The organism is Acinetobacter baretiae, from assembly GCF_015627105.1.
GTDB classification, from domain to species: Bacteria; Pseudomonadota; Gammaproteobacteria; order Pseudomonadales; family Moraxellaceae; genus Acinetobacter; species Acinetobacter baretiae.
On record NZ_VTDM01000003.1, the window covers coordinates 1 to 57,671 of the forward strand.

Sequence of the window (57,671 nt, forward strand, 5' to 3'; positions counted from 1 at the left end):
ATCCATTTATCTAAAGTGGAGTAACCAACACCGAGTTTACCTGCAATTGTTGCTAATGGTTCATGTGAGTTCGCAAGTGCATAATCGATTGCTTGCTGTTTAAATTCCTGACTAAAGCGTTTAGCCATAAGTGTGCTCCAAAGTTAATTTTACGTTAGCTTTAGAGGGAATCTTTGTCCACTTTTTTGTCTAGGATCACAGCGCTAAGTTAGTTACTTTTACTTCTAAAACTTTATACATAAACTATAAGTATGACATTTTTAATAAGAACGCTAAAAACAGATTAAAATGGTAATGGGTTGAAGGACACCACCCCCTATCTAATCCGAATCCCAAATAAGAAATCTATCTTCGTTACTTGATATATTTCATCTCAGTTATACTATTTTCCTTTTTGTGTGGTATTGCAAGCTAAAGATTTCACTTTATAAAACACCCTTTAGTAAGGAAATATAACAATATATAATCTACATGGTAAAAATATAAAGAGGGTTGACCTTTAAATAAAATATTATCTGTAATTCTGTATGATATATATCAGGGTCGTTTCAAAAAAAAGAAAATCGAAATACTGTTGTGCTCTATTAAATTGAAACTCATTTAGCTTTAAATAAGATAAAATGGTGAATAATAACTTTAAAAATTTTACACTTCTCTTTCGCTGTTTAATCTTCTCTCGAATACCTCACCATTTAAAGCCCAAAAATATTCATTAAAACAAAACTAGAACATATGAAGTGTGGTGCATAAAACAGTTTGAATATTTCTATTCTTTGCAAAAGTACGTATTTTCATAATCAAAAAATAAAAACCGAAGCATTATGCTTCAGTTTTTTCATTTAACCTTGTCTTGCTTTAAAACGAGGATTAGATTTACAGATCACAAAAATTTTCCCTCTACGACGGACGATCTGACAATCTGAAGATCTTCTTTTTGCTGTTTTTAAAGATGATAATACTTGCATTCTTATGCTCCAATAAATGTTATGTTATGTTATAATATAACATATATTGGACAAATAAAAGTGCTGGCTTAACACTTTTATTCATCGCTTTAGCTCAACAATGTCATGATGGCAACGGTTAACGTTTACCCATAGAGCGTCTTGTACCACGTGGTGCAGCCCATGTACGATCTGCATACTGTTGTGCTTTGGGTCTTACCTGATTATGTAATGCATCATTTTGCTCTGCTTGCTCTAAACTTGCTACAGGAAATGGTAATGCCACTTGCTTTTTAACCTTGTTACTCATTGATCTATCACCTCACAATATTGGTCTATTTTAAACGATTGGCTTTGATAGATCACATAAGAAATGCATTATATTTAGTTTTTTTACATTTTTTCTAAAATTAGCCCCTAAAGTTGAATATTTTTTCATAAAAGTAGCAATATTTGGACTATAAATTTAATCCTAATATACGCATAATAAACACACAACGTAAAACAGAACCTCATACCCTCAATTTTCTGCTTTATTTAGAAGCTAAAATCCATACCCAAGGATTTTTTTTCTTCTTTTGTCGCTATTTTCATATAGCAACTCAAACAATAATCTATGTTTAATTATGTGAATGAATATTATGGAATCTGCATCAACCATGAGTGAAAACACTCCACCCAACTCAAAGGCTAGAGTTCTCCTTGCTAGCCTTGTGGGTACAACTATCGAATTTTTTGATTTTTATATTTATGCAACTGCTGCTGTACTGGTGTTCCCACATTTGTTTTTTCCAGCAAGTAGTGGTGGCGCTGCAACTTTACAATCTTTGGCTGTATTTGCCGTTGCATTTATCGCACGACCTGTTGGTGCTGCAGTATTTGGTCACTTAGGTGATCGTATTGGCCGAAAATCAACCCTTGTTGCAGCCCTTTTATTGATGGGTATATCCACTGTTTGTATTGGCTTATTACCGACTTATGCACAAATTGGTATTCTCGCTCCGATCTGTTTGGTGCTTTGTCGCTTTGGTCAAGGACTTGGCTTAGGGGGTGAATGGAGTGGTGCTGTTCTATTGGCTACTGAAAATGCACCTGAAGGCAAGCGTGCATGGTATGGCATGTTCCCACAATTAGGTGCACCTATCGGATTTATTCTTGCAGCAGGGTCATTTTTATTGCTTGGTGCAGTAATGTCTAACGAAAACTTTTTACAATGGGGCTGGCGTATTCCCTTCATCGCTAGTTCATTACTTGTTTTTGTTGGGTTATATATTCGTTTAAAACTTCATGAAACACCCGCATTCAAACGTGTGCTTAATAAACAAAAAGAAGCAAATATTCCATTTAAAGAAGTTTTTAGTAAGCATAGTCTTACACTTTTAATTGGTACATTATCTGCAATTTGTACATTTGTTTTATTTTATATGATGACTGTATTTGCTCTTAATTGGGGAACCTCTGCACTTGGCTATGCACGTGGTGATTTCTTAAAAATGCAATTATTTGCAACTTTATTTTTTGCAGCATTTATTCCAATTTCAGCATTACTTGCAGAAAAAATTGGTCGTAAAACGACCTCTGCCAGTATTTGCGTGATCACAGCACTCTTTGGCTTATCTTTCCCTTATCTTTTTGTAGCCAATAGTCCTGTTTCTATTACATTATTTTTATGTATTGGTCTAGCAATTATGGGGTCTACTTATGGCCCAATCGGTACTGTTTTATCCGAAATATTTCCAACGTCTGTACGCTATACAGGCTCTGCTTTAGCCTTTAACCTTGCAGGAATTTTAGGCGCATCATTTGCACCACTTATTGCAAGTGACTTAGCAAAAAATTATGGAATCTATGCTGTTGGTTATTATCTCATTGCAGCATCGGCCATTTCATTTATTGCATTTTTATTTATGCGTGAAACTAAAAATATTGATGTAAATAATCAAATTTAAGTTAAATTTTCTATAACACACCTAGCTCAGACCATACCTCTGTGCTAGGTTATTCAAATAATACATCCTTATCACTACGTTTACATATAAAAGAAACAGTGCACATCATCAAACGAAGCATCTCTGCCTCTTTAACTTAAATCATTTTTAGTCGCATAAGAATAAATATACAAGATCGAACCTGTGTTCATTAAATATTCGACTGCAAACGTATTAATGAGTATATGTAAGCCTTAGCTATAATGATTCACGCTAGGCCATAGTTTAAATAAAGGAGGTTATCGATCATTTTAAGATACCCTACTCATCGTCTTATATTTTTATAAAACCATAAGCAAGGCACATGTTATATTTTAAAAAATAGAGCCAACTGACATTAGCATGTAATCATTGACTGACTGTTAAGCAGATCAGTTAAAGGTAGTGCCACAATTTGTTTTGCCCAACTTGTGCCAATGTAAATGTGAAACCACTATCAGCTTTAACCAAAATGTGGCTGTCTGAATCGTGAATAACTTTAAACAATGACCCTTCATTAAAACGAATAGTTTCACAACCTTCTTTGTCAATTTGTATTGCTTCTAATAACTCAATCAGTTGATTGTCCATGATCATTACCTAATTATTAATATATTTAAAGACTTTATTTAAAATAAGATTATATTCGCTCTGCACATTTTAAAAAGTAGCTATTTTGTGAATCCATTAGGTTGCAATATAATGATGCAAGCACCACATAAAACAACAAAACCACCCACTAAATCCCATTTTGTTAATGCAATATTATCAAAAAAACGTAGCCATAATAAAGCCGTAAATACATATATTCCACCATAAGCTGCATAAATACGACCAGATGCAGCAGGATGTAATGTCAGTAACCATACAAAGATCAATAAACTCATGGCTGTAGGAAGCCACAGCCATTTCGTTTTACCTTCACTCAACATTAGATAAGGTAAGTAACAGCCTATAATTTCTGCAATAGCTGTCATAAAAAATAGAGCAAATGTTGAAAGTATTTTCATAACATCCATAAAATAATGCTCTTACTCACTTTTATCCAACAACAGTTGTTTGATCTTCAAATACTGTCAGCAATAAGCCAATGTCTTTACCCTGTTCAGATTTTACAGAAACCGCTACATTACCACCGTGTTCAGCAAGCTCGCCAAACAAAATCATATCTGCAAGAGGCTTTTTCAAATGTTCTTGGATAAGACGTTGCATTGGTCTAGCACCCATGTAGTAGTCATAACCATGCTCTGCTAACCATCGGCGAGCAGCTGTGTCTACTTCTAAAATTACTTTTTTATCATCAAGCTGAGCTTGTAACTCTGTTAAGAACTTATCTACAACAGATTCAATGACCGTTTTTGGCAAAGCTTTAAACTGAATAGTACTATCTAAACGATTACGAAATTCTGGTGAAAAAGCTTTTTTCATCGCATCTTGATTATCTAAACTATGATCTTGTTCTGTAAAACCAATGCTTGAGCGAGAAATACTATCTGCACCCACATTGGTAGTCAGTACTAAAATAACATTACGAAAATCTGATTTACGTCCATTGTTATCTGTTAGCGTACCGTGATCCATAATTTGCAAGAGTAAATTAAAAACATCAGGATGTGCTTTTTCAATTTCATCAAGCAATAATACACAGTGTGGATTTTTATGAATTGCATCTGTTAACAGTCCACCTTGATCAAATCCAACATAGCCAGGAGGTGCACCAATTAACCGCGATACTGCATGTCGCTCCATATATTCAGACATGTCAAAGCGAACAAGTTCAACACCCAGTAACTTCGCAAGCTGTTTGGTAACCTCGGTTTTACCCACCCCTGTTGGGCCTGCAAATACAAAACTACCTACAGGCTTATTTGGTGATTTCAATCCTGCTCGAGATAGCTTAATCACAGAAGACAGTGCTGTAATCGCCTCTTCTTGTCCAAAAACGACTCGCTTTAAATCTCGTTCTAAATACTGTAAGACCGATTTGTCATCTTTAGACACAGTTTTTGATGGAATACGCGCAATTTTTGAGATGACTTCTTCGATTTGCTCAACAGAAATGTGAATACGTTCATCTAAGCCTTTTAAACGACATTTTGCGCCTGCTTCATCAATAACATCAATGGCTTTGTCTGGTAAAAAGCGGTCGTTAATAAATTTAGCAGATAATTCAGCTGCACTTGCTAATGCTTGGTCATCATATTCAACATGATGAAATTCTTCAAAACGACTTTTCAAACCACGTAGAATTTCAATGGTTTCACTCACACTCGGTTCATTGACATCGATTTTTTGAAAACGGCGTGACAATGCATGATCTTTTTCAAACTCTTGACGATATTCTTGAAAAGTTGTCGATCCAATACAACGCAATGTACCATTTGCAAGAGCAGGTTTAATTAAATTTGATGCATCCATACTACTACCCATGCTTGAACCTGCACCAATAATCATATGAATTTCATCAATAAATAAAATAGCATGCGGTTTTTTCTTTAAAGCATTGAGTAACTGCTTTAAACGTTTCTCAAAATCACCCCGATATTTTGTTCCTGCAACCAATGCGCCTAGGTCTAAACTATAAATTTCTGCCTGATGTAATGGCTTTGGCGCTTTTTCATTGACAATTAACCATGCTAGTCCTTCAGCGATTGAGGTTTTTCCTACGCCTGGATCTCCCACCAATAAAGGATTATTTTTACGGCGGCGACATAAAATTTGCGCTGCTCGCTCTATTTCTTTTTCACGACCAATTAAAGGATCTGTTTTACCTTTAGCCGCTTCTACATTTAAGTTTAAAGTATAGGCATTTAAAACACTGTCTATTGATTCTTTATTTGCAGCATCGTTTTCTTGTTCTTCACTTTCTTCATCTGCAGCACTTGCATCGGCTTTAGCTGTACCATGTGCCAAGTATTGCGTTAAAGTTAAACGGTTAATTTGATGACGTTTCAACAAATAGACTGCAAACGCATCTCGTTCTGAATACATTGCAACGAGCACATCTGCACCTTCAACTGTACGATCACCACCACTCGATTGCACATGAAAAATTGCTCGTTGTAAAATACGATCAAAACTTTCAGTTGGATGAGGCGCTTGTTCGCTGTGCTCACCTAATTTAGGGGTGTGTTGCTCAATATACTCTTCGAGCTCTTTACGCAGTACCACAATATCTGCACCGCAAGCACGTAACGCATTTACTGCAGAGTCATTGTCTAGCAATGCTAAAAGTAGATGCTCAACAGTAAGAAACTCATGTCTTTTCTGTCTTGCCATACTCACTGCTAAACGTAAAGAAACTTCTAGTTGACGACTGAGCATATCAATCCCCTTATTGTTTTGGCTCTATCTGACAAAGTAGTGGATAACCTTGTGAGCGAGCGTAATTATTGACCTGATTCGCTTTTGTTTCAGCAATATCTCTCGGATAGATACCAGCGACACCTTTTCCTTCGTAATGTACAGTTAGCATTACTTCGGTGGCTTGGTCAAGATTCATTGCAAAGAATTGTTGTAAAATTTCGATTACAATGTCCATTGGAGTGTAATCATCATTCAATAAAACAACAACATACAACGGTGGACGTTTCAGTTCTGGTGGTGCAACTTTAACATCTAAATCATCATCGTGATGATCTTGATCCTGAATAGACATCTGAATATGCCAATCAACATACCCTATTTCACTAAAAGCAGCTTTTAGATCAGTTAAGTCAATCTTCTTTTTTAAACCATGCATAGTGTACATTTCACATTATTGAGTTTTGGCTTCGGCTTGAGGTATATCAGTTGCAAATCGTGCTGAATGATCAATTTCCTTTCCACGCAACCAATTAAATCGGCGAATTTCATTAATACCACCGTTAATTCTAACCTCGATATATTGGGGTACGAAACCGTTTGGAATCGTCCAACGACCGGTTAGTCGTTCAAAATTTTCGAAATTAAAACGGCTATTTTGCATTGGTACAACAAGTGTTTCTGCACCACGAATCAATCTCAACTCAACAGAACCACTGGCTTTTTTTTGACCTGAGCTTACTTGTAACAAGTCTAGTTGATATTCAAAAGCATTTTCAGGCAAAGGACGCACTGCTAAATTTTGCACCATTAACCCAACACCACCACGTTGGCGTAGTAAGTTTCGATAGATCTGACTTTGAGTTTCAGAAATACCTAAATCAGCCTGAGTTTCTGTGAGTGTATGAGTTAAGGTTGTTGTATTACTGAGCGCTAAATCTCGCTCTTGAGTTGCAAGATTAAAATTTTTATTTAGCTCCGCTAAAGTGTCCTTTTGCTTTTGGATCACATCAACCAACTGTTGTGCATCTGCATCATACCCAACGACTGTCAGACCTTGTTTATGTCCAACAATATATCCAAAGGCAAAGCCACCAAAGCACAATAGCACACTGCCCAGCAATAAAAACTTACTTGCTTGAACAAAGTTTTGCTTTTTTCCCTCGCCTTGCGCTACAGCACTTGGTTCTTCTTGCTTATTTTGATTCATTTTTATACTCAATGCATTCATTTTCCATTATACAATTCACACTGTATTATGGCATTAATGCAATTCCAGTTAAGCCCAGTTGTTCAGGTAAATGGCACATTAAATTCATATTTTGCACCGCTTGGCCTGCTGCACCTTTGACCAAGTTATCTTGCACAACAACAATCACTAATTTTTGAGGTTGTGGTTGGTATAATGCAATTCTCAACATATTTGAGCCTCTTACACTACGAGTCTCAGGTGCGCTTTTTGCAGGCATGACATCTACAAAAAACTCTTCTTGATAAAATTCTTCATATACTTTTTGTATGTCTAAGCCAATCCCTTGCTCTGTCAGATCAACATAAATCGTACTTAACATACCACGAATCATAGGCACCAAATGCGGGACAAATACCAGTTGTTTAAATTCTTCTTTGGTCGATGCAATACGGTTTAAGCCTTCTACAATTTCTGGCTGATGTCTATGTCCTGAAATTGCATATGCTTTAAAACTGTCCGTGTTTTCACTATAAGACAACCCTAAATCTGCTTTACGCCCAGCACCAGATACACCAGACTTGGCATCAATAATAATACTTTGATGATCAATTAAACCATGTTGTTTTAGCAAGGGTGCTAATCCAAGTTGTACCGTTGTTGGATAACAACCTGGGTTACCTACCACTTGAGCTTTGCAAATTTGTGCTCTATTTAATTCAGGCAAGCCATATACAGAGTGTTTAAGCAATTCAGGACACTCATGTTTCATACCATACCATGTTTCAAAATCGACCAAATTTTGTAGTCTAAAGTCAGCAGCTAAATCAATGACTTTAACACCTTGTTCCACTAAACTTTCGGCATATTTCATTGCAACGCCATGCGGTGTTGCAAAAAACACGACATCACAGCTTGTTAATGCATCTAAAGATAAATCAGAAAAGGTTAAATCTGTATGGCCACGTAAGCTGGGAAACATATCTGCAACGGCACGTCCTGCTTCGGTGCGTGACGTAAGCATACGCACAGTAACTTGTGGGTGACGTAATAAGATACGAAGAAGCTCTACACCCGTATAACCCGTTCCACCAACAATTGCGACTGAAATCACTTTACGCCACCTCAAATATTAGATTTATGAAAGTTAATTAGTATGACAGGAAGCATATTTTTTCTAAATAGCTTTTTCTATGCTTTCGTTGAATTTTATCGTTAAAATCACTGTTAAAGCCTACCGAGTATAATGTATACCCAATTTGGCCACACATTTTTTTTCAAAACTTGATGATGTTTCATATAGTCTACATCATACTTTGCAACCTGTTCCCAAAAGACCAAACTATGATTAAAGACTGCTGTGTGCACTAATTCATGTATGCATATATAGCGCACGTGTGGCCTTTGTAATAGTACCACTAATACATTCAGCATGATTTTATGTTGGCTATTACAACTCCCCCAACGCGTTTTCACATAACGAATCTGTACAGCTTGATAATCTAGCCCTGTTTGTGTCGATACTGTGTTCAGATACACGGGTAAATGCTCACGTGCATACGCACATAAGAATGCTTTTAAGCTTTTAAATGGCGATTGTGAATTAAGATGTAACACTTTGATTTGATGATGATAATCGTAGGCATGTGACATCTTAACCAATACAACAGCAACAGGTTCATCTAGATTAAATAAATGAAGAGTTTTCGGTAAATCATCTACATTCAACAGTGAACGACGCGTTTGTTGTTGCCATGTTTGTACCAACCAATCGTGTGACTGTGCTAAAAACTGTTTAACCAATTGCTCAGAACAGCGTTTAGGTACAGTCAAACGAATATGATCGGCATGAACGGTAAGACGCAATCGCCTTGCCGTTGCATGTCGTACACGTTTTAAATGATGTAAGTATTCAAAATCACTGTGCAAAGCGTTCTTCAATTCCATTATTGGTAGCCACAATCGCAATATCTGCTTTATTTAAAGCAAAAATACCATTAGTGACTACACCAGGAATATGATTGATTGTTTTTTCAATCTCAAGTGCATCTAAAATATTAAGATTATAAACATCTAAAATCACATTGCCATTGTCTGTGACTACGCCTTGACGATACACAGGATCACCACCAAGGCTCACGATTTTACGTGCGACAGCAGAACGTGCCATTGGAATGACTTCTACAGGCAGTGCAAAATCTTGCCCCAATTGATTAACCCACTTAGAGTCATCAACAATACATACAAATTTATGTGCAATTGAAGCCACAATTTTTTCACGGGTCAATGCAGCACCCCCACCTTTAATCATATATAAATGGTGGTCAATTTCATCAGCTCCATCCACGTAAGCATCTAAACTTGCCACTTGATTCATATCAACAACATCAATCCCAAGTGCTTTTAAACGATTTGCGGTGGCTTCGGAGCTAGCAACAGCACCTTTTAACTCTAATTGTGGTAATAAATCAATCAGAAAGTTTACTGTACTACCTGTACCGACACCCAACACACCGCCATGCGGAAGGTGTTTTAGCGCAGCCTGTGCCGCAGCTTGCTTTTTTGCATCTTGGTTTGCATATAAAGTCATAGTCATCACTTGTTTTTGTTGATCAATCACAGATTTCTGTTGATTATTCAATCCAATCCTATAGAGTGTTTGTTACAATCACCCCTTATTTTAAACTGTTAAACGGAAGATAACCATGTTGTTTCGCTTGGTCAGACAAATTTTACAAGCAACTGTCTATGATGTTGCCATTGAATCTCCTCTCGAAGCAGCGCCACGAATTAGTCAAAAAATTAATAATAACATTCGTTTTAAACGAGAAGACTTACAACCTGTTTTTTCATTTAAGCTACGTGGTGCCTATAACCGCATCAGCCAAATGCCAAAAGAGCAATTAAAAGCAGGCGTCATCTGCGCCTCTGCTGGGAACCATGCACAAGGCGTTGCACTTTCCGGACGAAAGCTTGATATTCCTGCCATTATTGTCATGCCAAGCACCACCCCCGATATTAAAGTACAGGCCGTTAAGCGCTTAGGCGGACAGGTGGTTTTACATGGCGATACATTCGATGCTGCTAACAGCTATGCCATTGATCGAGCGAAAAAAGAAAACTTGGTTTTTGTACCGCCATATGACGATGAATTGGTCATTGCAGGACAAGGAACCATTGCTAACGAAATTCATCGCCAATGGCGTGAGGTTGACTATGTTTTTGTGGCGGTAGGTGGTGGTGGCTTAATTTCAGGGGTTGCAGCTTATTTTGCTGAAGTTGCACCTCATGTACAAATCATTGCTGTAGAATACGAAGAATCTGCATGTTTAAAAGCTGCTTTTGAAACCAATGAGCGAGTTACCCTACCCCATGTCGGTTTGTTTGCAGATGGTACAGCCGTTGCTCGCATTGGTGAATTGCCTTTTCAAATTCTCAATCTAAAAAAAGCAGATGGGTCCGACATTGTCAATAAAACAGTGGTCACGGTAAATACTGATGAGATCTGTTCTGCCATTAAAGATACTTTTGATGAAACTCGTAGTATTGTTGAACCCTCTGGCGCCATGGCACTTGCAGGCATTAAAAAATATGTTGCAGAGCATCGTTTAAGCAATAAAAATATTGTATCCATTATTTGTGGTGCCAATATGAACTTTGACCGCCTAAGATACATTGCTGAACGCACTGAATTAGGTGAAAAACGTGAAGCAATTTATGCTGTGACTATTCCAGAGCAAAAAGGGGCTTTTTTAGATTTTTGTCGTGCATTGCAAGGGCGCAACCTCACCGAGTTTAATTATCGAGCAAATGATGAACATAGCGCACAAGTTTTTGTAGGTGTGAGCTTAAAATATGGCGAAGAAGAACGACTAGAAATTTTCAACACGCTAAAACAACAATATCATGTTGATGACTTATCTGACGATGAAGTCGCTAAATTACATATTCGTTATTTGGTCGGTGGTCATACTAAACACCAAGAACGTTTATTTAGAGTAGAATTTCCAGAGCGTCCAGGGGCTTTGCTCACCTTTTTGGAGCGACTCGGACCTGCACACAACATTACCCTCTTTCACTACCGTAACCACGGTGCAGCCGAAGGGCGTGTCTTGGTCGCACTACAATCAGAACAACACGCATCTGCCACAGCAAAAAATGATGATCTGATTGAAAAACTTAACGGTATTAACTACCCTTATCAAGAAATTACACAGAACGCAGGTTATCAACGTTTTCTACGCTAACCATCTAAAAAAAGCACAGCGAATGGCTGTGCTTTTTTAACTCAAACCCTGTTTAAAAACTGACTCCAAAGTTACTCATTGATATATTTTTAGTCAAAAAATTATTTATATCTCATTTGTTTTATGTCATTTTTACTTCTCTTTTTACGTGAGATCACCTTGTTTTTTATGCAAGATGATCACGAAAAACTGCTCATTTAGACCAGAATATATAATATATAAACTTATTTGTATTGATGATTCGAGATTCAAGTTTTGTATTATCTAGATCATTAATACCAATCTAATAAAGAAATCCCTAATCCTACATAGTTTGCACGATGATTGTAGTCAATCAGACTTTCTCCATATCCGTTAAAATATTGTAGTTGACCACGTAAATTACCTTTAATTGGAAATGTCCAATCCACCTGCATCGCTCCTCGTGAATTATGACCCCCTTTTAAAGTATGCCTAAGCATCACAGAGAATTGATGATCATTCCATTTATAGAATGTAGTGACATCTGCTCGCCCCATATAATTTTGAATATCAGGATTATTGTCATTACGGGCACTTTCAGGAATTCTATACCATGGCCGTATCATCATGGCAAAATTACCACGTTCTAAGCCAAGATTTAACATGACTCGATTCCAACTTCGAGAATATGGATCAGACTGACCATTAGACTGATGATTTAAAGTCAATCCAAGCAAACGACCATCTAAACCGAATAGTTTATAGTTGGTTCGAAAGATTAAATTGGCTTCTGGCTCATAATTCGTTTCACGAAATGGACTCGAATTTTTTTCATTGTAAGCTTGCCAACGTGAAGATTGAGTGTAACCTAGCCATAAATCACCATTGTCTGGAAAAATATTCTCCCATATCTTTGTTTTTAAAGACAATTGGAATTTTAATTCTGTAGAATTAAGACTTTGATATGGCACTTGATTTTCAGGGTTTGGACTGTATGGCATTGAATTTTTTTCACTGCTCCAAAACACAGGTAAAACATATACAGGTTTGTAACTGCGAACATTCCACGTGCCCAATTTACTGGCTTCAGACAACTCCCAACGACTATCTAGCAATGATGTGGTCGGAGAAGCAGACTGACCAATATCATTGGCATAAATAGGACGCACTGCATCCTTAAGCTTATTTACTAAATGATTTGAAGAGGCGTTGACTACTGGGGTATTGTCTACCTGATTAACCACAGTAGTCTTTGGTAAGCCAAAATACTGATCGTAACATGCCAATCGATCTGCATTAAATGCAATTGCACTACACGCCTGCGCAGATGCAGGCTGTAATGACTGTGCTGTGTTTACAGCATAAGATCGTTGAGACAAGCACAAAACTTCAAATAGTAAAGAAAACGTCACCAGTGCAGGTTTATAGTTTTTATTTATTTGACACAGCAACATGATTCAATTTTCCTTATTTTTAGTGAAGTTCTTGAATATCAAATCCAAGTTGCTCTAACGCCTCACGCTTAGCAAATGGTGCAACAACACCACGCGTTGCCTTACCTTCTTTTAAGTACTGTACTGCAACACGTTTTACATCATCTAAAGTTACCGACAATATACGTTGGCGCATTTGCTGTCTAAACTCAGGCGTACGTGCATGACATTGTGCATAAAAAGCAGTAATTGCTTCTCCTGCAGGAGAACTAGGACGATCCATAGATGCAATGAGTCCTAAAATGGCTTCTTCAAGTTGGTAAGGTTGTTGTGTTTCTGTCAATAACCATGTCACGCTACGTTCAAAGTCTGTAAATGTTTCACTTAAACGTGGGTCACGGTAACTATAGAATTTAAATGAACAACTATTGCCATCATAGGTTGCTCCACCACCATAAGCACCACCTTTTTCACGTAATGCACTGTGTAAGAAACCATTTCGCAGATACGCAGACAACACCATCAATGCCACAGCATCTGGATGTGCAGGAGCAACAGCAGGATAAGCCACCGAACAAAATTGCACATTGGTTTGAATCAACCAAGCCTGATCACCACTCACATCGTGGCGTGGTATTTGTGCCAAAGCAACAACATCAGAGTTGATTTCTAGATTGTTCCATGTTTGTTCGATCTGTTGTGTTAAATCTGCACTATGTTGCTCTTCACTCACCAATAAAAATTGCTTAGGTGCCTGTAGTAATCGTTGTTGAATAGACTGCATTTGAGCAATAAAATCTGTATATGCTGCTGGATCTGTTTCAATATTTTTGATTAATGCCGCCAACCAATTTAATGCACCAAGCCCTGTATTTGAGTAATCGCGCTTTGCATACATATTCATTTCACGTGCAGCAATTTGCATTGCGTAACTGTGTCCTGAACCACTAATTCGTGATTGCCAGCGCGTTTTTCGCTCTTGCAAAAGTTCAATAATACGGTCTTTTTCATCAAAACGCATTTCTGCAAACGCTAACTTTAATAATGCAATCGCATCTAATTTCTTGGTCAATGATTTTGTAGTGAGGCTAAGAAATGAACTCATTTCATCTTTATCATTCAACCCTGAGCGCAATGAAACACCCATACCAACACCACCACTTACAGCTGTTTGTTGTTGCTGCAATTCAAGATAATTATATGTTCCTGCACCGACCTCACCCATTAAAATACTCAATAAGCTGAAATAAGGTGACTGTACAATGTCTAAAGGAATCTCAATCGCAACTTGTTGGTAATACAGCCCATTGGTTCCTGCATGATATACATGTAAAGGAGTCGGTTGACCATTCACTAAACAATGCTGTTCATCGCCTGTCATAATGTCAATCATTGCTGGGATATCTTGTAGCCCAACTTTTGGTAACAAATCTAAATCATCAACCGTATCTTGACGACGTTTTAAATCTTCTGTTTGCTGTGTAATGCTTAAACGTTGCTCATCAGTTAAGTGCGCCTCAATTTGATCTAAACGTGCTTGCTCGATGGCTTGATCACGTTGAGTCTTTTGCGCATCGGGAACTAGTGTGAGTAAAACACGATGTGGATTATCCAATAAATGTGTTTGAATCAAATGAGATAACCACATTGGGTCTTCTAATTCCGAACGCACCATTTCAATGGCCTGATCTACATCCCACACAGCAAATGGATCATTATGATGAATAACACTTCCCATTCCATTCATAATCAAACTTAAGCCATACGGCGTACCACCTGTAATTTCTCGTTGGTGCAATTCAATTTGATGTAAAATAGATTCAATTTCAGCAGGATCTACAGGTTTAGAAGCCACTTGTTTCAAAATATTAAATACACCGTCTTGAAACTGTTGTGCATGCTCTGGATTTGAACCCTGAACACCACAAAAAAAGGTCATTTCAAAATTACTATCATCTACACCCATAAATGGACCAGAGGATTCTGCATAATCACAGGTCTCAAGATATTGGCGTAATGGTGCGGCTGAGTTTTCCAACAATATACCTTCAACCAAACGCATTCCTAAACGTAACTTAACGTCACTTACTTCAGGCAATAACCAAGAAATCACATGATAGGTTTTATCTTTTAATTCTGTAGAATCAACTGCATAAGGTTCAACAATCTCTAAAGGAGCGGTTAAACGACGCTCAGGCTGAGAATAAATCGTTTCTCCTCGAGTAAATTTCACCAAAGCTTGTTGTTGAATTTTTTCTTGAATTTCATCTACAGGCAAATCACCAAACGTCATAAACACGGCATTACTTGGATGATAATGCTTTTTATAAAAGGCCACCAATTGTTCATGTGTCAGATCAGGTATGTCACTTGGTTCTCCGCCTGAGTTGTAATGATATGTTGTTTCAGGAAATAAGTGATGGGCTAAACGATGATATAATTGATCTGAAGGTGAACTCATTGCACCTTTCATTTCATTAAATACAACACCTTTAAATACAGGTTTATTGTCTTCTAATTCAACTCGAATCCCTTCTTGTGCAAAATCTAAAGGATTTAAATTGGCTGCAAAAGCGGCATCCAAATACACTGAAAGCAAGTTAAAATAATCTTTTTTATTTTCTGTAGCAAATGGATATGCTGTCCAATCTGCTGCAGTAAATGCATTCATAAATGTATTTAATGAACGGCGAATCATTAAAAAGAAAGGGTCACGTACTGGAAAATTTTCAGAACCACAAAGCACAGTATGTTCTAAAATATGTGCTGTGCCTTTGGAGTCCATCGGTTGCGTACGAAAAGCCACTAAAAATACATTTTCAGTATTTTGGCTTGCAAGGTGGTAATGTATTGCCCCCGTTACACGATGATGATACTCAGACACATGAACATCTAACGCCTCTACATATTGCTTGCGTATAAATTCAAATGCTTCGTGGGTATTTACTTGTGTTTCGGTAACTGCAACCGTCATGTGATCTCCAAAAACCTTTTTAACTAATAACTTAAATCCGTTCACTGTCATGCAATCAACGATACATAAAACGTATATTTGGTCAGACATAAGCATAACCAAACTACTGTAACACAGCGTTTAGCAGAGTGATAAAGCCAAACATCAATTGCATTATTTTTGAGCTAAAGCCTGCTCAATATCATGCTGTAATGTTTCAGGCTTTGCAGTCGATGCATAGCGTGCAATCACTTTACCATCTCGACCCACTAAAAACTTCGTAAAGTTCCATTTTATACTTTGCGTACCCAATACTCCTTTGGCTTCACGCGTTAAAAATCTAAATACAGGATGTGCTTCAGGGCCTTTGACATCAACTTTGGCAAACATGGTAAAGCTCACACCATAATTTTTTTGACAAAATGTTTCAATTTCTGCATGCGTACCGGGATCTTGTCCACCAAACTGATTACATGGAAAACCTAAAACTTCAAAACCTTGTGATCGGTATTGCGCATATAGTTTTTCCAACCCTGCAAATTGTGGAGTAAAGCCACATTTACTGGCTGTGTTAACAATTAAAAGTACACTGCCTTGGTAATCTGAAAAATATTTTTCTTTACCACTGAGTAAATCAGCTTGTAATTGGTAAATCGTGGTCATGGGTAACTCTCTCCATCATTTTTTTCTTCTGTTTTTAATATTAACGATGCTGAATTGACACAATAGCGTAACCCTGTAGGCTGAGGACCATCTTCAAAAACATGCCCTAAATGTGACCCACAACGCTCACATGTAATTTCTGTACGCACCATGCCAAGGGTCAAATCTTCTTGTTCAGCAACAACGGATGAATTGGCTGGCTTAAAAAAACTCGGCCAACCACAACCACTGTCATATTTGGTATCTGATAAAAACAATACCTCTCCACAACAGCGACAACGATACTGCCCTGCTTGTTTGGTATTCCAATACTGCCCTGTAAATGGCGCTTCTGTACCTTTTTGACGGGTAATACGATACTCCTCTGCAGAGAGTTCTCTTCTCCATTCACGGTCTGTTTTATTGACTTTTCCCATGACAAATTCCTTGAAAGATATAAAATTCAATATCGTATGTTATTGTCTTTATATTTACGCTACCGCAGACTAAAATGCTAGAAAAATTTCAAGTAGATTGTGCAATTTAAGTAATCTATTTTCTTTTAACATACATATAATTGGACAACACTATGCCCGTTCAAGATAACACCCCACCACGCGAAATTAAAAAGTCATCTAAGCTTGAGCATGTATGCTATGACATTCGTGGACCAGTGTTACGAGCCGCCAATGAAATGGAAGAACAAGGGCACAAAGTCATTAAATTAAATATTGGTAATCCTGCGACTTTTGGCTTTGAAGCACCACAAGAAATTATTAATGATGTTGCATTCAATCTAGCAAATGCAACGGGCTACACCGACTCAAAAGGGATCTTTCCTGCTCGAAAAGCCGTATGTCAATATTACCAACAAAAAGGTATTTTAGACATGCATGTCAATGATGTTTACATTGGTAATGGCGTTTCAGAGCTTATTGTCATGGCAATGCAAGGTTTACTCGACAATGGGGATGAAGTTTTAGTTCCTATGCCTGACTATCCACTGTGGACAGCTGCTGTCAACCTCTCAGGAGGTACTGCAATTCACTATAAATGCGATGAAGAAAACTATTGGTATCCCGATATCGCAGACATGGAAAGTAAAATTACACAAAGCACACGTGGCATTGTGATCATTAATCCGAATAACCCGACAGGGTCAGTCTATCCACGTCATATACTTGAAAAAATTACAGCATTAGCGAAAAAATATGACCTCGTGCTGTTTGCAGATGAAATATATGACAAAATCATTTATGACGGCATTGAACAGGTTTCAGTAGCCACGCTTGCAGGCGACCAACTGTGTATTACCTTTAATGGGCTGTCTAAGTCACATCGTGTGGCTGGTTATCGCGCAGGTTGGATGGCCATTACGGGCAATAAATCACGTGCGGCAGATTATATTGAAGGCTTAAATATGTTAGCTTCAATGCGTTTATGTGCCAACCATCAAGCACAATTTGCAATTCAAACTGCTCTAGGCGGCTACCAAAGTATTAATGATCTGATTAGACCTGGAGGACGTTTATACGAGCAACGAAACATTGCATGGGAAATGCTCAATGAAATCCCTGGTGTAAGTTGTGTTAAACCTGAAGGTGCAATGTACTGCTTTCCTCGTTTAGACCCTAATATTTACCCAATCCAAGACGATGAACAGCTCATGCTCAACCTATTGCGTGCAGAAAAAGTGCTTTTGGTACAAGGGACAGGCTTCAATTGGCCAAGCCCTGACCATTTTCGTGTTGTGTTTTTACCTGCTGAAAATGAACTCAAAGAAGCCATTCATCGTATAGGTCGTTTTTTAGCTAGCATTCGTTAATCATACATACACCGTGACTCATATCAAGTGAGTCACTCACCTACTCAAGCCAAACAAAAATACCCACAAAATAAAGTTAGGTCGAGCTGTGTATCACTCGCATTAAAGTTCATAAAAACAAAATATAACGCTATGTTTATTCAACTTCAAATGGCTCATGTTTGTTTCTAGATGTTCTTTTGACCCAGAACATCGCCCCCAATACAGGTAACCACGGAAAAACAACTGTAACGATATTCCAGCCAACCACCCTTCGCATAAGGGATACCGAAGTATAAAAATACTTCCACCAAATATATTGAAAAATAATACTAAATAAAAAAGTGACAAAGTAAACACTATACTCCATGCTCCAATGTCTCATTCGCTTAATGATATCAACTAAAGTGAAAAATAGTGCTAAGTAAATAATGTAGGTAAATGCAAATAAAAAAGGCGCTATGAGTATAAAGCTACTTAGTAACAAATCCTTTATACCAAGATCGTTTTGCATACCTATAAAATCAACACTAAGGAACCCAAAAGCCACCATCGCAACTGGAAAGTTAAACCATATAAGACATTTCAAAAAATTTGTCTTTTGTAGTTTTAACAATCCACGTGAAAAATAAATAGGCAAAAGAAAACAAACCAGTAACTGAACAACCCAAAAAAAATAAACCATTTATTTCATCTTTATTATAACAAAAATGTTTTTAAATCATTTAGAGTGATATCGTGATCAAAATTATGATTGATCTTAAACAAATTCTCACATACAAATAACGGGGTACCACACAAGCTCGCTCTTACTCATACCAGATAAAAATTTGAAAAATGTCATTTAATTAGATAAAAAAGTGGCTTATCACTCATTATAAAACAATGTATAATATTGTAAATACCAAATCTTTTGTTCTATATGAATACTTGTATTAGATTTATCCATATTCTTACTAAATTTATCATTGCAATTATTCCATATTTTTTCTCTTTATATGTTTTTGTTATTCCGAAATACTTGAGTTTTATAATACCTAATAGCCCACTCGTGATCACCTATATATTATGGGCATTCATTATATTTTCACATGCCATATATATTATTCTCAATATACAGTGGATTTTTAATTTAAACGTCAAAAGCCAAAAATTTATTAATATATCCAAAGTAGTATTTTTTATAACCCTTCTCTTAGGTATTATTGCAAGCTACGGTATTGGTTTGATATTCACCGCTCCATCTATTTTACTTAGCGTACATATTCTCTTTGTTTGGTGTCCTATACAACACAACAATTATAAAAAGAAAAAACTACTTTCTCGTACATTTAGTGGCCATAAAAACAGATGTTTGGCAAGAATGCCGTTCAAACACCCTTTGTAAAAAATACCATAAACCAATCACACGATAGAACAAAATATAATCATAAAAATACAAAAAAACTAAAATTGGCACACAATATGCTTAATTATTCTTGAACACTTTATTGAACATCTTTGCCAAGGATCGTCTTTCCATGAAAAAAACTCTCACTTCTTTAGCAATGGCTTTAACGCTTCTTTCACCAACAGCACTATTTGCAAAAAATAATGTCGTTGTTGTTGCCACTGGTGGAACAATTGCTGGTGCAGGCGCAAGCTCAACCAATAGTGCAACATATACTGCTGCAAAAGTTCCTGTAAATGCATTGCTAGATGCTGTACCACAAGTACAACAATTAGCAAATGTGAGTGGTATTCAAGCACTTCAAATTGCATCTGAAAGCATTACAGATCGAGAACTAATTCAATTGGCACGTCAGGTCAATGATTTAGTTAAAAAACCTGATGTGAATGGAATTGTGATTACTCATGGCACAGATACTATGGAAGAAACAGCTTTCTTCTTGAATTTGGTCATACGCACAGACAAACCTATTGTATTGGTCGGTTCAATGCGTCCAGGCACTGCATTATCTGCTGATGGCCCACTTAATCTGTATAACGCAGTGGCTCTTGCATCATCAGATAGCGCTAAAGGCAAAGGAACTTTAGTGATGATGAATGACAGTATTTTTGCTGCACGAGACGTCACAAAAACCATTAATGTTCATACCAATGCATTTGCAAGCCAGTGGGGTGCTTTAGGTACATTAGTTGAAGGTAAAGCATATTGGTTCAGAGAAGCAAGTAAACGACATAACAGCTCTTCTGAGTTTAATATTGAAAACATTAAAAGCGATACTTTACCTTTAGTACAAATTGTATATGGTTCAGACAATATGCTTGCTCAATCGTATCTTGCACTACAACAAGCAGGTGCTAAAGCGATTATTCATGCAGGTACGGGTAATGGCTCCGTTGGTAACTACCTCGTGCCAACACTCACCAAAATTCAGCAAGAAGGTGTTCAAATTGTGCGTTCTTCACGTGTACCTCAAGGGCTCGTATTGCGCAATGCAGAACAACCCGATGATAAATACGGTTGGGTTGTTGCACATGACTTAAATCCACAAAAAGCGCGCTTATTAACTGCACTTGCGCTTACAAAAACACAAGATGCAAAAGAACTACAAAGAATGTTCTACGAATATTAAAATACCACTGCTCAAAAAAAGACAACAGTGCATCATTTTGATGCACTGTTGTCTTTTATAGGGACATTTATCGTATAGGATTAAACCCTTTAAAGGTAATCATAAGAACTAATTGAACAGGAGATGTGACAATATCAGCAATAATCGCTAAAGGACGCAAAATTAATAGATTAAAGATCACTTTTGAATAGTTTGTTTTCAGCATTGAAATTTCAATTTTTTGTATTTCACTGGGTAAATCTTCTGTAAGTATCAATGGCTGTATGAGTTTTTTAGGATACTTATCTTGTATATCTACTTTAACTTTAATTGATTTATGCGCTGTATTGGAATGATTGCCTTTAAAGTGAAATTGACTCAATATTTGATTATCCCTTTCTAAAGTTAATTGCTCTTTTTTCCCTGTGGGATCATCCACAAAAGAAGCAAATGGAATTTGATAAGTAATTTTCAAATCTCTATTTTCAAGTTGAGAAAATAGTCCTTCTTGAAATTGTATATAACCTTGATAAAAATAAGGATAAGTACCTTCAGGTTCTGAATAAAAATAATGATTTCCTGTAACAACAAAAGATAAAGATTTATTTCCCTTCCCTAAATCTGACAATAAAATATCTCTTAAAATTGAAGAATTCTCTAACGGCGTAAGCGTATAAATATGTTGATCTGTAATCACAAATAAACGATGACCGTCTTCTGACTGAGCATCTTGATCAAACCCCATTTGAAGCAATGATTCTCTCTTTTGATAAAAACGCTCTGCTTCTTGTTTTTCATTCAATAATAAATTACTGCAACCGCTAAATAGACATGCAAACAACAAGTATAAAAAAAATAGCTTCATACGTTAAAAAAATCACATTAGTTGTTAAAATAACGAAATATATCACAAATTAATCTTATTACGTCACTTAAAATAAATTATAAAATATAAATGTTTTACAGACACATATCATTTTTTATACAAAATATCGTTTATTTTACATACGGCATATCATTTATTTAATCTGATTAATTTAATGTATAAATGGAATTTACATCCGATCATCTACGCGTAAACGAGATGATAATCGCGTATTAAATCATCGCAAAAACAACAATCAACACATACGTTGCTGCATATAGCATGTTAAAATTAGCGCCCAAAATGGTACTAAGGATCTTTTAATGCAGTTTGTTCATCTAGGTATTCACACCGAATTTTCTATTACTGAATCGATTGTTCGGATACCAGAGCTTATGAAAGCTGCGGCTAAAGACCATATGCCTGCATTGGCGCTCACAGATTTATCAAATATACATGCTGCCGTTAAGTTTTTTAAATCATGTCAATCTAAAGGCATTAAGCCGATTTTAGGTGCAACCGTACAACTTGAAGATGCCAACCACCGTGTGATTTTATTGGCTATGAGTAATACAGGATGGCGTCATTTAACTGAAATTATTTCTAGAGGCTATATTGATGGCCAAAAACTTGATATTCCTTGTATTAAAAAAGAATGGATTTTAGAGCAACATCAAGACCTGATTGTCTTGTTAGGTCAACACAGTGACGTCGGTCAAGCGATGTGTTCATCACACCCCGATAAAGCCCCACCTTTATTTGAAGCATGGCATAATACCTTTGGCAATCGTGTTTATTTTGCGCTGACACGTACTGACCGTGCAAATGAAGAACTCTTTATTAATGAAGCAATACAACTTGCATCAAAATATCGCGTTGGTGTTGTCGCACACAATGACGTGCATTTCATTAGTCCTGATGATTTTGAAGCACATGAAGCACGCATTTGTATTGCTGATGGTTACGTACTTGCAGATCAAAGACGTCCACATATTTATCATTCAGAACAATATTTCAAAACCAGTGCACAAATGACTGCACTATTTGCAGACATTCCAAGTGCAATTGAAAATACAGTAAATATTGCTAAACGCTGTAATGTTAACTTACGCCTTGGAGAGTATTTTTTACCTGAATACCCCATTCCTGAAGGCTTCACCATAGACACTTATTTCGAGCACTTATCTAAAGAAGGACTTGAAGAACGTTTAGCACAGCTTTATCCCATCCAAGCGCGCGATGAACATTGGCCTCAAATTAGAAAACCGTATGATGAACGAATTGAATATGAAGTACGTATCATTTTAGGAATGGGTTTTCCGGGTTACTTCCTCATTGTCATGGACTTTATTAATTGGGCTAAAAATAACGGTGTACCTGTAGGCCCAGGTCGTGGTTCAGGTGCAGGCTCATTAGTTGCATATAGTTTAAATATTACCGACCTAGACCCTCTACGTTATGATCTGCTATTTGAGCGCTTTTTAAATCCTGAACGGGTTTCTATGCCCGATTTTGATGTCGATTTTTGTATTTCAGGTCGTGACCGTGTCATTGAATATGTTGCACAACACTATGGCCGTGATGCTGTTTCACAAATTGCCACCTTTGGTACCATGGCAGCCAAAGGGGCTATACGAGATGTTGCACGTGTACTGGGTAAATCATATGGTTTAGCTGATCGCATTTCTAAAATGGTACCCACAAAACCACTAGGTGTTGATCTTGCCACAGCAATTGGCATGGAACCACAGCTCAAAGACATTGTGACAAACCCATCTAATCCAGACTATGACGATGCCAGTGAAATTTGGGAAATGGCATTAAAACTTGAAGGTATTACCCGAAACACAGGAAAGCACGCAGGTGGTGTTGTCATTGCACCTGGTAAAATCACTGATTTTTCAGCCATTATGTGCGATGCCGATGGTAGTAACCGAGTAGCACAATATGACAAAGATGATGTCGAGTCAGCCGGTCTAGTCAAGTTTGACTTTTTAGGATTACGTAATCTCACCGTCATTGAAGATGCAATACAAAATATCAATAAACGGCTTCAACTTGCTCAACCACTGAATATTATTCATGTGCCGTTAGATGACAGCAAAGCCTATAAAATTTTCTCTGAAGCCAACACAACTGCGGTATTTCAGTTTGAATCTGTAGGCATGAAGCGCATGCTTAAAGAGGCTCGTCCAAGCAAGTTTGAAGAAATTATTGCTTTTGTCTCTTTGTATCGTCCGGGTCCAATGGATCTTATTCCCGACTTTATTCACCGTATGCATGGTGGTGAATTTGAATATTTACACCCGCTTTTAGAAGGTGTACTTGAGCCAACTTATGGGATTATGGTTTATCAAGAACAAGTCATGCAAGCTGCTCAATTGTGTGCAGGCTATACCCTAGGTGGTGCAGATTTATTACGCCGTGCAATGGGTAAGAAAAAACCCGAAGAAATGGTCAAACAACGTAAAATATTTACCGAAGGTGCGGCACAAAAAGGAATTGATGAAGCTACAGCCAACCATATTTTTGACTTTATGGAAAAATTTGCAGGCTATGGTTTTAATAAATCACATGCAGCAGCATATGCCTTAGTCGCTTACCATACTGCATGGCTCAAAGCGCACTACCCTGCTGAATTTATGGCTGCTGTCATGTCTTCAGAAATGCAAAATACAGACAGTGTTGTTTTTTTAATTGATGACTGTCGAAATAATAACTTACAAGTACGACCACCATCTATTAATCAATCCATCTATCGTTTTCATGCTATTGATGAACAAACCATTGTTTATGGACTAGGTGCCATAAAAGGCGTGGGTGAACAAGCCATGCAATCAGTGATTGATTCACGAGAAAAAGAAGGGCCATATCGTGACATTTTTGATTTTTGTCACCGTATTGATCTCAAAAAAATGAATAAACGCACCTTAGAAGCGCTCATTCGTGCAGGTGCACTCGACTGTTTAAATACAGAACGCTCCACACTCATGGCCGAATTACCACAAGCCGTACAAGCTGCCGATCAAGCACGACAAAATCGTGAAACAGGTATTATGGATTTATTTGGTGAGGTTGAAGAAATTCAAAGAAAACCAAGCCAACCGCTTAAACCATGGTCAGATGAAGTTCGTTTAAAGGGTGAAAAAGACACCTTAGGTCTGTATCTTACAGGGCACCCTATAGATGTTTATCGTTCTGAATTAAAAGCTTTTATTCCTGCAAAACTCAACCAACTCACGCCAACAAAGCGTGGACAAACCACCGTGTTTTCAGGTTTAGTTGTTGATGTCGCTAATTTTCCTAATCGTATGATGATTACATTAGATGATGGTACATCACGCTTAGAAGTCAGTTGTAATCATGAGCGTTTCCAACGCTTTAAAGACATCATACAAATTGATAAAGTAGTGGTCATTGAAGGTGATTTATATGAGCGTGAGGGGTTTGACCGGCCAATGTCACGTCTATCCAAAGCCTTTAGTCTCAATGAAATTCGACAAAAACGCGCTCAACATGTTCAAATTCATTTACAGAAAAACATACTGAGCTCAAAACTTGCAAATGACTTAAAAACGCTCATCACCCCTTATTGTGAGGTCGACATGTGCCAGCATATTCCACTATTATTAACTGTAGACACCGATTATGCACAAGCGAAGATTTGCCCAAGCCAACAATGGCGTATCGCTCCTTTAGATGATGCCTTGTGTGCATTACGTGACTACTTTGGAAAAGATGCTATTCACATTGAATATCAGGTGAAATCTAAAACGCTACAAAATACAATACAACAATCAGTAAAGCCTCACTAGCCACACTGACATTAAGCCATTTTGCTCGGAACTATATATGCAAGCTCATAACCAAGAAATCAATACACAACTCAAACACGTGCGTATTGTCATGGTTAACACCACATTACCTGCCAATATTGGTAGTGCTTTGCGAGCCATGAAAACCATGGGGCTCAGTCACTTAACGCTTGTTGCACCAAAAACATTTCCTCATCCAGACATTACTGCTTTAGCCGCAGGCGCAACCGACTTACTTGAAAACATCACCATCGTAGATACATTACAAGATGCCATTGCAGATTGTCATATTGTTTTTGGAACGAGTGCACGTAGCCGAACCATTCCGTGGCCGTTACTTGATGTTCGACCTGCAACAGAACTCATCTCTCAACATATTGGCCAACAGCAACACAATGTTGCGATTGTTTTTGGCCGTGAAGATCGTGGCCTGACCAATGATGAGTTAGCACTGGCAAATTATCATTTGACCATTCCTGTAAACACAGACTATGGTGTGCTTAATGTGGCTCAGGCCATTCAAATTATTTGTTATGAACTACGCATGGCAACATCACAACATTACACAACACTTGAAGACTCACAGTCAGATGTCCCACAAATGCCCGTCACCGAGCAACAGCACATGCAATGGGATGAGCCGTTAGTTACACATCAACAAATGCAAGCATTTTACCCACATATGGAACAAATGCTGACAGACATTGAATTTCTTGATCCTGAGCACCCGAGACTATTACCAACACGCCTCAAACGACTTTTTGGACGCATTCAACTTGATCGCCTTGAATATAACCTGTTACGTGGTGTTTTTAGTCGGGTACAAGCATTAAGTCATGGTACATGGAAAAAATCAGAACAACCTCAATCCAAAGAGAATAAATAAAATGATTAAACAGCTCAAAGAAGACATTGCTGCTGTCTTTTCACGAGATCCTGCGGCAAGAAATACCCTTGAAGTAATTTTAACCTATCCTGGTATTCACGCCTTGGTATTGCACCGTGTAGCACATAAAATGTGGCAAAAAAACCTAAAAACAAGTGCACGTACATTGGCATCTTTTAGTCGCTTTGCAACAGGCATTGAAATACATCCCGGAGCAAAAATTGGCCGTCGCTTATTTATAGATCATGGTATGGGCATTGTTATTGGTGAAACTGCAGAAATCGGAGATGATGTTACGCTCTATCACAGTGTAACGCTTGGTGGCACAACATGGAAAACAGGCAAACGACACCCTACTTTAGAAGATGGTGTTATTGTTGGTGCAGGTGCAAAAATACTCGGGCCTTTTACTGTCGGTAAAAATGCAAAAATTGGCTCAAACACAGTTATTTTAAAAAGTGTTCCTTCAGAAACGACTGCCGTAGGGAGTCCTGCTCGTTATATTGTCAAAAACAAGCCACGCTCTGAAACAGAACAACAGCGCGAAGCTTATGCAAAAAGCATTGGTTTTCAAGCCTATGCTGCATCACCTCATCAATCTGACCCCATACTAGAGGGCATGAATATATTACTTGACCGACTCAAACAAAATGAAAAACAAATATGTCTTTTAAACTCACGTTTAACAGCACTCGATCCTAAATATGCTCAGTCTGTACACCAAGAACAAATGACGCAAGAGCAACTTGAAATACTAGAAAATATTCAGCAAGTCTGTAACGAACAAAAGTCGTTGCCAAAGACTTAATTTTGTTACATGCCTTACATTGCACAGCCGTTTTATTTTACATTAAACTGCTCAAACCTATTTACGATGTTCAACAATAAAATTTAAAGTGGAAAACCTATGAAAGTAAAAACCCTTGCCATAACAGTAACAACAGCAGCAATACTTTCGGCATGCTCTAATATTCAAACAGCAAAACATACAGCGACCACCGTCTCAACACCAACCGTCACTGCACCAGTTGGGCCTATTACTTTTAAAGAACCAGAACTCCCACAACCTTTTTATGTTTTAAATGCGGTGAATTACGACAAACCATCTGACTTTGAAATCAATTTACAAAAAGCGGCTGCACAACCTGTCACAAAAATGATCGCCACAAACCCTAAAGACCCAAGTCAAACACAAACCTTTGATGAAAATCATCTCATTATTCCTGCCATAGATAACACTAAAAACACTATCAAATTTTCACCACTTGCAGGGCAAAATGAGTTAGATGTCACAGCTATAGATGATTTCTTACAACTTGTAGAAGGTCAAGCACGTCACTACCCACCTAAATTTACCAATAAAATGGTTCGTCGTGGTTTTGAAAGTAAACTCAAACAAACCACACAATTCTTAGATGGTTATGCAAGTAAAGACAATGCCTCTTATGATGTTTTATTTCGTGCATTTAAAGCCAGTATTATGGCACGTAACCTCGATTTAGGGTCTCAATACACTACTCAGTCACTCAAGTATGGACAAAGATTACTTAAAATGGCACCAAATGACCCTTTAGTTAACTTTTGGTTTGGTTTTAATCTTTCAGAAGGTGGTGGCCAACGTGAAGCGATTCCATATTTAGATAAAGCAGTTAAAGCCGGAGTACAAGAGGCCTATCTTTCTGCTGCAAACAACTATCTATATCTAGAGCAAAATAGAAATGCGATTACCACTTTACGCAACTATAAAGTGAAATATCCACAAGAAGCACAAGTGGCAGATCAATTGATCAAAGAAATTCAAACCCAAGGTCGTACCAATGTTTGGGAAAATTTAAACAATATGAAAAAAGGAAGTTATTAAAATCTTGGTATCCTAATGGGGTTTTATACATAAGCTATAAAATCCCCCTAGATTTGTAATAATCATGTAAAATTTGAGCATAATTTATTATCGCTGTAGAACTTTATGCTCAAATTGACAAGGAAAAACTTCCTTTTACTATTTACACTCGCTAGCCTGAGTATCCTTAATGGCTGTCAGGTGGTGAGTGTAAAACAACAGGCATTTAATGTAACCATTTCCAATGAAAGAGACAGTATTCTCACTCGTGATAAACTCAGCGAAGCAAGTTTAAACGTATTATCTATGACAGGTCGTGAGGCAAAAGTTTGTACCAATGACCCTACATCTTGTCTATCCGATATTGAACAAATTCCACAAATTCCCAATGAGCAATTTTTTTCAACAGCAAGTGAACTATATTTAGCAAAAGCAATGTCACTTGAAAAATCATCCAACTGTAAATCAAAAATTAAAGAAGACACGGCGTTATCCTCTAAACAACAAGAAAAACTCAACGCACAAAACCAATGCATCCAACAAGAAATGCACATGCTCGACCGCAGTATTCGTTATAGTTACGCTTACTTATTTAAAACTGAACGTCATCCAGATCAACGTATTTTTGATAATAGACAAGTACAAGTGCGAGACTTTTATAATCAAGCAATCGCGAAGCTCATTATGCTTTCTTCAACGCAAAAGCCAGCCAATACGGCAAATAGTGGTTTTAAAATTGCAGACAGCCAATACATTATTGACCTTAGCCGTTTTCCACAGTTAAAAAATCAAAAAATTGAAGATTTTATTTCAAGCTACAATTTAAATTTCTCGGGGCTTCGATCTATTAACCGCAGAGATGGTTTTGGGTCCGAATTTGTCACTGTACTGTCAAAGCCTAAAATGAGTGAAGAAAATAAATATATTCTTGACCCATTACGTTATCAGTTTAAAGATTCAATCAATCCAAATATTCATTCACCACAATATTTAGCCACAACCATTTCTATTGAATCTGATGCCAATACCAGCATCAAAGCTCTTCTTTCAAATGCACCTTTATACATTAAAGTCACAGATCCTTATCAATTTGATCAAATTCAAATTGAAGGCAAAGCCTATCCGTTGGCAACCAATTTTTCTGCACCTTATGGTTTATGGCTTGCAAATACAAATTTAGGGAAAACGGCCTATTTATCGTTGATTGATCGTGATCAACAACTCACTATGCCTCATTTATATATGTTAGAGCCCTACAATCCCAATAAAAAAATCATTGTACTTGTACACGGTTTGGCTAGTAGTCCTGAAGCATGGATTCGTTTAACCAATGACATTATGGGAGATGCTGTACTACGTGAACATTACCAAGTATGGCAAGTTTTCTACTCTACCAATATGCCTATGTTAGAAAGTCGCTACCAAATTTATGCAATTATAAAACAAGCTTTTAGTCAGCTTGATTCACATACTCCAGCCGCTCAAAACGCAGTATTAATTGGTCATAGTATGGGGGGTGTAATTTCACGACTTCTTGTCAGTAATGCCGATATTAGCAAACAAGCCTTTAAAGTTTTTAAACAAAGACAGCTCGAAAAATCTCAAAATCTACCCTTTATTGCAGATCGTTTAAATATGCGCTCTATTAATAATTTTGACCGAGCGATCTTTATTGCATCACCACATCGAGGTACAGCTTATGCAGATTTATGGTTTACTCGAGTAGCTCGAAAAATCATTCGTTTACCCGGTGCTTTTTTAGGTGCTGTTGCAGATTCATTGCAAGGTGATATGAATCCCAAAGATTTTGTCAAACAAATTGACAATGGATTAATTCAAAATGGCCCAAGCGATTTAAGTTACAAATCCAAGTTTATGGAACTAACTCAAGGCATTATGCCCAAAGCAAACATTCCATACCATTCTGTCATGGGAAATATGACCCAAAGCACTGACCCCAAAATCATGACTGATGGAATTGTGCCGTATGAAAGTGCACATTTAAGAGGTGCTATTTCTGAAAAAGTGGTTCATGGTGGGCACTCCATTCAAGAAACCCCTGAAGCTGTGCTTGAACTTCGACGTATTCTAAGACAACATTTAATTGAGCATAACCTCTATCAAGTTAAAAAACCTTAGTATGTAGATTGGGCAGAAATAATTTTTCTGCCTTTTTATAAGTCATATCATCTATTTATAATACTTTTATCAAATAAAACAATAATATGTTCAGGTATATTTTAATCACTGTTAAAATCATAGATACTAGAGGGTACTTTTATATCTAATACTAAATATGCTTGATGATTTTTACTACTTCGCCATGGTTGTCGAACATGGTGGGTTTAGCGCCGCAGAGCGTGCTACAGATATCCCTAAATCTAAACTGAGCCGTAGAGTGTATGCACTTGAAGAACATCTTGGTGTTCGTTTAATTCAACGTAACTCTCGACAATTTTCAGTCACCGATATTGGGCAAAATATTTATAGACATGCTCAAGCTATGAATAATGCAGCTCAAGCCGCACATGACATGGTCAATCATTTTAGTGTAGAACCTCGTGGGATTGTACGTATTGGTGTGCCTGTTGCAACAGCACAAAATAGATTTGCACAGATCTTACCTGCATTTTTAAAACAATACCCTGAAGTTAAAATACAAATGGTGGTCAGCAATCGACGCATAGATATTGTCAATGAAAATGTTGACCTTGCCTTACGTGTTCGTGCGCATATTGACGATGACCCAAACCTCGTTGTCCGAGAAATTAGACAAGAAGTACAACATCTATTTGCAAGTCAGGCATATCTTAATCAATATGGAACACCCAAAACGCCACAAAGTCTTACAGAACACCGCTTTTTAAGCATGTCAGAAGACTTTACCGAACAGACTTTAACACTCAGTCACGAACACCATAGCAATGTCAAAGTACCATTAAAACCCACCATCATGGCTTCTGACCTAAACCTACTCAAAGAACTCGCCTGTCAGAATCAAGGTATCACTTTGCTTCCCGACACTATTGTCTGTGATGAAATCAGTACTCAGCAACTACGCTACGTCTTACCTGAGTGGAATGTTCCTCATGGTATTTTACATTTGGTGTATCCATCTCGCCGTGGCATTCTTCCTGCTGTACGTGTATTGATTGATTATCTCGTACAACATTTAAAATAAGAGAAATGCTAAAAATATACATATTACGTTTAACTTTAAATACAAATAAAATATTTAAGTGGCTTACATACTATATATAAATAGATGATCAATATATGTTTTCTATTCACACATTCATATAAGCCACTTAAATCGTTACACAGCAGCATTTTTTCTTCATTATTTATGGCAACTCTTTTGCTAACTTCTCTTCAATGCTTCAAATATGAGAATAGTGAAATGATGACTTATTTAATGAAACGCTTGCTTACACTGGGCTTAATCACCTCTACTACATTTACCAGTATCAGTGCTTTTGCTGGGCCGTATGACCAACCTCGTGGTCCAAACAATTTTTCAGATCGTCCATATGAGTCACAAAGGTATGACCCAAATAGACCTCAAGCCCCTATGCAAACGAGAGACCGTAATGCAGAACGCCAGCATCATTCATATAATGGGCCATCTTATGCCCAAGACAGATCACGAGCAGATCATCAACCATGGCGCAAAGGTCAGTACATTCCCAATCAATATAGATCATCACACTACTATGTCAATGATTGGAGACGTCAACAACTTCCAACACCACCTCGTGGTCATCGCTGGCTAAATGTCAATGGTGATTATATTTTGGTTGCCATTGCAACAGGTGTAATCAGTTCCATTTTACTAAATCAACACTAAATATCTAATGCCCCTCACTAAAAATATCTAATTGCGGTGAGGGTTTAGAATATTTTATTTTAGGAACATGCGAGCATTCAAATTCATCGACATTAAAGCCTTGAACAAATGATGTAAGATCGGTACTTTTACGAGACAACCATTCATGTAACCGGTGTTGAGGAATAATAATCACTGAACGCTTTACATTACCCGGTTCATGAAATGTACTCATCATAGGATGATCTATCGCATCCATAGTCAACATAGTTGCTGAGCGTATAATATCTTGATTAATTTTACAAATTTCATAAAGTGCTGCAATATAAAAAGCACCACCATCTTTACGGCGTACGCCCCAACGTTGGGGTTGACCTGCAACGTATTTACTTTCATAAAATTCAGTCACAGCAACCACACCAAATTTATATTTATGTAAAGCATTTTGAAAACTTGGTTTATCCCACAACGTTTCTTGTCGGGCATTATATGTTTTTTTTGCAATGTTTAAATCTGTTGCCCACTGCGGAACCAACCCAAAAATCACTTCTCTCCATTCTAGTCCTTGTTGCGAAGCAAATAATAAAGGAAATCGCCCCGCTGGAAAAACCTCATTGGCATAATCAAAGCTAATTTTTGGCAAATGAAGTTGCTGGCATTGTTGTATTGTCAGTGGTTTAAAATTTGCACACATAATCATTCATTAAATGGACGAATGTATATTTTAACGCCTTTTTAACAGACTGAATATCTACAATATTACGTTTTTACTGATATAAAACATGGAAAAATCCTATATTTAAAACCCCCAAAGCCTCAACAATCAACTTGATCTTTGAGGCTTTGGCGTAGGTAAATCACTATTCACTTACACAGTAACCTTTAAGTTTTAAACGTGCTGCATGTAAAAGTGGCTCTGTATAGCCTGAAGGTTGTAATTCACCTTTAAAAATTAAATCAGATGCTGCTTGAAAAGCCAAATTATGGCTTAAATTGTCTGACATGGCTTTATATTTTGGATCATTGGCATTTTGCTGATCTACAATTTTTGCCATCCGCACGAGTGTCTCACGCACTTGGCTTGCTGTAACAATACCATGATGCAACCAATTGGCGATGTGCTGTGATGAAATACGTAACGTTGCTCGATCTTCCATTAACCCCACATGATGAATATCGGGTACTTTAGAACAGCCCATTCCTAAATCAACCCAACGCACAACGTATCCCAAAATACCTTGACAATTATTCTCAAGTTCTTGGTTTATCTCTTCTGTTGTCCAATGTATTTGTGTTGCCAAAGGTGGTGTCAATAAATCGTTTAAACTCAACATATCTTGTTTTAGTTGTTTATTTTGTTGTTCAACCACATGACACTGATGATAATGCATTGCGTGAATGACTGCACCAGAAGGTGATGGCACCCATGCACAAGATGCACCTGCCTGAGGATGCTCAATTTTACTTTGATACATCTCAAGCAATTGGTCGGGTTTCGGCCACATCCCTTTACCAATTTGAGCTTTTCCTTGTAGACCACAGGCCAAACCAATTGCAACATTACGATTTTCATACGCTGCAAACCACTTTTGTTGCTTAATATCTGCTTTTCTGACCATAGGGCCTGCCACCATAAAGGTATGAATCTCATCCCCTGTACGGTCCATAAAACCAGTATTAATAAAAATAATACGATCTTTAGCCGCAGCAATACATGCTTTTAAATTGACAGAAGTACGACGCTCTTCATCCATAATTCCAATTTTCAAGCTTTTATGCGGTAATTCAACAAGTTGTTCTGCTTTTTCAAACAGATCTACAGCAAATTTTACTTCCTCTGGGCCATGCATTTTAGGTTTTACAATATACATCGAACCTGTGCGAGAATTTCTTAATGTATTTTGCCCTAAAATATCAATTTTACTCAGTAATGGCGTAATTAAAATGTCTAAAATCCCTTCAAAGATTTCTTCACCGTGTATTAAAACAGCAGGATTCGTCATCAAATGACCAACATGTCGGAGTAACATCATCGATCGCCCATGTAAAGTGATCGTTTGGCCTGTTGTCGTTTGATAATGACGGTCAGGATGTAAAGTTCTTGTCAGCATTTGGCCATTTTTCTCAAAACGGTCTGTAAGTGTACCTTGCATAAGGCCAAGCCAATTGCGATACCCCTCCACTTTTTCTTCTGCATCTACTGCAGCAACAGAGTCTTCTAAATCTTGAATCGTGGTGACTGCGGACTCTAAAATGATATCTTTAATTTTTGCTTGATCTATTCGACCAATAAAATGGCTGCCATCAAATTGTATCATGACATGTAATTGATGATGCTGAAACACCAACTCAGTAGGTGCTAATTTTTCACCGTTAAAACCCACAAATAATGCACGATTTACAAGTGTTGTTACTTGTCCATCAGTCAACGTAATCCACAGTGTATTTTCTTCAATATGATATTTCACTGCATTTGAATGTGAGCCATGTTCCAACGCAAAATTTTCATCTAAAAACTGCTTAGCAAATGAAATTACCTTTTGGCCACGTATTGGATTATACGATGTTGTTTTTTCAGCACCTTCTTTTTCTGAGATGAGATTAAATCCATAGAGTGCATCGTATAATGAACCCCATCGGGCATTTGCAGCATTCAAGCTATAGCGCGCATTACGCACAGGAACAACCAATTGAGGTCCTGCAATGGTTGCAATTTCGTCATCAACAGAATCAGTTGTAATTTTAAAATCTTCAATATCAGGAGTTAAATAATCAATATCGTATAAAAACTGTTTGTATACTTCTACATCAAATGAATGTTCTTTATGCCAACGTGTAATTTCAGATTGAAGCGTTTGACGATGTTGCAAGAGTTGTTTATTTCGTGCGGTAAATGCCTTGACGATTTTTTCAAATTCAGACCAATAGGTAGAACTATTTAACTTCGCAACTGGAAGTGCTTCATTTTCGATAAAATCAAAAAGTATTTGATCTATGGCTAAGTCACCTATCTGTACACGTTGTGTCATTATTTTTCCTTATTTGATCTGGCATCATTCATTTGGGCAACATTTTATTGTCTCTCACCCACCTTTGCTAAAAACTCATTTAGCGCAAACACTTATTAGCAAAAAACAGACCAATTTAAGCCATACGATGTTTTTTGCTCAAATACTCAGCAGATTGCATTTCCAATAGCCTAGAACGTGTACGCTCAATTTCAAATGCTAGTTTTTGCCCCTGATAAATATTTAAAATAGGCACTTGTGAGGTTAAAATCAGCTTTACACCGCGGTCATAAAATTCATCAACCAAATAGATAAAACGCCGTGTACCATCTGCAAGCTGATCACTTAAAAGAGGTATATCACTCACAAATACCGTGTGATATCTATTTGCAATTTCAATAAAATCGATAGGACTTCTTGGTTTTAAACACAATTCATTAAAATGACACCACAGTATTTCAGAGGTGTGTGCTAAAGTTAAAACCTCTCGATGATTCACCTCAATGGCTGTAGTCATAACTTTATGTACATCAACCAGTTGATTAAAGCGCTGTTGCATCCATTGTGTTGTTTTTTCATTTAAAGGGCTTTGAAACAAATCTGCTTGTTGTAATATTCTTAACCGATAATCTATACCTGCATCTATATTGAGAATATGACAATGTTTTTTTAGCAACGCTATTGTTGGTAAAAAACGATCTCGATGTAAGCCATCTTTATATAAACCATCGGGCGCAATATTCGATGTTGCAATCAGACTCACACCACGCTGAAATAATTTTTGAAATAAATCACTCAGTATCATGGCATCAGGTACGCTAGATACAAAAAATTCATCGAAACAAATGACTTTAGCTTGTTCATGAATATGATCTGCGACTGCATCTAACGGATTCTGCTGTCCGACTCGTTGGTTAAGTTGCTGATGTACATATTGCATAAAGTGATGAAAGTGTAATCGCATTTTACGCTTTAAAGGTAACGACTCAAAAAAAAGATCCATTAACCAAGTTTTGCCACGACCCACGCCCCCCCACATATACACACCTTGAGGAATTTGTTTTTTACGAAAAAATGAGAAGATTGTTTTTGATGATTTTTCTTCAGCCACTAACTGATGCCATAACACATCTAAAGCATCTATTGCTTTTTTTTGTACACGATCTGAAGTTACTTTTCCTTCATCTATAGCCTGTTGATAAACAACCAATGGAGAGTGCTGATCCATAATAGAGTGATCTAAAAATAAAATAAAGCATAGCAAAGATCGAGCATAAGCTACATCTGTTTTATAATCTAAGATTTAGTTTTTATATATTTACGATTAAGGTCACAATCATTATGCGTTTAAAAAGAATTTTAAGATGCATTAAAGCCATAACACACCATATTTTATCGTATGTTATGGCCTAGATTTTACATAATTGATTGTATAATTTCTTTTAGTGTTTTTTGAGGATGAGCTGATTTTGTAATTGGTCGACCAATCACTAAATGTGTTGCACCAGCATCCATCGCTTGTGATGGCGTCACAATTCTCTTTTGATCATCACTTTGACTGCCCTGAGGGCGAATACCCGGTGTGACTAAAGTAAAGTCTTGACCCAACTCTGCGCGTAAAAATGTCGCTTCTTGTGCCGAACAAACAATACCATTTAAGCCTGAGTCTTTGGTTAATCGTGCTAGGCGTCTCACGTGATCCACAGGATTGACATCTAAACCAATGTCTTTTAAATCTTCTTGTGCCATGGAGGTAAGTACAGTGACTGCAATAAGTTGCGTTTGATAATTTCCTGCATTCAATCGCTCAGCACAAGTTTCCATCATCTTACGGCCGCCAGATGCATGCACGTTAACCATCCATACACCAAGATCTGCAGCAGCACATACGGCTTGCGCAGTGGTATTTGGAATATCATGAAACTTTAAATCCAAAAATACGTCAAAGCCCAATTGATGTAAGGCTTTTACGATTTCTGGTCCTTCATGGGTAAATAACTCTTTACCCACTTTTACCCGACATAAACTAGGGTCGAGTTGATCAGCAAGCTGTAATGCTTCTTTTTTACTTTTTGAATCTAAAGCAACAATGATACTCAAGGTATAACCTCAACAAAGAATAAATCAAAGCCCATTATAATGGGCTTTGATTATTTGAGTTAATATCTAACACTGTTTTTTCATGTCTTGTATTTGCAGCAGCTTCTTTTGCAGCCAATTGTGCAGCTTCAACCTGCTCTTTTCTTAAACGCTCAATTTCTTTGTTTAAGCGTTTAATTTCCCAATGAGTTTGAAATACTTTAAATACCTGCACACCAACAAGTAGACCCAATACAACGCCTAATGCCAATGTAATTAAAACTAGTAATCCCAAACGCATTTCAGGAACATCATGAGTAAACCATAAATCAACAGTAACAGGTGTGCTATTTATGAGAACCAATGCAAGGGAATAAACAAATACTAGAATCAATAAAATCAGTAAGATAAAACGCATAATATCACCATATAGATGTAGTTTTAATTATTTAACTTGCTCATTTACTGCATCACGCAGTGCTTTACCTGGCTTAAAGTGTGGTACAGATTTCGCAGCAACCTCAACAGATTTTCCTGTTTTTGGGTTACGCCCAATGCGAGGATCACGATGATGTAGAGCAAAGCTACCAAAACCACGTATTTCAATGCGGTCATCTGCAGACAATGTATCAATCATTTGATCTATCATAATCTTCACAGCGTCTTCGACTAAGGGTTCAGCCAAATGTGGGTTTTTTAAAGCAATGCGCTGTATTAAGTCTGATTTATTCAGTGCTTCTTTAGTCATGTAACGACCTCATTGATTTTTAGCGACTTTTATTTGTTAGTTATTAGATAATAACTTGTTTAAATACAAAACGGTAGTGTAATAAGTCAATATTACACTACCGTTAACAGTAATTAAATATAAAGTATCAATTAGTTACACTAATTAATACTTTTTTCTTACTATTTTTGTTGCTGTGCTTTAATCAAGTCACCAATCGTTTTAGGACCGTTGTCTTGAGCAGCAGGTGCTGCTTGACGCAAGTTAGCAACTGCTTCACGCTCTTCAGCTTCGTCTTTTGCTTTAATAGACAAGTTGATTGTACGTGATTTGCGGTCAACATTAATGATTTTCGCATCAATTTCCTGACCAACTTCTAGGAATTTCGTTGCATCTTCAACGCGATCACGGTTGATTTCAGAAGCTTTTAATTGCGCTTCTACTTCATCAGCAAGTTTTACTGTTGCAGCTTTTGCATCAACAGCAATAACAGTACCTTTAACCAATGCACCGCGTTCGTTTGTTGCTAAGAAATCATTAAACGGATCGCTGTTTAATTGCTTGATACCTAGGCTAATACGGTTACCTTCAGCATCTACAGATAAGATAACGGCTTCAACAGTGTCACCTTTTTTGTAGCGACGAATTGCTTCTTCACCTTGTTCATTCCAAGAAATGTCAGATAGGTGAACAAGACCATCGATACCACCTGGTAAACCAATAAAGATACCAAAGTCAGTGATTGATTTAATCGTACCTGAAACTTTTTCACCTTTATCATGGTTTTTAGAAAACTCTTCCCATGGGTTAGCACGAGTTTGTTTAATACCAAGAGAAATACGACGACGTTCTTCGTCTACTTCTAGAACCATAACTTCAACTTCATCACCAATCTGAACAACTTTAGATGGGTGGATGTTTTTGTTGGTATGATCCATTTCAGAAACGTGAACTAGACCTTCAACACCTTCAGCGATTTCAGCGAAACAACCGTAGTCTGTTAAGTTAGTTACACGTGCTTTAACGATAGAACCTTTAGGGTAACGGTTCATGATCGCTAACCAAGGATCTTCGCCAAGTTGTTTAAGACCTAGAGAAACACGGTTACGATCGCGATCAAATTTAAGGACTTTAACAGTCACTTCTTGACCAACTTCTACTACTTCTGAAGGGTGCTTAATGCGTTTCCAAGCCATATCTGTGATATGTAGAAGACCATCAATTCCACCTAGATCAACAAATGCGCCGTAGTCTGTAAGGTTCTTAATTGTACCTGTAACTGTTTGGCCTTCTTCAAGTTGAGCAAGCAATGCTTCACGGTCAGCAGAAGATTCAGCTTCCATTACTGCACGGCGAGAAACAACAACGTTGTTACGTTTTGCATCAAGTTTAATAACTTTAAACTCTAACTCTTTACCTTCAAGGTGAGTTGTGTCACGGATTGGACGAGTATCAACCAAAGAACCTGGTAAGAATGCACGTACTGGACCGATGTCAACTGTGAAACCGCCTTTTACTTTACCAGAGATTAGACCAGTAACGATTTCGCCGTCTTCAAAGATTTTTTCAAGTTTAGTCCACGTTTCAGCACGTTTTGCTTTTTCACGTGAAAGAACTGTTTGACCCATACCGTTGTCAAGTGCTTCAACAACAACATCAACAGTGTCACCAACTTGAACTTCTAGTTCACGCTGGTCGTTTAAGAATTCTGCACGGTCAACAACGCCTTCTGATTTAAGGCCAGTGTCAACAGTTACCCAGTCAGCATCGATGTTTACAACAACACCTTGGATGACTGCACCCTTTTCAACGTTAAGATTTAATTCGCTTGCTTCAAAGAGGGCTGCAAAAGATTCGGTCATGGTATACCTGATATGTTCAGCGGTCTTGGATCAGTCAAGGCCTGTTTAATTACATTTATACGTTGTCTACTTTAAAACTGATCGAGCAACATATAAACAAAAAATAAGTTAAATCAACTGTGTATCGATATACGAGCGCATCTGATTAAACACATCATCTATCGATAAATGAGAGCTATCTATAATGAGCGCATCAGACGCAGGCTTAAGAGGAGCAACAACTCGCTGCGTGTCTCTACGGTCGCGTTCTTCGATGTTGATTAAAATGGCGCTCAGTTTAGCATCAACCCCCATGCCCTGCAACTGCTTGTATCTTCTTTCTGCACGAGATTGCGCTGATGCTGTTAAATAGATTTTTGCTTGTGCTTGTGGAAATACAACTGTACCCATATCACGTCCATCTGCAACTAAGCCTTTAGATGTTGCAAATTGGCGTTGACGTGCTAATAAAGCATCTCTGAGTGGAGCAATGGCTGCAACCTTTGAGGCAAATAGCCCAACTTCTTCACTGCGAATCTGTTTTGATACATCTTCACCATTTAAATAGGTTTGGATTCCATGCATTGAAGGTACAAATTCAATATCCAAATGGGTGGCAATATTTACAGCGTCAGAGATATTTTCATCTAACTGTGTAAGTAAATTTTGTTGTGCCAAGCTTAATCCAAGTAAACGATAAATAGCGCCAGAATCTAACAATTGATACTGATAATATTGTGCTAATTTTGTTGCAAGTGTTCCTTTACCAGAACCACTTGGACCGTCAATTGTAATAATATTCATACACTTGCCTTCATTTTAATATTTTCTTTGCCAAACGACGTTGTTTAAAAAATTGGCTCAGTTGCATTGCACATTCTTCTGCCATACATCCAGATTCCACTTGAAAATAGTGATTATAATAGCCATCTTCGAGCAAACGCCGTGCACTCACCAATGATCCAGATTTGTTCTCTGTTGTCGCAAAAACGACTTTATGAATTCTGGCATGTATTAATGCACCCACACACATCGTGCAAGGCTCTAATGTCACATATAACGTAGCATCTTCAGGCAATCGGTAATTATTCATTTGTGCACAGGCATCACGAATAGCAATAATTTCTGCATGTGCTGTTGGGTCACAACGCATAATGGGGCAATTTTCCCCTAAACCAATGACTCGATTTTGACTAACAATGACAGCACCCACGGGAATTTCTTGTTGCATCGCTGCTTGTTGTGCTTGTTCAAAGGCCAACTGCATCCATTTAAAGTCTTGTGCTGTAAATGATATAAGCTGATCATTTAATGCGGTCATATTCTCTCAATAATATCGTAATCTCTGAGTAAATCATTCCAACTATCAATGGTTGTGGTCGGTGCTTGTTGGCTAAAGATACTTTTCAAACTGCGATTTTCTGACTTTTGCCATTTTGGTGACAAATCTTTGTCAATTAAACGTGCACGAACACCTTCTGCGAAGTCAACATGATTAATTTTCCATGTAGAAATCTGTTGTTCCAATTCAAAAGTATCAGCCCAACTATGACCTAGTTTGCCCCATTGCCAAAGTAACCACGTTAGTGCTGCCGTCACCAGTGAACCTTGTTTTAGGTTTTCTCCTGCTTGGCGTAACCAGTCACTATGTGCTTCACTGAGCTGACAAATTGCATCATAGTCTTGCTCAAAATTAAGTCCATTACATACAGTATGTATGGCATCTAATGCCGTTTGTAGTGGCCCTACGCTCACAGGTCTATGCAAACCATGAAGGACATCATCGAGCGCTCTAAATGTGCCTGCAGGATAATCTTGCCAAGAAATTTGCACTAATCTATTTAAGACAAGCTCTTTTTTCATGGCACAGATATGCGTTGCCCAACCAATCGCATAAGCACCTGAAGCAGTCATCATTGTGCCTGTTAAGCCAAGAAATAAACCAATTCTTCCCCGATCTGCCAAAAAGCGAGTTGCACCTACATCTGGATATAAACCAATATTAATTTCAGGCATAGCCAAGCGTGATGCAGGTGTGACCAAACGAAAAGGTGCTGCCATAAAGAGCCCGAGACCTCCCCCCATCACATAGCCTTCACCCCATATCACAATCGGTTTTGCATAATAATGTAGGAGTAAATCAAGCTGATATTCTCGTTTAAAAAACTCACTGGCTTTATCTTGTTCACCATCAATTACTTGTTGGCGTAGTTTTCTCACGTCACCGCCTGCACAAAATGCTCTTGGTGTACTTGAATCGAACCAAATGGCTTTAACGGCCTGATCATTAGCAATGTCATTAAATAAAGAGATTAATGCATTCACTAGACTTAAATCTAAAGCATGCAAGGAATTAGGACGATCAAGCTGTATGCTTAACCAGCCATTTCTATAAGATTGAACGTTAATATCAGCGTGATAATGTGTATATGTCATGGGCTCAACTGCCAGTTTATTTCAGCAATCTGATGAGATTTTAAATAATCATTGCTTTTAGAAAATGCTTTACAGCCAAAAAAACCACCACGGTTTGCTGCCAATGGTGATGGATGAGCTGCTGTCAGAACAAGATGTTTTTCTCGATCAACACGCTGTCCTTTACGTTGTGCATAAGCACCCCATAAAATAAAGACAACATTTGATGTATGCTCATTAATGACATCGATCACATGGTCTGTAAAATCTTCCCAACCTTGTTTTTGATGCGATGTAGGTTGTCCTGCTTCTACAGTTAAAACGCTATTTAACAGTAATACACCTTGTTGCGCCCATTGTGTTAAGTCTCCATGCAGACTCGGTTTAATCGAAAGATCTGTCGACAATTCATGAAAAATATTACGCAATGAAGGTGGTACAGCTACGCCTTTTTGTACTGAAAAACTCAAACCATGAGCCTGATTAGGCCCATGATACGGATCTTGCCCCAAAATGACGACTTTCACCTGAGGTAATGGTGTCAATTGAAATGCATTAAAAATGAGTTGACTCGGTGGATAAACGACTTTACCTGCGTGTTTTTGCGCTGTTAAAAAAGCGCGAAGTTGATCCATTTTAGAGCTGAGTAAAAAATCTTGTAGCTTGTCTTTCCAACTAGAATCAAGTTGCACTCGGTCAAGTTTCTGTTGTTGGGCTTCAGTTAGTTGCATTACGATATCATCTAGTTTTATATTTAAATTTTAACCTGTTGCTCTACCAATGGGTTTTGAAATGTTTCACCATTTTTAAGTTTTGCATACGTGTTTGGATCGGCCCATTCGGCCTGTATTTGATCTGAAAATTCAATGTGATCTAATGCTAAAATGCCCATCTGAGGATTATTAATGTCTTCCAGAAAGCTTTGTGCATAGCCTGTATCTGTTTCATGGACAATAACCGAATAAACGTCAACATTTCCCTCACCATTTTGCATTTTTGTACTTTTTAAAACTTGCTGTGCAAGAAAGAAAAAGATTCTTGAAAATTGCTCTGCTGAAGGTGAAACAGGTAAGCTTACCCATCTTGCACTGAATTGTTGACATGCTTGAATATATGCCAAGTCATCTTTATTCCAAAAACAGATGGCATGATCAAAACTATCAAATAGATCTTTAATTACACCTTTGAGTAATCCGAAGTCATACACCATCTGACCATGATCCAGTGCATCGGCTTTTAACAAAAGCTCGACTTTGTAGCTATGGCCATGTAATGAACGCTTGCAACGATCTGAAGTACAATTACGCACAATATGCGCATTTTCAAACTTAAATAATTTTCGGATTAACATAAGCTCTTGTGTGTAATTTAAGGGAGACTATAGATTATAAATCAAATATAACATATTGCAGTGTTTTTTAACCGATCAATAGTATTGATCGTGTTTATTTATTTTTTATTTGCAATTTCAAGTGCTTGTTTAAAGTAGCTCATTTTTAATGTTTCTCTAGAGCCTAAATAGCGCTGATAGAAACTTGAATTTAACAATAATGCTCCACCAAAAATAAGAGACCATGCTATCGCCAAATAATCTCTCACTGTAATTTTAGAATGTTGCTGGCGCAAGTAAACATCTGTTGTATAAATAATTTTTTTTAGTCTTTGTTTGCGAATATGATAAATTTTCCGAAACAACTGTTTATTACCTCCGCCTATAGTAGACAGCTTTTCTTCTAAATTATGGTACAAAATTGTGCGCTCTGCATCATCTAAATGATAATGAATCAAGCAGTTTAACTGTGCATCAAAATGAGAAGGACTATTTTTCATAGACTCATAAATAAGATATTCATTTCTTAAAATGAGTTGCAAAAATAATTCATCTTTACTGTGAAAATGTTTATATAGTGTGCCTTTGGCAATATTTAACTCTTGTGCCAGCTCTTCCAACGTCATACCAACATCGCCATGCTCAATTAACAACTGCTCTGCCACTGTAAAAATTAAGTCTTCTCGTTGCTTAAATTTATTTTGACGATGTGTTAATTGCATGGCATGCCTCTTTTATTATTTTAAACAGTGGCTTTCAATAACTGTTCAAAATTTTTACTGGTCAATTCACCAATTTCTTCAACAGTTTTCCCATATACACTGGCCAATGCTTGTGCAACATAAGGTACATATTTAGGCTCGTTACTCTTTCCACGAAATGGCATCGGTGCAAGATATGGGCTGTCCGTTTCAATCAATAAACGATCTAAAGGCACATAACGCGCAACATCTCTTAATGCTTGTGCATTTTTAAAAGAAATAATGCCAGAAAATGAAATATAATATCCACAGTCTAACACTGCTTTTGCTGTGTCTAAATCCTCAGTAAAACAGTGTAATATTCCGTGTTCTGAACGCTCACTACGTATTAAGTCGACAGTATCTTCTCGAGCAGATCGGGTATGTACAACCACAGGTTTTTTAACTATTTTCGATGCTTCGATATGCCTTGCAAAACATGCCTTTTGCTCGACCACATATTCTTGACTATGATAATAATCTAGACCTGTTTCTCCCAATGCCCAAACTTTCTCATTTTGAGCAAGCTGTACCAAGTATTCAACAGATGCTTTTTGCATCACTTCAGGTAATTCACAAGGATGTACACCGACGCTATAGCCAACATCTGCGTGAGATGCGGCAATGTCGCCTAGTATTTTATGGTCATCTATATTGACTGAAATAGCCATAAAGCGATGTACACCTGCTGCCCTCGCTTCTGCTAATGCTAAATTTAAATCACCTTCATAGGGGGTCAGATCGAGTAAATTAAGATGGCAATGGCTGTCTACAAACAAAGTGCTTTCCTTTTAAATCGTATAACTTGGTGCTGGACTATATAATCGATTTCCCAACATTTTTTCAGCTTGTTCTTGATACAAACGTCCCTTTTCACCTGCCAATTGAATACCAAAGCCTTGTGGTTTGGTATCGGTGGCTTCATGGTTAATCCAAATGACTTTACCTGTGAGAGGGATTTTTTGATTTTGACCTGGCAATGTCGCCAAAAGAAAAATATCTTCACCCAAAGAGACCACTTGTGCTGACGGTACAAAAAGACCGCCCCCTGTCACATACGGCATATAGCTGGCTTGAAGTACATTAATATCCGTAATATTAACCTGCAATACACCGCCTCGTTGCATTGTTTGCATCATATTTCCTTAAGATCAGCAAGATCAGTTCACTACACATCCAACAGCATCACAAACAGTGCATCAATCATTAAATTGCTCTGTATATTTTGCTGCATGTATATTTTGGAATCTTGTAGCTTGTGAGAGATGTTAAATAAAGTATCTAAATTATAATAAGGTAAAATATCAGAAAAATTAAGATCTATGTTTTTAATCTGTTGATTTAATTTTAAAGCAATCAGATCTGCAACTAAATATTGCATCATATGACAAAGCTCTATAAAGCTCAGTGCTTTAGACCACTGGGTTGCATAGCGTATCAGGCCATCTTTTTGTTTCACCAAAGACAACCAATCATTAATAAAATTTTTACGCTGTTGTAACCATGCTTGAGGTGCTATTTCAAGAGCACGTAAGGGCATGTCGTATGCTAAATTGAGTAGCAATTGTATCTGTTTTTGATCGAGTGTTGGCACACTTTGACTGACATGTTGATATGCAAGATCTGTAGATATACGATCTAAAGCGTAACGTTGTAATCGACTACGGATTGTTGCAGGAAGTTTGAGCAAGTGATCTGTGAGCAAAATAATAATGGTGCGCTCACCCGGTTCTTCTAGTGTTTTTAGTAAAGCATTTGCAGCTGCCGTATTTAGCGTTTCGGCAGGCTCAATTAATACAATACGCCAGCCTTCTACCGTTTGTTGTACAAAGGGCTGTATCTCACGAACTTTATCAATTTTAATTTGAGCATTCGATGATTTTTTCTCATCATCAGTTGAAATATGCACATAATTTGGATGTGTATCTGATTTTAGCCATTGACAACTTGTGCAGACCCCACATGCTGTCTCTTCTTTTTTGTCTAGGCACAATAGCCAAGCAATAAAATGTAGGGCAAAATCTTTTTTCCCTGACCCTTTTTTACCATAAAGCAAAATACCATGCCCGATGTTTGGAAAACGTGCAGTAAGACGTTGCCATGTATCTTGTTGCCAAGCATACACAATGGACTGTTTAAAAAATTGATCTGACATAAACAATCAAGCCACTTAGACTAAAAATATATCTGGACTTAACGCATTAAGTCGGTCTAAATCTTGTTGGGTATCTACACCAGGTGGTAAGTTTACCTTAGCAATATCAATGGCAATCCGATGCCCTTGCTCTAAGATTCTCAGTTGCTCAAGTGATTCTAAACGTTCTAGCGGTGTCTGTTGCCATGTAGAATATTCATTTAATAATTGTACACGATAGGCATATAAACCTAAATGTCGAAAACCACGCGGGGTCTGATCAGGTACATTTGCGGTATCTCGACAATAAGGAACACCTGCACGGCTAAAATACAAGGCTTCACGATGTTGTGACATCACGACTTTAACAATACTTTCTCTTTCAAACTCATCTATACAATGAATCGGTTCACACAAGGTAGACATCGAACATTGTGGGTTTTCCACCAACACCTCTGTGACCTGATTCACTAAACTTGCAGGCAGTAAAGGTTCATCACCTTGTATATTGACCACGATATCTTGCGCATCCCACCCTTTGATATGTGCAACTTCACTCAGACGATCTGTACCTGAAAGATGGGATGGATTTGTCAGTACTACATCAATGCCTTCTTGCTCACAGAGTGTTGCAATGCGTACATCATCTGTTGCCACACACAAATCATCAAAACCTTCCACTTTTCGCGCTTGATCTACCACGCGTAGAATCATCGCACGGCCATGTATAAGTAACAAAGGTTTACCGGGTAATCTTGAGCTAGCATAACGAGCAGGAATAACAATATGTTTCATGATAAAACCTAAATAGTAATATGCACTGAGGCAAGTTGTGCTTTTAATACGTCATAGCACGAATCAGAAAGCATTGCATTTACAGGCAACACCCAAATTGGACATGTTATCGTATGATCTTGTAATAGTGTTTTGATTTTGATCGCATCTTTTTCCGTGGTAATCATAGGAAGTTGGTCGTTAAACTGTAAATCCTCATGAGTATAATGATGATGATCAACAAACTCATGTTCAAGAATGTGGGTTACTCCAATGTCAGCCAATGAGCGATAAAAACGCTGAGGGTAACCAATACCAACGACTGCATGCATTTTTTGATTTGAACAAAATGTCTGCTCGATTGCCATTGCTGGGTTAAGTAAATAAGGTTGCCCTGTCACCAGATGCATATTGAGTGATGTTCTAAATGCTTCAGTACCTGCATGTTCAATCACTGTACTGCCTTGTAATCGACTTTTAGGCTCTCTTAAAAATCCTTCTGGTAACAGCTTTTCATTTCCTAAACCACGTTTTGCATCTATAACGATCCATTCAATTTGCCTATTTAACGCCCAATGCTGTAAACCATCGTCACTTAAAATTAAATCAAGCTGATATTTAGACAATAAAAGTTCGATGTCTTGCTTTCGATTTGGCCCCACAACCATAGGAACCTGTGTTCTACTTACAATCAATGCAGGCTCATCACCCACAATAGATGCCGTACTTTCTGAAGTCACATGCATTGGAAATGGCCCTTTACCGCCATATCCTCGACTAATCACACCCACGCTCACGCCACGGTGCTGTAAATATTGAACAAGCTGTATCAGCAAAGGGGTTTTACCACTGCCCCCCACAGTAATGTTACCAATAATCATGACAGGAACAGGTGCGGTGTAGGCCTTTTTTTTTCCAAGAACGTACTGTTGTTTTTGATGTTCAGATACATAACCATATAGCAAAGACAAAGGACGCAATAGCTTTAACCATTGAGACTGCTTATTCCAAGCCTGTTGAATCAGCTTTGCCACTGCCATCATTTATTCCTCAAAGTTACGCTCATGCAACTGATAGTATGCACCACGTTGTTCAAGAAGTTCTTGATGTGTACCTTGTTCAATAATGCGTCCTTGATCCATCACCACAATTTGATCTGCATTTTCAATGGTCGATAATCGGTGTGCAATAACAATAGTGGTACGCTCTTTCATTGCTTCTTCAAAAGCACGCTGAATAAAGTATTCAGACTCATTATCTAATGCGCTTGTTGCCTCATCTAAAATTAAAATTGGAGCATTTTTTAAAATGGCCCGTGCAATCGCTAAACGTTGACGCTGTCCACCTGATAAATTGAGCCCTTGTGAACCCAAACGTGTTTCGTAACCCTCAGGTAAAGTCATGATAAAGTCGTGGATATATGCCATTTTAGCAGCCAAAACCACATCTTCATCATTGATATCGTCAAGTTGGCCATATGCAATGTTTTCTTTAATGGTTCGATCAAATAAGAAAACCTGTTGATTCACAATGGCGACCTGACGGCGCAAACAATTAAGTTCAATGTCGTGAATATGATGACCATCAAAGTAAATATCCCCTTGACTTGCATCTTGAAAACGAGTGACTAAATTAACTAACGATGACTTACCCGCCCCCGAACGACCCACCAATGCCACGGTTTGCCCTGCATAAATATTCAAATTAAAGTCGTAAATGGCCTGTGATCCATCTGGATAGACTAAGTCGACATGGCTAAATCGAATATCACCTTGTAATTTTGGGTGTAAAGTGCCTGTATTTTTTTCTTCAGGTAAATCAAGAATTTCAAACACTGAATGCGCTGCTGCCAAACCACGTTGTAATTTTTCATTGACAGTCGTTAAATTTTTGATGGGTTTACTTAACATGCCTGCGGCAGTAATAAAGGAAACAAATTGTGCGGCTGATGTATTGCCTAACACTTCAGGACGCAGTGCTAGCCACATAATAATGGCCATAGAACATGCCATAATCAGCTGTACAACAGGTGTATTTAAAACGTTTACCACTAAAAGTTTTAAACCACGCTTTAGGTTTGCCATAGAATAGTGATGTAATCTTTTTTCTTCTAATGCTTGTCCACAATACCCTTTGACAACCGCTTGCCCTAAAATAGATTCTTGTACCACATGATTGACATCACCCATCGTGTCTTGGACTTGAGTCGATAAACGGCGCATTCGCTTGGCAGCCTTACTCACACTATAACCAATCAAAGGGGCAAATACCAAGATCACCAAGGTTAGACGCCAATTTTGATACAGTAAGTAGCCAAGTAGCCCCAGTGTAATCAAACCTTCTTTAAATAAAGTTTGTACAGATTCAGATGATGCCGCTGTAAGTTGTTCAATATTGAATAAAACTTTTGATGTAATATGACCGCTTGAGTTTTCTAAATAATAGTTAGACGGTAAACGTAATAATTTAGCAAAAACCTCTTCTCGAATCACAAAAATAAGATTACGAGAAATCACTGCAGAAAAATAGTCACCTAAAAATGAACCAACACCACGTACAAAAATAAGTAAAATAATTAAAAAAGGAAATAAAGATGTTTGTGCAGTATTTTTGTTTTGAATGGCATTAATAATAAATTCGAGCAATTTAGCAATAGAAACTTCCGTGGCTGCACTTAGTGTGAAACCAATCAGTACTAAAACCGCATAGCCCCAATAGGGTTTAAGATAGGCAATCAGACGAAAATAAACTTGAAAATCTTGTTTCACACATAACCTCTAAATAGGCACTCTCACAGAAGTACACTCATAACCAATCACTCATGTTATGAGGTTTTCGTTTGAGTTATTCACACGGTGCACATCTTAGCAGAGTCAGCGCACATACGAAAATAAAACGTCTGATCTATCTTTCATATAAGACGTGTCATCCAAAAATCTTATATTAATGTAGGCAAATATTTAAAATACCATCTAGCTCATCTAAAGAATGATAGTGAATCACGAGTTTACCTTTGCCCTGTTTATTATGGTCAATTTTTACACTTGCATTAAATCGATCAGAAAGCTGTTGAGTTAATTGCTCAATATCTGGCGATGTTTTTTTAGCCAAATCCCTGCCAGCCTTGGGTTGATTCAGCTCTCTTACAAATTGCTCAGTTTGACGGACAGATAAGCTTTTATCGACCACAATTTGTGCTATTTTTTCTTGCTCTGAGGCTTTAAGTGTCAAAATTGCACGTGCATGCCCCATATCTAAGACACCTTCTTGCATTAAATCTTTCACAGTATCTTGCAAAGTAAGTAAGCGCAGTAAGTTACTAATGGTCGTACGAGCTTTTCCTACAGTATCTGCAATTTCTTGATGACTCAAACCAAATTCATCATGAAAACGTTGCAATGCTAAAGCTTGATCAATCGGGTTAAGATCTTGGCGTTGAATGTTTTCAATCAGGGCCAAAGCAATAGCAACCTGATTATTTAAATCTCGCACAATTGCTGGAATTTCTGTCAGCCCTGCCATTTTGGCAGCACGCCAACGGCGTTCACCTGCAATAATTTCATAAGGTTGTTCTTGCCCTTCTATCGGGCGAACAACAATGGGTTGCATCACACCGTGTTTTTTAATGGATGCAGACAAATCAACCAATTCATCTTCACGAATTGTACGCCGTGGCTGATAAGTGCCACGTTGTAACACATTCACATCAACCAATTTTAATTGGCCTTGATCTTGTGATTGTGACTCAATACTTAAACGTTCTTTTTGAATTGAACCAAGTAGTGCATCTAAACCACGTCCCTTTGCTAAACCACGCTTATTTACTGCCATAAACTATTCCTTTACTTTATTTTTTTTAATGATCTCAGCCGCCAATTTGAGGTAAGCCACTGCACCTTTTGAACTTTTTTCAAAGTAAAGTACAGGTAAGCCATGCGCTGGTGCTTCGGCGAGTCGAATATTACGAGGAATCACAGTGTCATACAATGTTGTACCAAAATACCGTTTTAACTCATCTGATACATCTCGTGTGAGTGCACTTCTTGCATCAAACATCGTGCGAACCACCCCCATAATTTCTAAATTGGGGTTCACGGCCTGCTTAATTCGTTCAATCGTTTGTGTTAAATCAGCTAATCCTTCTAATGCATAGTATTCACATTGCATAGGAATAATGACCCCATTGACTGCTGCCATTGCATTAATGGTAATTAAGCTTAAGCTAGGTGCACAATCAATTAAAATAATATCAAAGAGTGTATCTACATGTTTTAAAACATTTTTTAAAATAAATTCTCGGCCATCTTGTTCAGCAATAATAAGTTCAATACCTGACAACTCTCGGTTAGCAGCCAATACTTTATAGCCTACTTCGGAGCCCATGATGGCATTTTCAATGGGCGCTTCACCTAATAACACATCTGTAATTGAGTAAATCAAATCATTTTTTTGAATACCCGAACCCATGGTCGCATTGCCTTGTGGGTCCATGTCAATCAGTAGAACACGTTTTTTTAAAACAGCTAAAGACGCTGCCAAGTTGACTGCTGTGGTTGTTTTACCGACACCACCTTTTTGATTTGCAATTGCAATCACCTGAGCCATACAATACAACCCTACCCTTGCTTTTGTTCTAAAATAACTAAATGACGTTGTTCATTTAAATGAGGTACCTGAAGTGCAATGGTTTTGATATCAAACTTAGGCATCAACACCTCAATTTCATCGGTAGGCACCTGCCCTTTCATTGCACAAATCACACTATTTTTATGCATATAGGGTTGAGAGGCCTGTACAAAGTCTGATAATGAAGCAAATGCACGGCTTGTTAACACATCAAACTGACCAAGTTGGGAAATCATTTCAACATCTTCAACGCGTGTTTGTACTGCTGTAACATTATTTAGCTTCAAATCTGCAATGAATTGTTTTAAAAAGCGGATTTTTTTACCATTTGAATCGAGCAACACACATTCACGAGTGGGTTGACACAGCGCAACAATCATTCCTGGCATACCACCACCTGTGCCAACATCCAACATTCGACCTTCAGGCAGTTGAGTTAAAATGCTTAAGCTGTCTAGCAAATGCTTAACCAACATATCTTTCGGCTCACGAATAGCCGTTAAATTATATGCTTTATTCCAAAGCACCAATGCATCTTGATATTTTAACAATACATTCAACGTCTCATCGCTGAGTGTCAAGCCAAGTGCTTTCGTGCCTTGCTTGAGCGTTTGAAAAAACAGATGCATAAGTCAATCTCTCATTTAATTTACACGAAGTATACCGATTTATCTTTTCAATCATAGCGTATACTGGTTAGCAAGTATGCAATTACAAGCTTAAGCGCTGGTCTAAATCTGCCAAACGCGCTGGTGTACCCACATCTACCCACTGTCCTAAAAGCTTCTGAGCACGCACCTGATGTGTTTGCATCGCCATTTTTAGCAAAGGCGCAAGTGGCCTTTTACCTTCACTCAGCCCCGCAAATAATTGTGGTGATAATACAGCGATCCCACTATAGGTCAGCGTGGGTAACTGTAATTCGTCAATACAGTGGGCAAAACCATCCGTTAAAACAAAATCACCCTTTTGGTGCTGAGGTGGATTATCTACAAGCAACAGGTGTGCAAGGGCATTTTCAAGCTGAACATTCAATAAATGTTTAAACTCAAAATCTGTCCACACATCACCATTAACTAAAACAAAGTTCTCTTTACCCAACATAGGTAAGGCACGTATTATTCCACCTGCTGTTTCTAAACCCTCTGGTTCATCTGACCATGTAATATGAACCCCAAATGCACGACCATCGCCCAAAGCTTGATGCAAAGTATCAGGAAGCCATGCTGTATTAATCACAATTTCTGTAATTCCTGCACGTTTTAAGTTTTCAATATGCCAAACAATGAGTGGTTTCCCCCCCACTTTCAGTAAAGGTTTTGGCGTGTGTAACGTCAATGGACGCATACGAGTGCCCAAACCTGCCGCCAAAATCATTGCTTTCATTATTCAGCCTCCTTTATCGCACATATTTTTTTCAAATGCAGGGTAAACTTTTTCGATGAATAATTGATGGAAATCATTTAACTCTGCATAGTGTTTGCTTTGCTCAAGTACATACCACATCACAAGTGGCAAATCTTTTAAATAGTTTATTTTTCCATCACGCTCAAACAAACGCACAAAAATACCTAAAATTTTGATATGACGTTGCAATGCCATAAAGTCTGCATCTTTTTTAAACTGCGCAAGATCACGATGTTGTTTATGTGAATTGGGTAATTGCTGATAAAACTGCCCAATCCACATATTTACTTGCTCAATTGGCCATTGTATATATGCATCTCTCACCAATGAAATCAGATCATAGGTATCTGCACCAATCACAGCATCTTGAAAGTCAATTACACCTAATGTGGTTTCATTTTCCAACACCATTAGGTTACGGCTATGAAAATCTCGATGAACAATCACTTGAGGTTGAGCCAATGCATTCTTAGCCAACATTTCAAATGTTTGATGTATGATTTGTGCTTGCTCCTGCGTTATATCTAATTGCAATGATGGTAAAAACCATTCAGTAAACAATTTCATTTCTGCCATGAGCTTATCATGACTATAATGTGGCAAATGCGATGTTGCATTAATTTGTTGTAGCTCACTTAACTGTACAAAACATTGTGTATAATACTTTTGCACCGTCTGCTCATTTAGCTGATGTGCTAGAACGACATCACCAAAATCTTCAAGCAATAATAAACCATTCTTTAATGATTGAGCCTCAATGCGTGGCACCCGCACCGTATGGGTCGCCAAAAATTCAGCAATGCGTACAAAGGGTTCACAATCTTCTTTTTCTGGGGGTGCATCCATTAACATAAATGTTTTGTTGTTTTGTTTTACTCGAGCATAGCGTCTAAAACTTGCATCACCTGCTAAATAACTGATTTCAAATTGGTCTGAACCAAAGATGTTGGTTAACCATACTTTAATTTGTTGTTCACGCTGTATATTCATTTGTAAAATAATCGACCACAGTCAAACTTTTTAGAGTCATAAGTGTAGCTACTTATGTACTTTTTCTCTATGATGGATGAATAATTAATTGCAAAAAAGCATACTTGGTTAATGAAGCAAATGAAGCAACAGTTCAAATTTAATCCTTTAGCAACTGCGATTTTAGCACTTTTGTGTGGTGGGTCTATACAATCAAGCTATGCTGAATCGACTAACGTTCCCTCTACGCTAAATAATCAACAGCTAAAACAACAGTTAGCACAGGCCAATAGCGGCCAAGCTTTTTTTGATCAGTACTATATTAATAAAAATGATATTAGTGTCGAAAAGCGCCCATCTAACCCGCAATACAGTAACTATTGTCAAGGGGCATGGATTACTCCTGTGGCCACCAACACAACCGCAAAAGCCATCCAAGACAGTGAAACGCATGTCAGTGCAGACTACGCCCATTATAACCCCAAGGGCGACTCAGTGCTCGAAGGCAATGTCATGATTGACCAAGAAGGTCGTCAAGTAAAAGCACAAAAACTGACCCTCGACCAAACACAAACCATTGCCTATGCTCAAGGTAATGTACAAATGGCACAAAATGGTTTGGTTTCACAAAGTGAAAGTATTCGTTATAATCTACAAAAACAAACAGGTGAATTAGAAAATAGTTATTATATTTCTGAGCTCAATCATGCACATGGCTATGCACAGCGTATTGTGCGTACCACACCCAATCAAATTGTCTTAGAAAATGCAACATACACCACATGTGCACCTACTCATAGCCCAGATTGGCATATCAAAGCCAAGAAAATTGAGCTGAATCAAGATACAGGTCGTGGTACAACAAGAGACACTCGCCTGTATATTAAAGACGTTCCTGTCATGGCGTTGCCTTATTACAACTTCCCTATCGATGACCGTAGAACAACAGGATTACTCACTCCAAGCTTTGGTTGGTCTAGTAACTCGGGAATACAATTTGGTCTGCCTGTTTATCTTAATCTTGCACCTAATTACGATGCTACCATTACACCACGCTACCTAGAGGAGCATGGAGCGATGATTGAGAGTAAATTTAATTTTAAAACTCAATATTTTGGTCGTGGTAGTATTAATGCAGGGTATTTACCCAATGATAAGTCATATGGCAATAAAGACCGTGACTCACTCGAAATTAAACATGATTGGGACATCAACCCATATTTTTCTACCTATCTTGAATATAACTATTTATCAGATATTGACTATTTATACGACTTAGACAACGATCCAAATATCACCACAGATCTCAACCAAAAACGACTCTTTCAAATTAATTTTGCACGTGCAATTGAAGGTTTAGATGCGAGCTTTAAAGTCGAAAGTTACCAAACATTAGATAAAACGATTAAAGATAAAGACAAGCCATATGCTCGTTTACCACAATTTTTACTCAACTATAAAACAACAAACCCACAAGGTTGGCAATTTGAATACCATAACGACACGGCGTATTTCAAAAAAACCATTAATGACAATAGTGCTCTAGAAGACAGCGGCACACGAATTTACAACTCAGTTGCGACACGCTACAACTACCGTACACCTTGGAGTTTCTTTATTCCTGAAGTTTCAGTTCGCTCTTTAAATTACTTTTATGACCAAGATGCTCAACTGAATAATCCTGGCGGTAGTAAAAATAAGAATGTCGTAGTCCCACAATTTACGTTAGACACTGGCCTCAATTTTGAAAAGCAAGGCAAGTATTTACAAACTCTAACACCACGTTTATTTTATACATATGCACCGTATAAGAACCAAACAGATTATCCAAATTTCGACACCACAACACCGTCACTCAGTTATGATCAATTGTTTAATCCATACCGTTTTTATGGACACGACCGTTTAGATGATAATAATTTTATGTCGTTAGGCGTAAGCTATAGTCTTTTTGATCAAAAAGGTTTAGAACGACTTAAAGCAGCTGTTGGGCAAAGTTTTTATTTCTCAGATCGTAAAGTATTATTAAACCCTGACGACAAGATACAAACTGAGAAAAACTCTGACCCTATTTTGGCATTATCTAGTCAACTTTCTAACAGCTTCACCATTAGCTCAAATATTGCTTTCAATGGTAAAAAGATCTCGCAAGCGAACTTTCAAACATACTACTTTGCAAATACAGGACAAATTTACAACTTAGGCTATTATAAGCGAAAGAGTATTAACAATACACAGCAAACCTACGATCAAGTGGTTGCATCTTTAATACAACCTGTAAAAAATGATTGGCGTATTATTGGGCACGTACAATACGACATTGATAACCATATTGCTCGTGAATATTTACTTGGTGTAAATTATGAATCATGCTGCTGGGCAGTTTCAGTTTACGGTCGTTCATATTTTAATGACTTAGATGACATCAAAAACTCATCTACCAAAAGAACAAATGCGATTATGGCTGAGTTTACACTCAAAGGCTTAGGCGCATTAAATAACCGACTTGCCTCTTTATTAGAGCAAAGAATCACTGGTTTTAACAAATCTAACCAAACTTGGACACAACCTTAATGATGAACCAACAACTTAAACAATTTTTTAAAGCGACAACACTTGCACTTTTTATTTCCAGCTCAGTGCCTGTTTTTGCAGCAACAAGTGATGAAGTTGTTGCTGTTGTTGGCGATAGTGCAATTTTGAAAAGTGACTTAGACCAAATCACAGATGGTTTAAAACAGCAGTTACAGGCAAAAAATCAAGCTATTCCAGATGAAAAAACATTACAACAACAAGCATTAAGCAATATTATTGTACATCAAGCACAGCTTGAATTAGTGAGAAAATATAATATTCAACCTACAGAAAGTGAGTTGAATGCGGCTGTTTTACAATATGCAACTCAACAAGGTGCCCCAAGCTTAGATGCCTTTCAAAAGCGTCTAGATGCACAATACCCTGGTGCTTACCAAATTGTACAAAAACGTATTGCCCAAGAATTGGCGATTAATACACTACGTCAACAACAAGTGATGTCACGTATCCGTATTAGCGATCAAGATATTGATAACTTTTTAAATACACCTCAAGGACAAGCTGCTATTGGTAGTCAAGCCCACCTCATTCACTTACGTGTTGCATCAACAGATGGGAATACAGAGCAACTCAACAAGACTGCCAATGACGTAAAAATGGCATTAGCACAGTCCAATGATGTAGCTGCCATTAGTAAGCAATTTTCAAGCAATACCATTAAGGTCGATGGCGCAGATATGGGATATCGTAATCTTGCAGATATTCCTGCTGAACTTGCCGCACGTGCAGCCGTGATTCAAGCTGGACAAACCACAGAAATTATTCCTGCGGCAGATGGCTTACATATTTTAAA

52 protein-coding genes and 2 pseudogenes (1 of these 54 running past the window's edge) are annotated in these 57,671 nt (G+C 37.6%); 13 read left to right on the forward strand and 41 right to left on the reverse strand.

Going from position 1 to position 57,671, the window contains the following annotated elements; all coding sequences use genetic code 11:
- The 3 genes and pseudogenes from I2F17_RS01470 to I2F17_RS01480 all read right to left on the reverse strand — a co-directional run.
- Positions 1 to 128: pseudogene (locus I2F17_RS01470) on the reverse strand (IS3 family transposase); the annotation flags it as partial.
- 711 nt (positions 129 to 839) lie between these two features.
- Positions 840 to 965 (reverse strand): type B 50S ribosomal protein L36, encoded by a 126-nt coding sequence (ykgO, locus tag I2F17_RS01475; protein ID WP_195768511.1) that lies wholly within the window; start codon positions 963 to 965, stop codon positions 840 to 842.
- A 118-nt stretch (positions 966 to 1,083) separates the two neighbouring features.
- Complete coding sequence (locus tag I2F17_RS01480; protein WP_211138917.1) at positions 1,084 to 1,254, reverse strand: hypothetical protein; 171 nt, start codon at positions 1,252 to 1,254, stop codon at positions 1,084 to 1,086.
- Positions 1,255 to 1,585: 331 nt separating this feature from the next.
- Here I2F17_RS01480 and I2F17_RS01485 point away from each other — a divergent pair, with 331 nt between their 5' ends.
- Entirely contained in the window at positions 1,586 to 2,893 is a 1,308-nt protein-coding gene (locus I2F17_RS01485) for an MFS transporter (protein WP_196423093.1), read from the forward strand.
- A gap of 414 nt (positions 2,894 to 3,307) precedes the next feature.
- Here I2F17_RS01485 and I2F17_RS01490 read toward each other — a convergent pair whose 3' ends face one another.
- From I2F17_RS01490 to rpiA, 8 genes are all read right to left on the reverse strand, one after another.
- Positions 3,308 to 3,502: a hypothetical protein gene (locus I2F17_RS01490; RefSeq protein WP_196423030.1), complete on the reverse strand. Its 195-nt coding sequence runs from the start codon at positions 3,500 to 3,502 to the stop codon at positions 3,308 to 3,310.
- Between the two features lie 80 nt (positions 3,503 to 3,582).
- Entirely contained in the window at positions 3,583 to 3,930 is a 348-nt protein-coding gene (locus I2F17_RS01495; protein ID WP_196423031.1) for a YnfA family protein, read from the reverse strand.
- 22 nt (positions 3,931 to 3,952) lie between these two features.
- A complete protein-coding gene (clpA, locus tag I2F17_RS01500; RefSeq protein WP_211138918.1) occupies positions 3,953 to 6,235 on the reverse strand; it encodes an ATP-dependent Clp protease ATP-binding subunit ClpA in 2,283 nt (760 codons plus the stop codon).
- A 10-nt stretch (positions 6,236 to 6,245) separates the two neighbouring features.
- The gene (gene clpS / locus I2F17_RS01505) at positions 6,246 to 6,653 is read right to left on the reverse strand and encodes an ATP-dependent Clp protease adapter ClpS (RefSeq protein ID WP_196423094.1); all 408 of its coding nucleotides are present in this window, start codon (positions 6,651 to 6,653) and stop codon (positions 6,246 to 6,248) included.
- 15 nt (positions 6,654 to 6,668) lie between these two features.
- On the reverse strand, positions 6,669 to 7,424 hold the full coding sequence (locus I2F17_RS01510) for a DUF6776 family protein (protein ID WP_196423033.1): 756 nt from the start codon (positions 7,422 to 7,424) through the stop codon (positions 6,669 to 6,671).
- Positions 7,425 to 7,470: 46 nt separating this feature from the next.
- The gene (gene argC, locus I2F17_RS01515) at positions 7,471 to 8,517 is read right to left on the reverse strand and encodes an N-acetyl-gamma-glutamyl-phosphate reductase (protein ID WP_211138919.1); all 1,047 of its coding nucleotides are present in this window, start codon (positions 8,515 to 8,517) and stop codon (positions 7,471 to 7,473) included.
- Positions 8,518 to 8,630: 113 nt separating this feature from the next.
- Complete coding sequence (locus tag I2F17_RS01520) at positions 8,631 to 9,350, reverse strand: YgjP-like metallopeptidase domain-containing protein (protein WP_211138920.1); 720 nt, start codon at positions 9,348 to 9,350, stop codon at positions 8,631 to 8,633.
- Positions 9,322 to 9,993: a ribose-5-phosphate isomerase RpiA gene (gene rpiA, locus I2F17_RS01525; protein ID WP_196423095.1), complete on the reverse strand. Its 672-nt coding sequence runs from the start codon at positions 9,991 to 9,993 to the stop codon at positions 9,322 to 9,324. The genes I2F17_RS01520 and rpiA overlap by 29 nt, the downstream gene beginning before the upstream one ends.
- A 115-nt stretch (positions 9,994 to 10,108) precedes the next feature.
- Between rpiA and ilvA the strand changes: the two genes are divergently transcribed.
- Positions 10,109 to 11,650, forward strand: coding sequence for a threonine ammonia-lyase, biosynthetic (gene ilvA / locus I2F17_RS01530; RefSeq protein ID WP_196423036.1), 1,542 nt, complete (start codon positions 10,109 to 10,111; stop codon positions 11,648 to 11,650).
- 272 nt (positions 11,651 to 11,922) lie between these two features.
- Here the strand turns inward: ilvA and I2F17_RS01535 are convergent, their stop codons facing one another.
- The 4 genes from I2F17_RS01535 to msrB form a co-directional block, all read right to left on the reverse strand.
- Positions 11,923 to 13,065 (reverse strand): phospholipase A, encoded by a 1,143-nt coding sequence (locus I2F17_RS01535; RefSeq protein ID WP_196423037.1) that lies wholly within the window; start codon positions 13,063 to 13,065, stop codon positions 11,923 to 11,925.
- A 19-nt stretch (positions 13,066 to 13,084) separates the two neighbouring features.
- The gene (locus tag I2F17_RS01540; protein WP_211138921.1) at positions 13,085 to 16,018 is read right to left on the reverse strand and encodes an insulinase family protein; all 2,934 of its coding nucleotides are present in this window, start codon (positions 16,016 to 16,018) and stop codon (positions 13,085 to 13,087) included.
- 153 nt (positions 16,019 to 16,171) lie between these two features.
- Positions 16,172 to 16,660 carry a glutathione peroxidase gene (locus I2F17_RS01545; RefSeq protein ID WP_211138922.1) on the reverse strand — a complete coding sequence of 163 codons (489 nt, stop codon included), beginning with the start codon at positions 16,658 to 16,660 and terminating at the stop codon, positions 16,172 to 16,174.
- A complete protein-coding gene (gene msrB / locus I2F17_RS01550; protein WP_196423040.1) occupies positions 16,657 to 17,076 on the reverse strand; it encodes a peptide-methionine (R)-S-oxide reductase MsrB in 420 nt (139 codons plus the stop codon). The genes I2F17_RS01545 and msrB overlap by 4 nt, the downstream gene beginning before the upstream one ends.
- A gap of 152 nt (positions 17,077 to 17,228) precedes the next feature.
- Between msrB and I2F17_RS01555 the strand changes: the two genes are divergently transcribed.
- Positions 17,229 to 18,464, forward strand: coding sequence for a pyridoxal phosphate-dependent aminotransferase (locus tag I2F17_RS01555; RefSeq protein ID WP_196423041.1), 1,236 nt, complete (start codon positions 17,229 to 17,231; stop codon positions 18,462 to 18,464).
- Between the two features lie 136 nt (positions 18,465 to 18,600).
- On the opposite strand, the gene I2F17_RS12660 is transcribed toward I2F17_RS01555, so the two are convergent.
- Complete coding sequence (locus I2F17_RS12660; RefSeq protein WP_268920040.1) at positions 18,601 to 18,723, reverse strand: hypothetical protein; 123 nt, start codon at positions 18,721 to 18,723, stop codon at positions 18,601 to 18,603.
- A 1,240-nt stretch (positions 18,724 to 19,963) separates the two neighbouring features.
- Here I2F17_RS12660 and I2F17_RS01560 point away from each other — a divergent pair.
- Positions 19,964 to 21,022, forward strand: coding sequence for a type II asparaginase (locus I2F17_RS01560; protein ID WP_196423042.1), 1,059 nt, complete (start codon positions 19,964 to 19,966; stop codon positions 21,020 to 21,022).
- 67 nt (positions 21,023 to 21,089) lie between these two features.
- Here I2F17_RS01560 and I2F17_RS01565 read toward each other — a convergent pair whose 3' ends face one another.
- Complete coding sequence (locus I2F17_RS01565) at positions 21,090 to 21,866, reverse strand: hypothetical protein (protein WP_196423043.1); 777 nt, start codon at positions 21,864 to 21,866, stop codon at positions 21,090 to 21,092.
- A gap of 323 nt (positions 21,867 to 22,189) precedes the next feature.
- Here I2F17_RS01565 and dnaE point away from each other — a divergent pair.
- The 7 genes and pseudogenes from dnaE to I2F17_RS12555 form a co-directional block, all read left to right on the forward strand.
- Positions 22,190 to 25,639: pseudogene (gene dnaE, locus I2F17_RS01570) on the forward strand (DNA polymerase III subunit alpha); the annotation flags it as partial.
- A 79-nt stretch (positions 25,640 to 25,718) separates the two neighbouring features.
- A complete protein-coding gene (locus tag I2F17_RS01575; RefSeq protein WP_196423045.1) occupies positions 25,719 to 26,567 on the forward strand; it encodes an RNA methyltransferase in 849 nt (282 codons plus the stop codon).
- Position 26,568: 1 nt separating this feature from the next.
- Positions 26,569 to 27,375, forward strand: coding sequence for a serine O-acetyltransferase (gene cysE, locus I2F17_RS01580; RefSeq protein WP_211138924.1), 807 nt, complete (start codon positions 26,569 to 26,571; stop codon positions 27,373 to 27,375).
- A 99-nt stretch (positions 27,376 to 27,474) separates the two neighbouring features.
- Entirely contained in the window at positions 27,475 to 28,428 is a 954-nt protein-coding gene (locus tag I2F17_RS01585) for an ABUW_2363 family tetratricopeptide repeat lipoprotein (RefSeq protein ID WP_196423047.1), read from the forward strand.
- Between the two features lie 105 nt (positions 28,429 to 28,533).
- The gene (locus I2F17_RS01590) at positions 28,534 to 30,546 is read left to right on the forward strand and encodes an esterase/lipase family protein (RefSeq protein WP_211138925.1); all 2,013 of its coding nucleotides are present in this window, start codon (positions 28,534 to 28,536) and stop codon (positions 30,544 to 30,546) included.
- 148 nt (positions 30,547 to 30,694) lie between these two features.
- Positions 30,695 to 31,588, forward strand: a complete 894-nt coding sequence (locus I2F17_RS01595; protein ID WP_196423096.1) for a LysR substrate-binding domain-containing protein — start codon at positions 30,695 to 30,697, stop codon at positions 31,586 to 31,588.
- Positions 31,589 to 31,807: 219 nt separating this feature from the next.
- Entirely contained in the window at positions 31,808 to 32,254 is a 447-nt protein-coding gene (locus I2F17_RS12555; protein ID WP_235985898.1) for an RcnB family protein, read from the forward strand.
- A gap of 4 nt (positions 32,255 to 32,258) precedes the next feature.
- On the opposite strand, the gene I2F17_RS01605 is transcribed toward I2F17_RS12555, so the two are convergent.
- From I2F17_RS01605 to I2F17_RS01720, 24 genes are all read right to left on the reverse strand, one after another.
- Positions 32,259 to 32,927, reverse strand: coding sequence for an SOS response-associated peptidase family protein (locus tag I2F17_RS01605; protein WP_211138926.1), 669 nt, complete (start codon positions 32,925 to 32,927; stop codon positions 32,259 to 32,261).
- 166 nt (positions 32,928 to 33,093) lie between these two features.
- Positions 33,094 to 35,262 (reverse strand): malate synthase G, encoded by a 2,169-nt coding sequence (locus tag I2F17_RS01610; protein ID WP_211138927.1) that lies wholly within the window; start codon positions 35,260 to 35,262, stop codon positions 33,094 to 33,096.
- A gap of 115 nt (positions 35,263 to 35,377) precedes the next feature.
- The gene (zapE, locus tag I2F17_RS01615) at positions 35,378 to 36,469 is read right to left on the reverse strand and encodes a cell division protein ZapE (RefSeq protein WP_211138928.1); all 1,092 of its coding nucleotides are present in this window, start codon (positions 36,467 to 36,469) and stop codon (positions 35,378 to 35,380) included.
- Positions 36,470 to 36,657: 188 nt separating this feature from the next.
- On the reverse strand, positions 36,658 to 37,341 hold the full coding sequence (gene pyrF, locus I2F17_RS01620) for an orotidine-5'-phosphate decarboxylase (RefSeq protein ID WP_211138929.1): 684 nt from the start codon (positions 37,339 to 37,341) through the stop codon (positions 36,658 to 36,660).
- Between the two features lie 34 nt (positions 37,342 to 37,375).
- Positions 37,376 to 37,738, reverse strand: coding sequence for a LapA family protein (locus tag I2F17_RS01625; RefSeq protein ID WP_196423053.1), 363 nt, complete (start codon positions 37,736 to 37,738; stop codon positions 37,376 to 37,378).
- Between the two features lie 27 nt (positions 37,739 to 37,765).
- On the reverse strand, positions 37,766 to 38,068 hold the full coding sequence (locus I2F17_RS01630) for an integration host factor subunit beta (protein WP_196423054.1): 303 nt from the start codon (positions 38,066 to 38,068) through the stop codon (positions 37,766 to 37,768).
- 161 nt (positions 38,069 to 38,229) lie between these two features.
- A complete protein-coding gene (gene rpsA / locus I2F17_RS01635) occupies positions 38,230 to 39,909 on the reverse strand; it encodes a 30S ribosomal protein S1 (protein WP_196423055.1) in 1,680 nt (559 codons plus the stop codon).
- Between the two features lie 108 nt (positions 39,910 to 40,017).
- Positions 40,018 to 40,692 (reverse strand): (d)CMP kinase, encoded by a 675-nt coding sequence (gene cmk, locus I2F17_RS01640; protein WP_211138930.1) that lies wholly within the window; start codon positions 40,690 to 40,692, stop codon positions 40,018 to 40,020.
- 10 nt (positions 40,693 to 40,702) lie between these two features.
- A complete protein-coding gene (tadA, locus tag I2F17_RS01645; RefSeq protein WP_211138931.1) occupies positions 40,703 to 41,209 on the reverse strand; it encodes a tRNA adenosine(34) deaminase TadA in 507 nt (168 codons plus the stop codon).
- Positions 41,206 to 42,324, reverse strand: a complete 1,119-nt coding sequence (locus I2F17_RS01650; RefSeq protein WP_211138932.1) for an enoyl-CoA hydratase/isomerase family protein — start codon at positions 42,322 to 42,324, stop codon at positions 41,206 to 41,208. Before I2F17_RS01650 ends, tadA begins: the two co-directional genes overlap by 4 nt.
- Positions 42,321 to 43,034: a uracil-DNA glycosylase gene (gene ung, locus I2F17_RS01655; protein WP_196423059.1), complete on the reverse strand. Its 714-nt coding sequence runs from the start codon at positions 43,032 to 43,034 to the stop codon at positions 42,321 to 42,323. Before ung ends, I2F17_RS01650 begins: the two co-directional genes overlap by 4 nt.
- Positions 43,035 to 43,057: 23 nt before the next feature.
- The gene (locus tag I2F17_RS01660) at positions 43,058 to 43,654 is read right to left on the reverse strand and encodes a 6-pyruvoyl trahydropterin synthase family protein (protein ID WP_211138933.1); all 597 of its coding nucleotides are present in this window, start codon (positions 43,652 to 43,654) and stop codon (positions 43,058 to 43,060) included.
- A gap of 98 nt (positions 43,655 to 43,752) precedes the next feature.
- Entirely contained in the window at positions 43,753 to 44,355 is a 603-nt protein-coding gene (locus I2F17_RS01665) for a TetR/AcrR family transcriptional regulator (protein ID WP_196423061.1), read from the reverse strand.
- Positions 44,356 to 44,375: 20 nt separating this feature from the next.
- Entirely contained in the window at positions 44,376 to 45,152 is a 777-nt protein-coding gene (locus I2F17_RS01670) for a TatD family hydrolase (RefSeq protein ID WP_211138934.1), read from the reverse strand.
- Between the two features lie 12 nt (positions 45,153 to 45,164).
- Positions 45,165 to 45,509, reverse strand: coding sequence for a PilZ domain-containing protein (locus tag I2F17_RS01675; protein WP_196423063.1), 345 nt, complete (start codon positions 45,507 to 45,509; stop codon positions 45,165 to 45,167).
- A 32-nt stretch (positions 45,510 to 45,541) separates the two neighbouring features.
- Complete coding sequence (locus I2F17_RS01680; protein WP_211138935.1) at positions 45,542 to 46,528, reverse strand: DNA polymerase III subunit delta'; 987 nt, start codon at positions 46,526 to 46,528, stop codon at positions 45,542 to 45,544.
- Between the two features lie 15 nt (positions 46,529 to 46,543).
- Positions 46,544 to 47,302 carry a 3-deoxy-manno-octulosonate cytidylyltransferase gene (kdsB, locus tag I2F17_RS01685; RefSeq protein WP_211138936.1) on the reverse strand — a complete coding sequence of 253 codons (759 nt, stop codon included), beginning with the start codon at positions 47,300 to 47,302 and terminating at the stop codon, positions 46,544 to 46,546.
- Between the two features lie 8 nt (positions 47,303 to 47,310).
- Positions 47,311 to 48,321, reverse strand: coding sequence for a tetraacyldisaccharide 4'-kinase (gene lpxK / locus I2F17_RS01690; protein ID WP_211138937.1), 1,011 nt, complete (start codon positions 48,319 to 48,321; stop codon positions 47,311 to 47,313).
- Between the two features lie 3 nt (positions 48,322 to 48,324).
- Positions 48,325 to 50,049, reverse strand: coding sequence for a lipid A export permease/ATP-binding protein MsbA (msbA, locus tag I2F17_RS01695; RefSeq protein WP_196423067.1), 1,725 nt, complete (start codon positions 50,047 to 50,049; stop codon positions 48,325 to 48,327).
- A gap of 175 nt (positions 50,050 to 50,224) precedes the next feature.
- Positions 50,225 to 51,112 carry a ParB/RepB/Spo0J family partition protein gene (locus I2F17_RS01700; protein ID WP_211138938.1) on the reverse strand — a complete coding sequence of 296 codons (888 nt, stop codon included), beginning with the start codon at positions 51,110 to 51,112 and terminating at the stop codon, positions 50,225 to 50,227.
- A gap of 3 nt (positions 51,113 to 51,115) precedes the next feature.
- A complete protein-coding gene (locus I2F17_RS01705) occupies positions 51,116 to 51,886 on the reverse strand; it encodes a ParA family protein (protein ID WP_211138939.1) in 771 nt (256 codons plus the stop codon).
- Between the two features lie 11 nt (positions 51,887 to 51,897).
- Entirely contained in the window at positions 51,898 to 52,536 is a 639-nt protein-coding gene (gene rsmG / locus I2F17_RS01710; RefSeq protein WP_211138940.1) for a 16S rRNA (guanine(527)-N(7))-methyltransferase RsmG, read from the reverse strand.
- A gap of 82 nt (positions 52,537 to 52,618) precedes the next feature.
- A complete protein-coding gene (gene murU / locus I2F17_RS01715; protein WP_211138941.1) occupies positions 52,619 to 53,293 on the reverse strand; it encodes an N-acetylmuramate alpha-1-phosphate uridylyltransferase MurU in 675 nt (224 codons plus the stop codon).
- Positions 53,294 to 53,296: 3 nt separating this feature from the next.
- Complete coding sequence (locus I2F17_RS01720) at positions 53,297 to 54,304, reverse strand: aminoglycoside phosphotransferase family protein (RefSeq protein ID WP_211138942.1); 1,008 nt, start codon at positions 54,302 to 54,304, stop codon at positions 53,297 to 53,299.
- A gap of 120 nt (positions 54,305 to 54,424) precedes the next feature.
- On the opposite strand from I2F17_RS01720, the gene I2F17_RS01725 reads away from it, so the two are divergent.
- Positions 54,425 to 56,857, forward strand: coding sequence for an LPS-assembly protein LptD (locus tag I2F17_RS01725; protein WP_211138943.1), 2,433 nt, complete (start codon positions 54,425 to 54,427; stop codon positions 56,855 to 56,857).
- Positions 56,857 to 57,671, forward strand: partial view of a peptidylprolyl isomerase gene (locus I2F17_RS01730; protein WP_211138944.1) — the 5' portion only. 517 nt of this gene lie beyond the right edge of the window; 815 of the gene's 1,332 nt are visible here — the first part of the coding sequence; the start codon lies at positions 56,857 to 56,859; the stop codon falls past the right edge of the window. Before I2F17_RS01725 ends, I2F17_RS01730 begins: the two co-directional genes overlap by 1 nt.

Excerpts from the sequence above, each read along its gene's own strand:
- cysE (WP_211138924.1), top strand. The coding sequence starts at position 26,569 with ATGATTAAACAGCTCAAAGAAGACATTGCTGCTGTCTTTTCACGAGAT.
- rpiA (WP_196423095.1), bottom strand. The coding sequence starts at position 9,993 with ATGACTTTATATGCAAACCAAGATGCAAAAAAGCAAGCTGCGGCACAG.
- tadA (WP_211138931.1), bottom strand. The coding sequence starts at position 41,209 with ATGACCGCATTAAATGATCAGCTTATATCATTTACAGCACAAGACTTT.
- zapE (WP_211138928.1), bottom strand. The coding sequence starts at position 36,469 with ATGGATCAGCACTCTCCATTGGTTGTTTATCAACAGGCTATAGATGAA.
- I2F17_RS12555 (WP_235985898.1), top strand. The coding sequence starts at position 31,808 with ATGATGACTTATTTAATGAAACGCTTGCTTACACTGGGCTTAATCACC.
- rpsA (WP_196423055.1), bottom strand. The coding sequence starts at position 39,909 with ATGACCGAATCTTTTGCAGCCCTCTTTGAAGCAAGCGAATTAAATCTT.
- I2F17_RS01630 (WP_196423054.1), bottom strand. The coding sequence starts at position 38,068 with ATGACTAAAGAAGCACTGAATAAATCAGACTTAATACAGCGCATTGCT.
- I2F17_RS01625 (WP_196423053.1), bottom strand. The coding sequence starts at position 37,738 with ATGCGTTTTATCTTACTGATTTTATTGATTCTAGTATTTGTTTATTCC.
- I2F17_RS01560 (WP_196423042.1), top strand. The coding sequence starts at position 19,964 with ATGAAAAAAACTCTCACTTCTTTAGCAATGGCTTTAACGCTTCTTTCA.
- cmk (WP_211138930.1), bottom strand. The coding sequence starts at position 40,692 with ATGAATATTATTACAATTGACGGTCCAAGTGGTTCTGGTAAAGGAACA.
- ung (WP_196423059.1), bottom strand. The coding sequence starts at position 43,034 with ATGCAACTAACTGAAGCCCAACAACAGAAACTTGACCGAGTGCAACTT.
- I2F17_RS01535 (WP_196423037.1), bottom strand. The coding sequence starts at position 13,065 with ATGTTGCTGTGTCAAATAAATAAAAACTATAAACCTGCACTGGTGACG.
- I2F17_RS01665 (WP_196423061.1), bottom strand. The coding sequence starts at position 44,355 with ATGCAATTAACACATCGTCAAAATAAATTTAAGCAACGAGAAGACTTA.
- I2F17_RS01490 (WP_196423030.1), bottom strand. The coding sequence starts at position 3,502 with ATGGACAATCAACTGATTGAGTTATTAGAAGCAATACAAATTGACAAA.
- rsmG (WP_211138940.1), bottom strand. The coding sequence starts at position 52,536 with ATGCATCTGTTTTTTCAAACGCTCAAGCAAGGCACGAAAGCACTTGGC.
- I2F17_RS01575 (WP_196423045.1), top strand. The coding sequence starts at position 25,719 with ATGCAAGCTCATAACCAAGAAATCAATACACAACTCAAACACGTGCGT.
- I2F17_RS01725 (WP_211138943.1), top strand. The coding sequence starts at position 54,425 with ATGAAGCAACAGTTCAAATTTAATCCTTTAGCAACTGCGATTTTAGCA.
- I2F17_RS01495 (WP_196423031.1), bottom strand. The coding sequence starts at position 3,930 with ATGGATGTTATGAAAATACTTTCAACATTTGCTCTATTTTTTATGACA.
- msrB (WP_196423040.1), bottom strand. The coding sequence starts at position 17,076 with ATGGGAAAAGTCAATAAAACAGACCGTGAATGGAGAAGAGAACTCTCT.
- I2F17_RS01510 (WP_196423033.1), bottom strand. The coding sequence starts at position 7,424 with ATGAATCAAAATAAGCAAGAAGAACCAAGTGCTGTAGCGCAAGGCGAG.
- I2F17_RS01480 (WP_211138917.1), bottom strand. The coding sequence starts at position 1,254 with ATGAGTAACAAGGTTAAAAAGCAAGTGGCATTACCATTTCCTGTAGCA.
- I2F17_RS01520 (WP_211138920.1), bottom strand. The coding sequence starts at position 9,350 with ATGGAATTGAAGAACGCTTTGCACAGTGATTTTGAATACTTACATCAT.
- clpS (WP_196423094.1), bottom strand. The coding sequence starts at position 6,653 with ATGCATGGTTTAAAAAAGAAGATTGACTTAACTGATCTAAAAGCTGCT.
- murU (WP_211138941.1), bottom strand. The coding sequence starts at position 53,293 with ATGAAAGCAATGATTTTGGCGGCAGGTTTGGGCACTCGTATGCGTCCA.
- I2F17_RS01675 (WP_196423063.1), bottom strand. The coding sequence starts at position 45,509 with ATGCAAACAATGCAACGAGGCGGTGTATTGCAGGTTAATATTACGGAT.
- I2F17_RS01540 (WP_211138921.1), bottom strand. The coding sequence starts at position 16,018 with ATGACGGTTGCAGTTACCGAAACACAAGTAAATACCCACGAAGCATTT.
- I2F17_RS01700 (WP_211138938.1), bottom strand. The coding sequence starts at position 51,112 with ATGGCAGTAAATAAGCGTGGTTTAGCAAAGGGACGTGGTTTAGATGCA.
- I2F17_RS01650 (WP_211138932.1), bottom strand. The coding sequence starts at position 42,324 with ATGACATATACACATTATCACGCTGATATTAACGTTCAATCTTATAGA.
- I2F17_RS01555 (WP_196423041.1), top strand. The coding sequence starts at position 17,229 with ATGCCCGTTCAAGATAACACCCCACCACGCGAAATTAAAAAGTCATCT.
- ykgO (WP_195768511.1), bottom strand. The coding sequence starts at position 965 with ATGCAAGTATTATCATCTTTAAAAACAGCAAAAAGAAGATCTTCAGAT.
- I2F17_RS01485 (WP_196423093.1), top strand. The coding sequence starts at position 1,586 with ATGGAATCTGCATCAACCATGAGTGAAAACACTCCACCCAACTCAAAG.
- I2F17_RS01610 (WP_211138927.1), bottom strand. The coding sequence starts at position 35,262 with ATGACACAACGTGTACAGATAGGTGACTTAGCCATAGATCAAATACTT.
- I2F17_RS01590 (WP_211138925.1), top strand. The coding sequence starts at position 28,534 with ATGCTCAAATTGACAAGGAAAAACTTCCTTTTACTATTTACACTCGCT.
- I2F17_RS01565 (WP_196423043.1), bottom strand. The coding sequence starts at position 21,866 with ATGAAGCTATTTTTTTTATACTTGTTGTTTGCATGTCTATTTAGCGGT.
- I2F17_RS12660 (WP_268920040.1), bottom strand. The coding sequence starts at position 18,723 with ATGCGAAGGGTGGTTGGCTGGAATATCGTTACAGTTGTTTTTCCGTGG.
- I2F17_RS01605 (WP_211138926.1), bottom strand. The coding sequence starts at position 32,927 with ATGTGTGCAAATTTTAAACCACTGACAATACAACAATGCCAGCAACTT.
- kdsB (WP_211138936.1), bottom strand. The coding sequence starts at position 47,302 with ATGAAACATATTGTTATTCCTGCTCGTTATGCTAGCTCAAGATTACCC.
- I2F17_RS01720 (WP_211138942.1), bottom strand. The coding sequence starts at position 54,304 with ATGAATATACAGCGTGAACAACAAATTAAAGTATGGTTAACCAACATC.
- I2F17_RS01705 (WP_211138939.1), bottom strand. The coding sequence starts at position 51,886 with ATGGCTCAGGTGATTGCAATTGCAAATCAAAAAGGTGGTGTCGGTAAA.
- I2F17_RS01585 (WP_196423047.1), top strand. The coding sequence starts at position 27,475 with ATGAAAGTAAAAACCCTTGCCATAACAGTAACAACAGCAGCAATACTT.
- I2F17_RS01545 (WP_211138922.1), bottom strand. The coding sequence starts at position 16,660 with ATGACCACGATTTACCAATTACAAGCTGATTTACTCAGTGGTAAAGAA.
- ilvA (WP_196423036.1), top strand. The coding sequence starts at position 10,109 with ATGTTGTTTCGCTTGGTCAGACAAATTTTACAAGCAACTGTCTATGAT.
- I2F17_RS01680 (WP_211138935.1), bottom strand. The coding sequence starts at position 46,528 with ATGTCAGATCAATTTTTTAAACAGTCCATTGTGTATGCTTGGCAACAA.
- I2F17_RS01660 (WP_211138933.1), bottom strand. The coding sequence starts at position 43,654 with ATGTTAATCCGAAAATTATTTAAGTTTGAAAATGCGCATATTGTGCGT.
- lpxK (WP_211138937.1), bottom strand. The coding sequence starts at position 48,321 with ATGGCAGTGGCAAAGCTGATTCAACAGGCTTGGAATAAGCAGTCTCAA.
- clpA (WP_211138918.1), bottom strand. The coding sequence starts at position 6,235 with ATGCTCAGTCGTCAACTAGAAGTTTCTTTACGTTTAGCAGTGAGTATG.